The sequence below is a fragment of the Alishewanella maricola genome, assembly GCF_016343785.1.
Taxonomy (GTDB): Bacteria; Pseudomonadota; Gammaproteobacteria; order Enterobacterales; family Alteromonadaceae; genus Alishewanella; species Alishewanella maricola.
In genome coordinates this window covers 1-57,671 of sequence record NZ_JAEINI020000008.1, presented here as the reverse complement: position 1 = coordinate 57,671, position 57,671 = coordinate 1, and the positions used below count along the sequence as shown (strand labels likewise).

Annotated in this window: 49 protein-coding genes and 1 pseudogene (1 of these 50 running past the window's edge); 29 read left to right on the top strand and 21 right to left on the bottom strand. The window is 45.6% G+C overall.

Annotated features, from left to right (window positions below):
- Nucleotides 1-191: the 3' end of a threonine/serine exporter family protein gene (locus JAO78_RS12175; RefSeq protein ID WP_226751634.1), read on the top strand. 1,036 nt of this gene lie to the left of the window's left edge; the window shows 191 of its 1,227 coding nt (coding positions 1,037-1,227); its start codon lies off the left edge, out of view; the stop codon is at nucleotides 189-191.
- Nucleotides 192-333: 142 nt separating this feature from the next.
- Here the strand turns inward: JAO78_RS12175 and asnS are convergent, their stop codons facing one another.
- The 4 genes from asnS to bioA form a co-directional block, all read right to left on the bottom strand.
- Nucleotides 334-1,734: an asparagine--tRNA ligase gene (asnS, locus tag JAO78_RS12170; protein WP_226751633.1), complete on the bottom strand. Its 1,401-nt coding sequence runs from the start codon at nucleotides 1,732-1,734 to the stop codon at nucleotides 334-336.
- 232 nt (nucleotides 1,735-1,966) lie between these two features.
- Nucleotides 1,967-2,494, bottom strand: a complete 528-nt coding sequence (locus JAO78_RS12165; protein WP_226751632.1) for a hypothetical protein — start codon at nucleotides 2,492-2,494, stop codon at nucleotides 1,967-1,969.
- On the bottom strand, nucleotides 2,491-3,348 hold the full coding sequence (locus JAO78_RS12160) for an MBL fold metallo-hydrolase (protein ID WP_226751631.1): 858 nt from the start codon (nucleotides 3,346-3,348) through the stop codon (nucleotides 2,491-2,493). Before JAO78_RS12160 ends, JAO78_RS12165 begins: the two co-directional genes overlap by 4 nt.
- Nucleotides 3,349-3,450: 102 nt before the next feature.
- On the bottom strand, nucleotides 3,451-4,719 hold the full coding sequence (bioA, locus tag JAO78_RS12155) for an adenosylmethionine--8-amino-7-oxononanoate transaminase (protein WP_226751630.1): 1,269 nt from the start codon (nucleotides 4,717-4,719) through the stop codon (nucleotides 3,451-3,453).
- 107 nt (nucleotides 4,720-4,826) lie between these two features.
- Between bioA and bioB the strand changes: the two genes are divergently transcribed.
- Genes bioB through bioD form a run of 4 tightly spaced genes read left to right on the top strand, consistent with a single transcriptional unit; the run spans nucleotide 4,827 to nucleotide 8,614 of the window.
- Nucleotides 4,827-5,924 carry a biotin synthase BioB gene (gene bioB, locus JAO78_RS12150; protein ID WP_226751629.1) on the top strand — a complete coding sequence of 366 codons (1,098 nt, stop codon included), beginning with the start codon at nucleotides 4,827-4,829 and terminating at the stop codon, nucleotides 5,922-5,924.
- A gap of 9 nt (nucleotides 5,925-5,933) precedes the next feature.
- Nucleotides 5,934-7,100, top strand: coding sequence for an aminotransferase class I/II-fold pyridoxal phosphate-dependent enzyme (locus JAO78_RS12145; protein WP_226751628.1), 1,167 nt, complete (start codon nucleotides 5,934-5,936; stop codon nucleotides 7,098-7,100).
- Nucleotides 7,094-7,867 (top strand): methyltransferase domain-containing protein, encoded by a 774-nt coding sequence (locus JAO78_RS12140; RefSeq protein WP_226751627.1) that lies wholly within the window; start codon nucleotides 7,094-7,096, stop codon nucleotides 7,865-7,867. Before JAO78_RS12145 ends, JAO78_RS12140 begins: the two co-directional genes overlap by 7 nt.
- A gap of 42 nt (nucleotides 7,868-7,909) precedes the next feature.
- A complete protein-coding gene (gene bioD / locus JAO78_RS12135; protein ID WP_226751626.1) occupies nucleotides 7,910-8,614 on the top strand; it encodes a dethiobiotin synthase in 705 nt (234 codons plus the stop codon).
- On the opposite strand, the gene pepE is transcribed toward bioD, so the two are convergent.
- Complete coding sequence (gene pepE / locus JAO78_RS12130) at nucleotides 8,611-9,348, bottom strand: dipeptidase PepE (protein ID WP_226751625.1); 738 nt, start codon at nucleotides 9,346-9,348, stop codon at nucleotides 8,611-8,613. The genes bioD and pepE overlap by 4 nt on opposite strands.
- A 137-nt stretch (nucleotides 9,349-9,485) precedes the next feature.
- Here pepE and htpX point away from each other — a divergent pair, with 137 nt between their 5' ends.
- The 3 genes from htpX (at nucleotide 9,486) to JAO78_RS12115 (ending at nucleotide 11,896) form a co-directional block, all read left to right on the top strand.
- A complete protein-coding gene (gene htpX, locus JAO78_RS12125; RefSeq protein ID WP_226751624.1) occupies nucleotides 9,486-10,346 on the top strand; it encodes a protease HtpX in 861 nt (286 codons plus the stop codon).
- Nucleotides 10,347-10,430: 84 nt separating this feature from the next.
- The gene (locus JAO78_RS12120; protein WP_226751623.1) at nucleotides 10,431-11,561 is read left to right on the top strand and encodes a pyridoxal-phosphate-dependent aminotransferase family protein; all 1,131 of its coding nucleotides are present in this window, start codon (nucleotides 10,431-10,433) and stop codon (nucleotides 11,559-11,561) included.
- 89 nt (nucleotides 11,562-11,650) lie between these two features.
- Nucleotides 11,651-11,896 carry a TIGR02647 family protein gene (locus JAO78_RS12115; protein WP_226751622.1) on the top strand — a complete coding sequence of 82 codons (246 nt, stop codon included), beginning with the start codon at nucleotides 11,651-11,653 and terminating at the stop codon, nucleotides 11,894-11,896.
- Between the two features lie 6 nt (nucleotides 11,897-11,902).
- Here the strand turns inward: JAO78_RS12115 and JAO78_RS12110 are convergent, their stop codons facing one another.
- The 4 genes from JAO78_RS12110 to JAO78_RS12095 are packed head-to-tail and all read right to left on the bottom strand — an operon-like array spanning nucleotide 11,903 to nucleotide 16,392.
- Nucleotides 11,903-13,849 (bottom strand): transglutaminase TgpA family protein, encoded by a 1,947-nt coding sequence (locus tag JAO78_RS12110; RefSeq protein WP_226751621.1) that lies wholly within the window; start codon nucleotides 13,847-13,849, stop codon nucleotides 11,903-11,905.
- Nucleotides 13,843-14,796: a DUF58 domain-containing protein gene (locus JAO78_RS12105; protein ID WP_226751620.1), complete on the bottom strand. Its 954-nt coding sequence runs from the start codon at nucleotides 14,794-14,796 to the stop codon at nucleotides 13,843-13,845. Before JAO78_RS12105 ends, JAO78_RS12110 begins: the two co-directional genes overlap by 7 nt.
- The gene (locus tag JAO78_RS12100) at nucleotides 14,793-15,701 is read right to left on the bottom strand and encodes an AAA family ATPase (RefSeq protein WP_226751619.1); all 909 of its coding nucleotides are present in this window, start codon (nucleotides 15,699-15,701) and stop codon (nucleotides 14,793-14,795) included. The genes JAO78_RS12105 and JAO78_RS12100 overlap by 4 nt, the downstream gene beginning before the upstream one ends.
- 55 nt (nucleotides 15,702-15,756) lie before the next feature.
- A complete protein-coding gene (locus JAO78_RS12095; RefSeq protein WP_226751618.1) occupies nucleotides 15,757-16,392 on the bottom strand; it encodes a response regulator transcription factor in 636 nt (211 codons plus the stop codon).
- 65 nt (nucleotides 16,393-16,457) lie between these two features.
- Between JAO78_RS12095 and JAO78_RS12090 the strand changes: the two genes are divergently transcribed.
- Together JAO78_RS12090 and JAO78_RS12085 are read left to right on the top strand one after the other, a co-directional pair.
- The gene (locus tag JAO78_RS12090) at nucleotides 16,458-16,931 is read left to right on the top strand and encodes a low molecular weight protein-tyrosine-phosphatase (protein ID WP_226751617.1); all 474 of its coding nucleotides are present in this window, start codon (nucleotides 16,458-16,460) and stop codon (nucleotides 16,929-16,931) included.
- Between the two features lie 124 nt (nucleotides 16,932-17,055).
- Nucleotides 17,056-18,405, top strand: a complete 1,350-nt coding sequence (locus tag JAO78_RS12085; RefSeq protein WP_226751616.1) for a class II 3-deoxy-7-phosphoheptulonate synthase — start codon at nucleotides 17,056-17,058, stop codon at nucleotides 18,403-18,405.
- Between the two features lie 164 nt (nucleotides 18,406-18,569).
- On the opposite strand, the gene ppsR is transcribed toward JAO78_RS12085, so the two are convergent.
- Nucleotides 18,570-19,379, bottom strand: coding sequence for a posphoenolpyruvate synthetase regulatory kinase/phosphorylase PpsR (ppsR, locus tag JAO78_RS12080; RefSeq protein ID WP_226751615.1), 810 nt, complete (start codon nucleotides 19,377-19,379; stop codon nucleotides 18,570-18,572).
- Nucleotides 19,380-19,512: 133 nt separating this feature from the next.
- Between ppsR and ppsA the strand changes: the two genes are divergently transcribed.
- Together ppsA and JAO78_RS12070 are read left to right on the top strand one after the other, a co-directional pair.
- The gene (ppsA, locus tag JAO78_RS12075; protein ID WP_226751614.1) at nucleotides 19,513-21,894 is read left to right on the top strand and encodes a phosphoenolpyruvate synthase; all 2,382 of its coding nucleotides are present in this window, start codon (nucleotides 19,513-19,515) and stop codon (nucleotides 21,892-21,894) included.
- Nucleotides 21,895-22,177: 283 nt separating this feature from the next.
- Nucleotides 22,178-23,707, top strand: a complete 1,530-nt coding sequence (locus JAO78_RS12070; RefSeq protein ID WP_226751613.1) for an alanine/glycine:cation symporter family protein — start codon at nucleotides 22,178-22,180, stop codon at nucleotides 23,705-23,707.
- An 84-nt stretch (nucleotides 23,708-23,791) separates the two neighbouring features.
- Here JAO78_RS12070 and JAO78_RS12065 read toward each other — a convergent pair whose 3' ends face one another.
- Entirely contained in the window at nucleotides 23,792-25,630 is a 1,839-nt protein-coding gene (locus JAO78_RS12065; protein ID WP_226751612.1) for an ABC transporter ATP-binding protein, read from the bottom strand.
- A gap of 233 nt (nucleotides 25,631-25,863) precedes the next feature.
- Between JAO78_RS12065 and ribA the strand changes: the two genes are divergently transcribed.
- The gene (gene ribA / locus JAO78_RS12060; protein WP_226751611.1) at nucleotides 25,864-26,445 is read left to right on the top strand and encodes a GTP cyclohydrolase II; all 582 of its coding nucleotides are present in this window, start codon (nucleotides 25,864-25,866) and stop codon (nucleotides 26,443-26,445) included.
- Between the two features lie 130 nt (nucleotides 26,446-26,575).
- Nucleotides 26,576-29,614, top strand: coding sequence for a D-2-hydroxyglutarate dehydrogenase YdiJ (gene ydiJ / locus JAO78_RS12055; protein WP_226751610.1), 3,039 nt, complete (start codon nucleotides 26,576-26,578; stop codon nucleotides 29,612-29,614).
- Between the two features lie 69 nt (nucleotides 29,615-29,683).
- Here ydiJ and JAO78_RS12050 read toward each other — a convergent pair whose 3' ends face one another.
- Entirely contained in the window at nucleotides 29,684-32,251 is a 2,568-nt protein-coding gene (locus tag JAO78_RS12050; RefSeq protein WP_226751609.1) for a TonB-dependent receptor plug domain-containing protein, read from the bottom strand.
- 166 nt (nucleotides 32,252-32,417) lie between these two features.
- Between JAO78_RS12050 and JAO78_RS12045 the strand changes: the two genes are divergently transcribed.
- The 5 genes from JAO78_RS12045 (at nucleotide 32,418) to JAO78_RS12025 (ending at nucleotide 36,084) form a co-directional block, all read left to right on the top strand.
- Complete coding sequence (locus JAO78_RS12045) at nucleotides 32,418-33,011, top strand: GNAT family N-acetyltransferase (RefSeq protein ID WP_226751608.1); 594 nt, start codon at nucleotides 32,418-32,420, stop codon at nucleotides 33,009-33,011.
- Between the two features lie 129 nt (nucleotides 33,012-33,140).
- Complete coding sequence (locus JAO78_RS12040) at nucleotides 33,141-33,779, top strand: LysE family translocator (RefSeq protein ID WP_226751607.1); 639 nt, start codon at nucleotides 33,141-33,143, stop codon at nucleotides 33,777-33,779.
- 92 nt (nucleotides 33,780-33,871) lie between these two features.
- Complete coding sequence (gene trhO, locus JAO78_RS12035; RefSeq protein WP_226751606.1) at nucleotides 33,872-34,786, top strand: oxygen-dependent tRNA uridine(34) hydroxylase TrhO; 915 nt, start codon at nucleotides 33,872-33,874, stop codon at nucleotides 34,784-34,786.
- 165 nt (nucleotides 34,787-34,951) lie between these two features.
- Entirely contained in the window at nucleotides 34,952-35,500 is a 549-nt protein-coding gene (locus JAO78_RS12030; RefSeq protein WP_226751605.1) for a cytochrome b, read from the top strand.
- Between the two features lie 14 nt (nucleotides 35,501-35,514).
- Nucleotides 35,515-36,084, top strand: coding sequence for a YceI family protein (locus JAO78_RS12025; protein ID WP_226751604.1), 570 nt, complete (start codon nucleotides 35,515-35,517; stop codon nucleotides 36,082-36,084).
- A 73-nt stretch (nucleotides 36,085-36,157) separates the two neighbouring features.
- On the opposite strand, the gene JAO78_RS12020 is transcribed toward JAO78_RS12025, so the two are convergent.
- From JAO78_RS12020 to ubiG, 5 genes are all read right to left on the bottom strand, one after another.
- Complete coding sequence (locus JAO78_RS12020) at nucleotides 36,158-37,120, bottom strand: tetratricopeptide repeat protein (protein WP_226751603.1); 963 nt, start codon at nucleotides 37,118-37,120, stop codon at nucleotides 36,158-36,160.
- A gap of 66 nt (nucleotides 37,121-37,186) precedes the next feature.
- Nucleotides 37,187-37,444, bottom strand: coding sequence for a class I ribonucleotide reductase maintenance protein YfaE (gene yfaE, locus JAO78_RS12015; protein ID WP_226751602.1), 258 nt, complete (start codon nucleotides 37,442-37,444; stop codon nucleotides 37,187-37,189).
- Between the two features lie 5 nt (nucleotides 37,445-37,449).
- A complete protein-coding gene (gene nrdB, locus JAO78_RS12010; protein WP_226751601.1) occupies nucleotides 37,450-38,580 on the bottom strand; it encodes a class Ia ribonucleoside-diphosphate reductase subunit beta in 1,131 nt (376 codons plus the stop codon).
- Between the two features lie 106 nt (nucleotides 38,581-38,686).
- Nucleotides 38,687-40,978, bottom strand: coding sequence for a class 1a ribonucleoside-diphosphate reductase subunit alpha (gene nrdA, locus JAO78_RS12005; protein ID WP_226751600.1), 2,292 nt, complete (start codon nucleotides 40,976-40,978; stop codon nucleotides 38,687-38,689).
- A gap of 344 nt (nucleotides 40,979-41,322) precedes the next feature.
- Nucleotides 41,323-42,033: a bifunctional 2-polyprenyl-6-hydroxyphenol methylase/3-demethylubiquinol 3-O-methyltransferase UbiG gene (gene ubiG, locus JAO78_RS12000; protein WP_226751599.1), complete on the bottom strand. Its 711-nt coding sequence runs from the start codon at nucleotides 42,031-42,033 to the stop codon at nucleotides 41,323-41,325.
- A gap of 188 nt (nucleotides 42,034-42,221) precedes the next feature.
- On the opposite strand from ubiG, the gene gyrA reads away from it, so the two are divergent.
- From gyrA to JAO78_RS11955, 9 genes and pseudogenes are all read left to right on the top strand, one after another.
- Entirely contained in the window at nucleotides 42,222-44,849 is a 2,628-nt protein-coding gene (gene gyrA, locus JAO78_RS11995; RefSeq protein ID WP_226751598.1) for a DNA gyrase subunit A, read from the top strand.
- Nucleotides 44,850-44,946: 97 nt separating this feature from the next.
- A complete protein-coding gene (serC, locus tag JAO78_RS11990) occupies nucleotides 44,947-46,029 on the top strand; it encodes a 3-phosphoserine/phosphohydroxythreonine transaminase (protein WP_226751686.1) in 1,083 nt (360 codons plus the stop codon).
- Nucleotides 46,026-47,306 (top strand): 3-phosphoshikimate 1-carboxyvinyltransferase, encoded by a 1,281-nt coding sequence (gene aroA, locus JAO78_RS11985; RefSeq protein ID WP_226751597.1) that lies wholly within the window; start codon nucleotides 46,026-46,028, stop codon nucleotides 47,304-47,306. The genes serC and aroA overlap by 4 nt, the downstream gene beginning before the upstream one ends.
- A 150-nt stretch (nucleotides 47,307-47,456) precedes the next feature.
- Entirely contained in the window at nucleotides 47,457-48,149 is a 693-nt protein-coding gene (gene cmk, locus JAO78_RS11980) for a (d)CMP kinase (protein ID WP_226751596.1), read from the top strand.
- Nucleotides 48,150-48,258: 109 nt separating this feature from the next.
- Complete coding sequence (rpsA, locus tag JAO78_RS11975; RefSeq protein ID WP_226751685.1) at nucleotides 48,259-49,941, top strand: 30S ribosomal protein S1; 1,683 nt, start codon at nucleotides 48,259-48,261, stop codon at nucleotides 49,939-49,941.
- A 52-nt stretch (nucleotides 49,942-49,993) separates the two neighbouring features.
- A pseudogene (gene ihfB, locus JAO78_RS11970) lies at nucleotides 49,994-50,290 on the top strand (integration host factor subunit beta); the annotation flags it as partial.
- A gap of 333 nt (nucleotides 50,291-50,623) precedes the next feature.
- Nucleotides 50,624-51,703: an N-acetylglucosaminyl transferase gene (locus tag JAO78_RS11965; RefSeq protein ID WP_226751594.1), complete on the top strand. Its 1,080-nt coding sequence runs from the start codon at nucleotides 50,624-50,626 to the stop codon at nucleotides 51,701-51,703.
- 19 nt (nucleotides 51,704-51,722) lie between these two features.
- Nucleotides 51,723-52,421, top strand: coding sequence for an orotidine-5'-phosphate decarboxylase (gene pyrF, locus JAO78_RS11960; RefSeq protein WP_226751593.1), 699 nt, complete (start codon nucleotides 51,723-51,725; stop codon nucleotides 52,419-52,421).
- Nucleotides 52,422-52,611: 190 nt separating this feature from the next.
- A complete protein-coding gene (locus JAO78_RS11955; protein ID WP_226751592.1) occupies nucleotides 52,612-52,890 on the top strand; it encodes an HNH endonuclease in 279 nt (92 codons plus the stop codon).
- A 75-nt stretch (nucleotides 52,891-52,965) separates the two neighbouring features.
- Here JAO78_RS11955 and JAO78_RS11950 read toward each other — a convergent pair whose 3' ends face one another.
- The 3 genes from JAO78_RS11950 to JAO78_RS11940 all read right to left on the bottom strand — a co-directional run bounded on the left by JAO78_RS11950 (nucleotide 52,966) and on the right by JAO78_RS11940 (nucleotide 55,437).
- Nucleotides 52,966-53,472, bottom strand: coding sequence for a CIA30 family protein (locus JAO78_RS11950; RefSeq protein WP_226751591.1), 507 nt, complete (start codon nucleotides 53,470-53,472; stop codon nucleotides 52,966-52,968).
- Nucleotides 53,473-53,998: 526 nt separating this feature from the next.
- Nucleotides 53,999-54,640, bottom strand: coding sequence for a hypothetical protein (locus JAO78_RS11945; protein WP_226751590.1), 642 nt, complete (start codon nucleotides 54,638-54,640; stop codon nucleotides 53,999-54,001).
- A 101-nt stretch (nucleotides 54,641-54,741) separates the two neighbouring features.
- Nucleotides 54,742-55,437, bottom strand: a complete 696-nt coding sequence (locus JAO78_RS11940; RefSeq protein WP_226751589.1) for a hypothetical protein — start codon at nucleotides 55,435-55,437, stop codon at nucleotides 54,742-54,744.
- A 567-nt stretch (nucleotides 55,438-56,004) separates the two neighbouring features.
- Here JAO78_RS11940 and JAO78_RS11935 point away from each other — a divergent pair.
- Nucleotides 56,005-57,045: an IS110 family RNA-guided transposase gene (locus JAO78_RS11935; RefSeq protein ID WP_226751588.1), complete on the top strand. Its 1,041-nt coding sequence runs from the start codon at nucleotides 56,005-56,007 to the stop codon at nucleotides 57,043-57,045.
- Between the two features lie 289 nt (nucleotides 57,046-57,334).
- Here the strand turns inward: JAO78_RS11935 and JAO78_RS11930 are convergent.
- Nucleotides 57,335-57,671, bottom strand: a 337-nt coding sequence (locus tag JAO78_RS11930) for a hypothetical protein (RefSeq protein WP_226751587.1), incomplete at its 5' end; no start/stop codon positions are given.

The window sequence follows — 57,671 nt, the reverse complement described above, 5'->3', positions numbered from 1 at the left end:
TTGTCGCCATGCATGGACTGATTGTGCTAGTACCAGGAAGTAAAACCTATATTGGCTTAAACTCTTTGATTTCTGGGCAAGACTTCGTTGTTTCAGATCGGGTGGGGCAACAAACCTTTTTGATTTTAATGGCGTTGGTCGGCGGGCTTATCTTTGCTAATGTGGCTTTACCGCCGAAGAAAAGCTTGTGATAAAACAGTAAAATGGAAACCTTTGGTAACAACTTAAAAAAATGCCAGTCAGTTAAGCTGGCTGGCATTTTATAAGCAGAACTTAAAGGTATCATTCGTTGCCGCGTTGCGTATTAAACACATTACGGCTCGTTCGTTCTAATTAAAACTCAGCGTTCCCTGGAGTGCGTGGGAAGGCAATCACATCTCGTACGTTACCAACACCGGTAACATAAGAGACTAAACGCTCAAAACCCAACCCAAAGCCTGAGTGCGGCACGGTGCCATAACGACGTAAATCGCGATACCAGCCATAATCTTCTTTGTTTAAACCCATTTCAGCTAAGCGTGCATCAAACTGCTCTAAACGCTCTTCACGTTGGCTACCACCGATAATCTCACCAATACCCGGGGCTAATACGTCCATCGCGGCAACGGTTTTACCATCGGCATTTAAACGCATATAGAAGGCTTTAATGTCTTTCGGGTAGTTTTGCATAATGATGGGGGCACCAATATGCTCTTCGGCAAGGTAACGCTCATGCTCTGATTGTAAATCGACACCCCATTCGACAGGGTATTCAAACTTCTTGCCACAGGTTTTTAAGATCTCAATGGCGTCGGTGTAATCCATCCGCACGAAATGAGAGTTAACCACCTGTTCTAAACGCTCGATGGCTTTAGGATCGATACGCTCAGCAAAGAAGGCCATATCATCAGCACGTTCAGTTAATACGGCTTTTAATACGTATTTCAGTAAATCTTCAGCCAGTTGGGCAATGTCTTTTAATTCGGCAAACGCCACTTCGGGTTCAATCATCCAAAACTCAGCCAAATGCCGGCTAGTGTTAGAATTTTCAGCGCGGAAGGTTGGGCCAAAGGTGTAGATTTTTGACATAGCACAGGCGTAAGTTTCGCCGTTTAATTGGCCGGATACGGTCAGGTAAGTTTCTTTACCAAAGAAATCTTTACTAAAATCAATAGCGCCTTTGTCATCACGCGGCAAGTTCTGTAAATCTAAGGTGCTGACCCGGAACATTTCGCCGGCGCCTTCGGTGTCAGAGCCAGTGATCAACGGCGTGCTGATCCAAAAATAGCCTTGTTCATGGAAAAACCGATGGATAGCTTGTGCTAAACAGTGACGAACGCGAGTTACCGCGCCCATGATATTAGTGCGAGCCCGCAAGTGAGCATGCTCGCGCAGATATTCCATACTATGGCGTTTGGGGGCCATCGGGTAGGTGTCTGGATTTTCTACCCAGCCGACGACTTCAACATGATCTGCTTGAATTTCAAACGCTTGGCCTTGACCTTCTGAACGAGCAATAACGCCAGACACAATAACTGAACATGATGTCGTTAAGCGTTTAACTTCCGTTTCATAATTGGTTAATTCTGCGGGCACTACCGCCTGAACGGCATCGAAACAACTGCCGTCGTGCACAGCTAAAAAGGAAATGCCAGCTTTCGAATCGCGGCGGGTTCTGATCCAACCTTTTACAGTTACTTTATCGCCAATCGAATAGTGACCGGCCAAAACGTCTTTTATTACGGCATGCGTCATGCAAACAACTCCCGAAGGTGCAATGGGGCGAGGGCTAAGCCTCTAATGATAAAAACAGCAATGATACTTTGCTAGTGGCTGAAAACAAGCAAAAAGTGGCGCTGTAACCAAAAAGTCTTGTTATCAAAGCGAGTAGGTGTTTTGCGGCCAATCACGACACAGCGATTGAAGGGTTGTTAAGTGACATGTGGCGGTTGCAGAAAAACAGCGCAAAACAGCTTAACCGCCGTGTTTATTGATAAATGCCGACTAATTGTACTTGCGCTTGTTCCAACGAAGGTAAGGCTAAAAGCTGTTGACCGCTGCTGTCTAAAATCACTGTTTGTCCGACAGCCCAAAGACGGCTGTAACGGCGATCTTTATCCACCACAAAAGCTTGCAAGGTATCGGTTAGACGCAAACGTTTCCCGTCGGCATGCGAGCTGATCAGGGTCAGTTTTGTACCTTTACGCTCTTGTAACTCGCCACTTTGATAACGCGCTTGAAAGGTAAAACCGGCAATAAACAGCTCGTTACTGCCTGTTTTTAAATTACGGCCGCTAATCAGTACGGGCGTACCCGCCAAACCAAATTGTGTGGCGGTGACGCGCCACACTGTGCCATCAGAGAGTGTCAGTTGATTGTTATCATAACTGGCGATCTCAGCGACTAAATAGCTCAGCGGATCGCCGGGTAAGGGGCTTTGCTGCTGTTGTGCTAAAGCGCTACTGGCAGCTAAGCCGATAGCACATAGAAACAAAGTCAGCGCTGCGGTTCTCAAGGTTGGGTTGCCTGATAAAGCGTTTTAATCCAGCGCGCTTCAGTAATAAAATTCCAATGCCACGCATTAAACTGCTCGCCTAAACCTCGGTCGATCATTTGTTGCTCGGTGAGTCCTTCAGCACGCCAAGCTACAACTTGTGCCATGGTTTGCTCCATCATCTTCAGTTCTTTAGCTAAACCGGCTTTGTTAGTTAAATCACCATGTCCAGGGATGACTTGGGTGTTGTCATCAATACGCTGTAGCACATAACGGGTGTTTTCAATGTACTGCTGCACATTGCCGCCATTACCAAAATCGATGTACGGGAAACGACCTTGAAACATTAAATCGCCCATATGTACGATGTTAAACTGTGGGAACCAGACCAGGATATCGCCATCAGTGTGACTGGCAGGCATGGGCTCAAGCATTAATTCAATGTTGCCATGTTTGATGTTTAACACTTTATCAAAGGTCGTTTTAGGTAAGCCCGCTGGGTTGAAGTTACTGTCATTGCGTAGCCGAGTCAGTACATTTACATGCGCAATAATATCGGCATTAGCGGCTAAGGCTGCATTACCACCGACATGATCGCCGTGCATGTGGGTGTTAATCAGGGTTGTGAGCTCACCTGGGCTAAGGGTTTTTAACTTGGCGCGGATTTTATCTGCCAGCTCAACATACTGACTGTCAATTAACAGCACCGAATCGGCAGTGGTCACTGCCGCCATATTGCCACCGGCTCCGGTTAACATGTAAATATCTTTTGCTAGCGTTGCTGAATTAATTTGAACATCAGCAAAACGATCAGCGAAAGCGAATTGGCTGGTAACTAACAAACTAACCGCGGTGACTAGGGTACGCAACTTCATACAACACTCCTACTGATAGGGAAGACAACTTTAGGTTAGTTGTGCTTACGCTAGACTAACGCATCTGGTTCGATGTAGCGTATTTATTTTTGTACAGCCGCATTAAGCGGCTACCGTGAGCATCGCTGCTGTTAATTTACTCAGTTCCTGCGCGCTAATGGTAAAAGGCGGCATCACGTAAATCAAATGGTTAAACGGCCGGATCCAGACGCCTAGCTCGACAAACTGTGCTTGTAACAGCGCAACATCAACCGGCTGATGCATTTCAAATACGCCAATGGCACCTAACACCCGTACCTCTTTTACTTTAGCAAAGTGTTTAGCTGCTGCAAGCTCTGTGTTTAATTGCTGCGCTATGGCCGCAACTTGCTGCTGCCAGTCGTTTTGCGCAATCAGTTTTAAGCTGGCGAGTGCGACCGCACAGGCCAGCGGATTTGCCATAAAGGTGGGGCCATGCATTAAGCCACCCGCGGCACTTTTGCTAATACCCCGTGCTACTTCATCTGTGCACAGTGTCGCGGCCAAGGTTAAATAACCACCGCTGAGAGCTTTGCCTACACACATAATATCGGGTGCGATGTCCGCATGCTCACAAGCAAATAATTTGCCGGTACGGCCAAAGCCCGTGGCAATCTCATCGGCAATCAATAACACCTTATACTGATTACACAGCGCGCGAGCCCGGCGTAAGTACTCCGGATGATAAAAGCGCATACCCCCATAGCCTTGTACAATCGGCTCAAGGATTAATGCGGCAATGTGTTGGTGTTCAGCGGCAAGCAGCGTCTCGAGCGGTGCCATGCACTCTGCAATAAATGGCTGGTCGAACGGGCACGCGGGTGCCGGCAAAAAGAAGTGTTGTGGTAATAGCTCACTGAACATGCTGTGCATGCTATCGGTAGGATCGCATACCGCCATCGCCGCAAACGTATCACCATGATAGCCCTTACGTAGGCTAATTAACTTGGTTTTCTGTGGCGTGTCACTGGCTTGCCAGTATTGCAGGGCCATTTTTATCGCTACTTCGACGGCAATTGACCCACTATCCGCTAAAAATACCTTGCTTAGGGGCGCGGGTACCATGCTGAGCAATTGCTGACACAACTGCACGGCGGGGGCATGCGTAATACCGCCAAACATCACATGGGCCATCTTGGCGAGTTGCTCGGTAACGGCGGCATTTAATACAGGATGATTATAACCATGTACCGCCGACCACCATGACGCGGTGCCATCAATTAAGCGACGGCCATCTTCTAAAATGAGTGTACAGCCCTCAGCCGCTGCAACAGGATAAACAGGCAAAGGGTTTAGCATAGACGTGTAGGGATGCCAAATATGTTGCCGATCAAAAGCCAAATCAGTGCTCATAAAATAATCATTAGTAAAGTTTTTGGGGTGGTCAGCGTTGACAAGCTGGCCGCTAGCGCTAGACTAGCCGAAAAAAACCGTGATCACAAATCTCGCAGGGACCTATTATGCAGGCGAATACCGCAGCTCCATCACCACAAGATACCTCCGCTTTTACCGCTCAAGCCGCTGCGCCGGTGCGGCATAATTGGTCACTGGCCGAGGTTAATGCACTGTATGCATTACCCTTTAATGACTTATTATTTCAAGCACAAACCGTGCATCGTGCTCATTTTAAACCAAATGAAGTGCAAATCAGCACGCTGTTATCCATTAAAACAGGAGCTTGCGCCGAAGATTGTAAATATTGCCCACAAAGCGGCCATTACAATACCGGTTTAGAGCGCGAGCGCTTAATCGAAGTAGAAAAAGTGTTACAGCAAGCTCAAGCGGCTAAGCAAAAAGGCGCTAGCCGTTTTTGCATGGGCGCGGCTTGGAGTAACCCTAAGCAACGCGATATGCCTTACATTATTGAAATGGTGCGTGGCGTTAAAGCCATTGGGCTTGAAACCTGTATGACATTGGGTATGTTAGAAGCCGAGCAAGCTCAAACCTTAGCGTCCGCTGGTTTAGATTACTACAACCATAACCTCGATACCTCGCCAGAATTTTACGGTGAAATTATTACGACCCGCACTTATCAAGACCGGCTGGATACCTTAACGCATGTGCGTGATGCCGGGATGAAAGTGTGTTGTGGCGGTATTGTCGGTATGGGGGAAACCGCCAATGATCGTTCAGCGCTATTAATGCAACTGGCTAATTTACCTGAGCATCCGCAAAGTGTGCCAATTAATATGTTGGTAAAAGTAAAAGGCACACCGCTGGAAAACGTTGATGATTTAGACGCTTTCGAATTTATTCGCACCATTGCCGTAGCACGTATAATGTTACCGCAAAGTCATGTACGTTTATCGGCGGGGCGCTCGCGGATGAATGAACAGATGCAGGCATTATGTTTCTTTGCAGGTGCCAACTCGATTTTCTATGGCGATAAATTACTAACCACAGAAAACCCGGAAGCCGATGCCGATATGCAGCTATTTGCTAAGTTAGGGATCAACTCAGCACAGCAGCATGATGTTTCAGATGAAGCGCATGAACTCGCTTTAGCGGATGCGATTAAAGAGCAGCAGAACCCACCGTTATATCACGCCGCTGGCTAGGAGTGGCGAATGCACCTGAGTCAGTTAGAGCATGCTTTACAACAACGCCGCAGCGAGGGTTTACTGCGGCAAAGCCAAGTAATAGCCGATTATAAAGGCCGCTATTTAGAAGTGGGTGGTCAATGTTATTTAAACTTTTCTGCCAATGATTATTTAGGCTTAGCGAATTCAAGTAAAGTAAAAGCCAGTTATGCCGCCGGCGCTGAGCGCTATGGTGCGGGCAGTACCGGCTCGCCGTTAGTCACTGGCTATCATCATATTCATCAGCAGCTGACAGCGCAACTTGCCGCATGGCTCGGTTTTGAGCGTGTGCTGTTATTTAGCTCAGGTTTTGCCGCCAATCAAGCCATGTTACAAAGCTTGGCGGCCAGTAACGATCTCTTGCTGTTAGATAAGTTAAGTCATGCCTCATTAATTGACGCTGCCCTGGCACATAAAGGGGGTTTTCGCCGCTTTGCCCATAATGATTTAAACGCCTTAGCGCGCCTGTTACCGGAAACACCGGACGCTGAAAATCACAGTCTTGTGGTCACGGAAGGCGTCTTTAGTATGGATGGTGATAGCCCCGATCTTGTGGCGCTATCTAAGCTCTGTCAGCAACGGCAAGCGGCTCTGCTGCTGGACGATGCACATGGCTTAGGGGTGCTAGGTGAACAAGGCCGCGGCAGTTGGCAGGTACAGGGATTAGCTTCGCAACAGTTGTATTGCTACATGGCTAACTTTGGTAAAGCGCTTGGCGTGGGCGGGGCTTTTTTGGCGGGAAGCAAAACGGTTATCGACTACATTGAACAATTTGCACGACATTATATTTACAGCACGGCTTTGTCACCTGCCTTATGTGCAGCGGTAAGCCAAAGCATTGAGTTGGTACAAACCGAACAATGGCGCCGGGATAAATTACAAGACAATATTCAATTATTCCGCAGCTTAGCGGCAGAGGCCGATTTACCCTGTTTACCCGCGACAGGGGCTATCCAAGCCATTATGCTGGGTAGCAGCGAGCGCGCTGTTGCCCTAAGTCAGCAATTGAAACAATTAGGTATTTGGCTTACCGCCATACGGCAACCGACGGTGCCCGCCGGCAGCGCCAGGTTACGCGTGACGCTTAGCGCGTCACATCAGGCCGAAGATATTCAGTTTTTAATCAAGATGTTAAAGCAGGCGTTAGCATGTTAGCGCAGCCGTTGCAGGTGGCCAGTTGTTTTAGTAAAGCCGCTGGTAGTTATGTCGATGCTGCGCGTTTGCAACGGCAAGTTGCGCAGGCGGCATTGACGCAATTAGTGTCTTTTGGCAAACCGCTGGGGCATTTACTGGACATCGGTTGTGGTCCAGGTTGGTTACACCCAGAGCTATTATCACTGGCCCAAAAAGTCACCGCGGTGGATTTAAGTAGCGGGATGTTAGTCCAGGCGCAAGCTCAGCAATTACCCATCCATTATTTGCAAGCCGATGCCGCGGCGTTGCCACTGCCAACGGCCAGTGTTGATCAGGTATTTTCGAGCCTGATGTTGCAATGGTGTCCTGCGCCGCAACAGGTGTTTGCTGAAATAGCCCGGGTACTTCGCCCTGGCGGGCAGTTTGTGATCACCACCTTGATCGAGGGTACCCTGACTGAAATGGCACAAGCCTTTGCCGCCGTTGATGAGCAGCCGCATATCCATGCCTTTTTAAGCCTAGCCGATTTACAGCACGCCATCTCAGGCGTGGCGTTAGCCTGCTCAATACAAACGACCTGCTATCAGTTACCTTACGCTGATATTTTTGCTCTAGCCAAAGAATTAAAAGCCTTGGGGGCGAATCATCTGGCTAATCGAGCACAACGCGGTCTCACAGGTAAAGGTTATTGGCAGCGGGTCAGTGCCGCTTATCCTCAGTCTGCAGTCGGTATCCCCTTAATTGCCAGTTATTATGTGGTGCAAATTAGCGGGACTAAACCGCTTTAAGTGTATTCAACACCGGTTATTTTCGTTTTAGGAACACAGGCTATGCGCGCAAACAGCTTTTTTGTTACAGGCACCGATACCGATGCGGGGAAAACCTTTGTCAGTACGTTATTACTGCAAGGTTTTCAATCACTTGGCATAAGTGCTGTTGGCGCAAAACCGATAGCGGCTGGTGCAGAAATCAATGAAGCCGGGCAACTTGTGAACAGTGACGCGTTACTGTTACAGCGGCATTCCGGTATCGCGTTACCTTATTCACAGCTTAATCCATTGTGTTTTGCCAAAGCATGCGCACCGCATTTTGCTGCGGCAGAGCTGCAACAACCGTTATCAGAAGCGGTATTATCTGCACAGCGACAACAGTTAGAGCAAAGCGGTGCCGAAATTGTGTTAATCGAAGGCGCGGGTGGCTGGTTATTACCGATCAGTGCTGATCGCTACCTGGCCGATTGGGTGCAAGCAGAAAACCTGCCGGTATTGCTGGTGGTAGGCGTAAAACTGGGCTGTTTAAATCATGCTGTACTGACCGCACGTGAGTTAACACGCAGTGGTTGTCAGGTTATAGGTTGGGTAGCCAATATACTGCAGCCAGAGATGTTATTTCTTGCACAAAACCTGGCTGATCTTACGGCACGATTACCTTGGCCGTTACTCGCTACGGTGCCATTTCAGCCCTCAGTGAGCGAGCAACAAGCCGTGGCACGCACGCTAGCGCACGCCACTGCCCAGCAATTGATGCCAACTTAGCTTGCGTTGTTTAATAAAGGGCGACTTAACGTGGCCGCAAACTGTGCCGTTAATTCCGTGTTCTCGGCAATCGCTTGTTTTGTTCCCGCCAAAAACCAATAGCCTCCGGCTTGACCTAATTGCACAATTTGATTGTCTGTGATCTTAAGTGCAGTGCCCTCGGGTAAGCCGATGATTGGCACACTGGGGTTTAACTGCATAAATTCAGCGAGGCGCATATCACGCGTTTCACCATGAAAATCAGCGGTTACCACATCGGTATAATGCGGGTTTAATTGCGCATTTAAAAAATGCAAAGTGGCAAAAGACGGGGGTTCGACAATCGGCATGTCATTAGTGGTGCGGATAGTTTCACCTGCGATATTGGCGCCAGCACTCCAGCCAATATAGGGCATACCATTGGTTACGCGTTGCCGAATGGCGTTAATAAGATCGTTTTTATACAAGAGGTTAACTAGCTGGAAGGTATTACCACCGCCGATTAAAATGGCTTCGGCATTAAGAACCGCAGCTTTAGCATCGGCTTGTTGATGTAGTGCATCGACGCGGATATTCAAGCTCGCTAAGGCGGCTTTCACGTTAAGATAATATTGTTCGTGACTGATGGTCACGCCGGCATAAGGAATAAACAGTACCGAGGATACTTTACTCAAATGGGTTTTGATCCAGGCTAAGTATGGTGTCAAATATTCGCTGTTATTGGCACGTGAGCTACTGAGTAATAACAAGTTCATAAACTAGTCCAAAAGGTCATTTTTGCAAATGTTACCTGAAAAAGTGAAATATTTCTGTGACTTTGTTAAACCTTAAATTGATTTTGTGGTCTTTGCCCATATATTACTAAACAGTGATCATTATGAGGTAAAAAAGCATGAAAAGAGTCTTGTTGTTCTTAGCAACAAACTTAGCCGTTATTCTGGTGCTAAGTATTGTGCTCAATGTGGTATTCAGTGCGTTGGGTATTGATCCTAGCAGTATTGGTGGTTTATTGGTGTTTGCAGCCATTTTTGGTTTTGGTGGCTCCTTTATCTCACTATTAATGTCGAAATGGATGGCGAAACGTTCTACCGGTGCGGTAGTGATTACGCAACCACGAAATGCCACTGAACATTGGTTAGTTAACACGGTAGCAAAACAAGCCAAAGCGGCCGGCATTGGTATGCCAGAAGTGGCTATTTATGATTCGCCAGAGATGAATGCCTTTGCCACAGGGGCAAATCGTAATAATGCCTTGGTTGCGGTTTCAACCGGCTTGATGCGCAGTATGAGCGAAGATGAAGTTGAAGCGGTACTGGCACATGAAGTGTCGCATATCGCGAACGGTGACATGGTCACCTTAACCTTGATCCAAGGTGTGGTGAATACCTTTGTTATTTTCTTAGCACGCTTAATTGCTGGGGTGATCCGCAATAACAATCAGCAAATGGGTACCTTTGCTTATTACGGTATCGTGATTGTGTTAGAAATGGTGTTTGGCATCTTGGCTAGCATTATCGTGATGTGGTTCTCGCGTCAACGCGAATACCGTGCGGATGCCGGAGCGGCTCGGATTTCGGGTCCGAACAAAATGATTAAAGCGCTGCAGCGTTTACAGAATAATCATGAAAGTCAGCTTGAGGGCAGTTTAATGGCCTTTGGGATCTCAGGTAAGAAAGCTAAATCAGAATTGTTTTTAAGCCATCCGCCTTTAGAGAAACGGATTGCGGCACTGCGTAACAGCCGCGAATTTTAAGCTTAACTAGCCCTACGATTGTAGGGCTTTTTTTTTCTGTTTAGCTTGTTATGCTAAAGCCTATTTTATTGCTAAGGAGCTGTTATGTTTGCTGCACCGATGATCCCTGCCTTTTATCCACCACGGCGTATTTTAATGGGCCCAGGCCCTTCCGATGTGCATCCTCAGGTGTTAGCCGCCCAGGCCAAACCGATTATTGGCCATTTAGATCCGTTGTTTGTCAGCATGATGGATGAATTAAAACAGTTATTGCAATATGCGTTTCAAACCCGCAATGAGATGACGCTGGCCATTTCAGCTCCGGGTTCAGCCGGTATGGAAGCCTGCTTTGTTAATTTGGTGGAAGCGGGTGACAAGGTTATCGTTTGTCGTAATGGCGTGTTTGGCGAGCGGATGCGTCAAAATGTTGAGCGTTGTGGCGGTATTGCGGTAACGGTTGATTTTAAATGGGGCGAGCCGGTACAACCGGCTGCGGTGGAAGCGCTGCTAAAGGATCATCCGGATGCGCGTTTTTTAGCCTTCGTGCATGCTGAAACCTCCACCGGGGCGTTAAGTGATGCCAAAGCACTGTGTGCTTTGGCCAAGCGATACGGCTGTTTAACTATCGTCGATGCGGTAACATCACTAGGCGGTGTCGAATTACGAGTTGATGAGTGGGGCATTGATGCCATTTATTCGGGTAGTCAAAAATGCTTATCTTGTGTGCCAGGACTCTCGCCTATCTCATTTTCAGCGGCGGCAGTAGCAAAAATTACAGCAAGGACAACACCGGTACAAAGTTGGTTTTTAGATCAGAGTTTAGTGATGGCTTATTGGAGTGGCGGCGCTAAACGCGCTTACCATCATACGGCTCCGGTGAATGCGTTGTATGCCTTACATGAATCACTGCGCTTGTTAGCGGCCGAAGGTTTAGAAAATGCTTGGGCACGTCATCAGGCCATGCATCAAGAACTGCGGGTGGGTTTAGAGCAGTTAGGTATTGCATTTGTAGTAGAGGAACCGTATCGCTTGCCGCAACTGAATGCTATTTATATTCCGCAAGGTATCGATGATGCGAAGGTTCGTGCCACGCTATTAAACGAATTTAACTTAGAAATAGGGGCTGGTCTTGGTGAATTGGCGGGTAAAGCCTGGCGTATTGGTTTAATGGGGTTTGGGGCGCGTCGAGAAAATATTGCTTTGTGCTTACATGCCTTACGGCAGTTATTAAATTAAAACCCAACGACGTCGAGATTAGCGCATTGTTACCTTGCATTTTTTGGCTGACAGTCTAAGGTGTATAAAACAACAATAAGGATGTAACTATGCAGTTTAGCGCTGAATTAATTGATGAAATCCGTGTTTTAGCGATGTTTAATCTCGACAGTGTCAATTCAGGTATCAAAGCGCATAAGATGGCTGAGCCACAAATGCTCGCCGCCATCAGCCGGTTGTATAGCAAGGGGTTGATTAATCAACCTGATGGTGGCTATCTCACCGACTTAGGGATACATTGTGCTGAACAATTACAAACGGCATTACGTATTCTGGGTACGCCTGAATCAAGTTAATTTAAGTTACCGTGCTAAGCGCCGTAACGAGCGGCGCTGTAACCGCAGCTCCCGCCGCAGTAACCTCAGTGCTGCGGCATCATCATTAAATACCGCAGCCTCATATAATTTTCTTAATCGCTCTAAAGCTTGTTGTTGTGCCGGATTTTGTTCTGCTAGCGTAGTCAACCAGCTAGATAAAGTGCAGCCTGCAGCAGGAGTTGTGCCCAGTGCTTGCGTTAGCCAGCGCCATGCTTGATGAGCGTGATCGGCGCGTTGTGTAACGAATTGCCGAAGCATAACGGCTGCGCCTAACAACATTAAGGCGCCTAATGAATACAGCAGCACAGACCAATATTCCCAACGGCGTAAACGTTGCCATAACTGTTCTTGATCTTGTTGATTAAAACCCAGTACCCATACCGACCAAACGTAATCCAGATGTGACCATTGCAAGGCCAGTTGACCCAGCCAATTATCTTGCCAGCCACTGAGTAAGGCGCGTTCATTGTCGCTCAGTGTTTGCTCAATACCCTCAAGGATGCGCTCAGGTGCGATAGCTGCGGTGGGATCATAACGTTGCCAGCCGCTTGCGGTTAAATATTCAACCCAAGCATGGGCATCACGTTGCCTTACTTGCAGGTATTGCTGATTCTCTTGCCAATTGCCCCCCAGATAGCCGCCAACTACACGGGCAGGAATACCGGCGGCACGTAAGATCACAGCAGTTGCAGAGGCATAATGGCTACAAAAGCCGCTTCGCGTTTCATATAAAAATTGATCAATAGCATTTTGACCAAGACGGGGTGGCGTTAAAGTGTAAAAAAACGGCTCTTGTTGAAAATACGCACTGAGTGCTTGCACTATTTTATCGGGTTGTGCTGGAAATTGAGTGGCTAAGGCTGCACCAAAAGCCCTTGCTTGAGGGTTTGCGTTGTTTTGTAACAAATTAAGCTGTTTTTCCGCAGGCGAGGCTAAAGGCACTGTTTGTAAACGACTTTGTAAGCTGTAGCTGATGCGTTGCGTCAACGGCGTTTGGCTGGCCATTAAGGCGGCAGGTTTTGACACAAGGTTGGCTTGCCAGCTAACAGGTAAGCCCAAGCTGAATAAGTCTGTTTGATAGCTACTCTCTGCTAATATTTGATATTTTACCAACGGGGCACCGGCAGAAAATGCGGGTAATTCAGTTACCATCGCTCGGCGTTGCCGCGAATCAAAGCGTGCGTTGACCTGCCAACGGCGACCATCGAAATCTTCGTAAACTTTAGCGCGCCAATACCAATCTGCTTTATCCGGTCGCTCATTTAAAAAGCTTACCCGAAAAGCCAAGGCATCGCTTTGCACTAACTTTTCAATACTGCCGGGGTCGAGTTCATTGCCTAAACCGGTGCTTGCCATATTTTGATTGGGTAATTGCCATAGGGGCGGCAGGCGTGGAAATAATAAAAACATGCCTAGCCAGAGCGGAAAGCTCAGTGCAAAAATGCTCATTAGGCGTTTTGGCTGCAGCGTCGATTCAGCCGGGGCGAATAAGCGATACTGTAAATACAGGTTTAACAGCGCCAGCGCAAAAATCAGGATTGCCATACTCATTTGCTGGTAAAAAATAAAACAGCAGGCAATGGCAAAGTAATGCACCCATAATAATTGCAAGCCTTGGCCACGTTGTTGCACCGTTAAACTGCGCGCTACTGCGGCGAGCAATAAAATATGCAGCATTAGATTAAGCACACCTAATTGCCGTACCTGTAGCAGCATCAATAATAACAGCGGAGCTAACAACACGTTAATTTGTCGATTACTCAGTGCCGGTTTGTTTTGATAAAGTCGCCAAGCCTGAAAGGTCAGCAGTAAAGCAAATAGCAAGCTACTGGCAATACTTAAAGCCGGTTGATATAGCAAAAATAACAGCACTTGTAATAACAGGCCATAAACTGCCCAGTAGCGGGGTAAGGCTAGGTTCGCCATCAGCATAAAGCCAACTCCTGCAGGCAGCGTTCTAGGTGCAGTGCACCTTTTGCCGGGGCTAAAGTGACACTTTGTGTTTGTAAGCCATAACTATGGCCTTGTTGTTCTAACGCTAATAATTGAAAGCAGGCATGGCTTAAAACCGATTCCAGCGCTGCGCCTTGCAATGCCGGGACCTTGATCCAATGCGGTAATGGGCTGGCTTCACCACTGTAACTGCGTACCACCGGTTGCTCGGGTGCGCTGGCAAGCTTACGCCACAAAATGCGTTTGGGACTGTCACCCGCTTGATAGCTTTTGACGTCGTCCGGCTCGAGTAAGGCATAGGGTGTAGTTTGTTTACTTGCTTGCTCGGCGAGTCGCTCGGTATTGGCGTGTATTTGTTCGATGGCTTCTGGATAAACCCAAATAGCAATGGTCAGCGCCGGATAGCTCCAGCAGCGAAATAAGCCCAGCGGAAAGGTGCTACTAAGCTCTAGACGCGGGAGTGGATAATAACCCCGACTCAGTGTGGGTAATGCTAATACAAAGCGGTGTTGCTGGCTTAAGGATTCAACTAATTGCCGTTGTCGTTGACCGCGCAGGCCAATATGCAACATCTGGCAGCTTTTACCGATCAGCGCGAGCGGTAACTGAGCGCGTTCAGGCGCAAAACAACGCGCATCTTGCTTTACGCTTAGTTTTAGCTGATGCATATTTAAAAATGCCAGTAACATCGTCACCATTAATAGGCTAAGCAACATAAAACTGAGCAATAGGATCAAGTTGTTTTGATAATTAGTCCCCATCAGATACAGTAAGGCGATCAAAAACACAAACCACCAACCAAAACGACTGGGCAGAATGTAAATGACACTTTGTGTCAGTTCGACCTCTGTTGCTGCAGGCTGGCGCTTGGCCAACCAAGCCGCAAATTTACGTTTAAACCAATCTTTACTGGCGTTAAACATCATAAGTGACAGGGCGTGCGCTGTATTAAGAGTTGGCTTAACGGGTGTTCGCCGGCAAGGCTTTGCGGATTGAGCCGATGCTCTGCAATGTAAGGGAAGATCTGCTGAACATCATCTGCGGTAACAAAACTGCGGCCTTGCACAAATGCCATCGCTTTAGCGGCGCGGACAATCGCCTTTGCAGCACGCGGTGATAAGGGTAAAAACTCGTTACTATGCCGACTGGCATGCACCAACGCTAAAATGTAATCAAGTACCGCATCGTTAATCGCGACCTTGGGCACCTGTAATTGCAAGTGCCGCAACTGCTCGGGGCTTAACGGTTCGGTTAATAATTGCAAACGTGAGCCTGCCGATTCATCTTGTAATAACTGTTTTTCAGCGACTTTATCTGGAAAACCTAAAGAAATCCGAAACAAAAAACGATCGAGTTGCGACTCGGGTAAGGCACTGGTCCCGGCATGAAACAGCGGGTTTTGCGTGGCGATAACAAAAAAAGGACTCGGTAAAGGCCGCGTTTCGCCATCTATCGAGACTTGGCGCTCTTCCATGGCTTCGAGTAAAGCACTTTGGGTTTTTGGGCTGGCGCGATTAATTTCATCGGCCAGTAACACCTGGCTAAATACCGGGCCCGCTTGAAAGTAAAATTGTGCTGAACGGGTATCATAAATATTGATACCCAGTAAATCGCCGGGTAATAAGTCATTGGTAAATTGCACCCGCTTGTAACTTAAACCAGCGGCATTCGCTAACGCATGGGCTAGGGTGGTTTTGCCCATACCGGGTAAGTCTTCGAGCAATAAATGCCCCTCGGCTAACAGGCAACATAAGGCTAATCTGATTTGTGTGGCTTTACCTAGAATAACCCGGTTCAGGTTTTGTTCTACCCGATGTAGTTCAGCGAGCAAGTGACCTCCGGCAAGATGGGTTTATGCAAATAGAGGCTAACAGTGCAGCAGGGGGTTACTCATGCGGCTCCTGTAACCAACGCACTAATTCTGTGCGATTACGACTGTGTGTCTTCTTAAAAATAGCCGACACGTGAACCTTTACGGTGTTAGCGCTGATTTGGAGCTGTTCAGCGATTTCTTTATTACGCGCTCCTTCGGCGATCAAACGGCTGACCCGTTGCTCTTGATCTGTCAGCAGCGCAGGTAATTTAATGCGTCGATTAGATTGTTCACGCAGTTGAAACAGGGCATCTAAGGCATCAGACATGACGTTACGGGCATAATAAAGTTGGCCTGCCATCATGCTTTGCAGCGCGCGTTTGATCATCTCGGCTTGTTCATCGCTGTAGATAACACCGCGTAAGCCGGCAAAAATAGCTCGGTTAGGGTCGACGAGTTGCCGTTCAGCATGAAATACAAAAAGCGGCACTTGGCGGCTAATACTCAATAAACGCGCAGAGAAGCCTTTTTTAGCAGTTGTATCCGAGCTGAACTGGTAGCCGGCTAAAACACCCTTATAGTGATGTAATTGGCTAAAGGCATTTACGGAGCATTGTTCAACATCTATGCCCACTGTTTTGGCATGACGGTAAGTACTCAGCGGTGTAGTCTCGTCTGTTAACAGCACAAGACGTGAAAACCTTTCCATAATCTTTACCTTTTACACAATTAAGGTAACTATATAACGACAGACCTTATTTTGAAAAGCAAAGTATGACAAAGAAAGTGTTATTTGTATGTTTAGGCAACATTTGCCGCTCTCCAACGGCTCATGCCATCCTCAGACACAAGCTTAATGCCGCTGGATTAGCGATTAAAGTGGAATCTGCAGGCACTAGCGCCAGCCATTCGGGTAATCCGCCGGATCCGCGCTCGGTGAAAGTGGCAGCCTTATCGGGCTATAGTTTTAAAGGGATCCGTTCGCGACCAGTAAAAAGCACTGACTTTAGCGATTACGATCTGATCCTGGCCATGGATAACGACAATCTGCACTCGCTAAAACAGCGTTGCCCCGAAGAGTTACAACATAAATTAGCCTTGTTTATGAGTTACCATCCTGATTTTAACAAATGGCCAGAAGTACCTGATCCTTACTATGGCGGTCAAAAAGGCTTTGAGTTGGTTTATCAATTAATTGAAGACGGTTGTGAGCATTTATTGCAACGTTTGCAAGGCAACCAAAACTAGCCGCTTGTACGTAAATGCAGCAGCTAGCATGTCGACAGCAGAAAAAGTCTATTTTTATGATTGAATTTACGTCCAGAAGTCTATAACTTTGCAGGGTGTTTAATCTATCTACAGGAATTTCATTGTGACCACCTGGACGCCACAAAGTTGGCGACAACTGCCGATCCAACAGCAACCGACTTATCAGGATCAGCAACTACTGCAGCAAGTAGAGCAACAATTACACAAGTACCCACCGTTAGTGTTTGCACAAGAAACGCGGGATTTGTATAGCCAACTCGGCCAAGTGGCTGAGGGAAATGGCTTTTTACTGCAAGGTGGCGACTGCGCCGAAAGTTTTAATGACTTTAATGCGCCCAAAATTCGCGATACGTTTAAAGTCTTACTGCAAATGGCAGTGGTATTAACCTTTGCCGGTGGTTTGCCAGTGGTTAAGGTTGCGCGGATGGCGGGTCAGTATGCCAAACCTCGTTCCAGTGATTTGGAAACCATTAATGGCATTTCCTTACCGAGTTATCGCGGTGACATCGTCAACAGTTTTGAATTTACCGAGCAAGCGCGCCAGCCTGATCCAAACCGTTTAATTACCGCTTATCATCATTCTGCGGCAACGCTTAATTTGCTGCGGGCTTTTGCCCAAGGTGGCTTAGCGGACTTGCATCAGGTTAGTCGCTGGAATATGGGGTTTGTTGAATCTAATCCGCTAAAAGAGCGCTACCAAAGTGTCGCTACTCGCATCCAAGAAGCGCTGCGTTTTATGGAAACCTGTGGCATTACTGCACAAAATTCACCGTCGATTCGGGAAACACAGTTATACACTTCGCATGAAGCGTTATTACTGAATTACGAAGAAGCCTTAACACGCCGTGATACCTTAACGGGTAAGTGGTATGACTGTTCTGCGCATATGGTGTGGATTGGTGAACGGACACGGCAACTCGACCATGCCCATTTAGCTTTTTTCAAAGGTATTCATAACCCGGTTGGCGTGAAAATTGGTCCAGGTATGCAAGAGGATGATTTAATTCGTCTGATTGATGCGTTAAACCCAGAAAATAACGCAGGTCGTTTAACGTTAATTACCCGGATGGGTGCCGATAAGTTAGCCGACAAGCTGCCCGCTTTGGTGCGACGCGTGAAACAAGAAGGTCGTAAGGTCGTCTGGAGTTCTGATCCGATGCATGGCAATACGGTTAAAGCCAGCAACGATTATAAAACCCGTGACTTTGAAGCGATCTTAAAAGAAATTCGCAATTTCTTTGCTGTGCACAAAGCTGAAGGCACCCATGCCGGTGGTATTCACCTAGAAATGACGGGTGAGCATGTGACGGAATGTACGGGTGGCGCTTATGGTTTAAGTGAAAACGATCTCTCTAAACGTTATTTCACGCAATGTGACCCGCGTTTAAATGCTGATCAAGTATTGGAACTAGCCTTTTTGATTGCCGATACGCTAAGTACGGCGCGTAAATAGCCTTCACCGTTAAGTGCTACCGCGCGAGCTAGGTTGCACGTCAACACAGGTAAAAGCCTTAAATTGCACGGCGATTTAAGGCTTTTTTATTGGTGCGGGAAACCTGTTAGCGTAGTTAAAAGCGCCCAATCGCGGTTAGGCTTAGTCTGTAATACTTCGCTACACTAATATTTTTGCCGTTTTAAGCCGGTACGCGAAATAATCTTTGCTGAGATCTCTTCAATTGATAGCTGGGTGGAATTGATAAAGGGGATTTGTTCTTTCAGGTATAACTGCTCTACTTCTTTTAATTCCAACGCACATTGATGTACCGAAGCATAACGTGAGTTAGGTCGGCGCTGTTGTCGAATTTGACTAAGCCGTTCTGCCGTAATGGTCAGGCCAAACAATTTAGCTTTATGTGCTGCCAACTCTGCAGGTAAGCGCAATTTCGCCATGTCTTCTTCGACAAAAGGGTAATTTGCTGCCTTAATGCCGTATTGCAAGGCTAAATATAGGCTGGTTGGGGTTTTACCCGAGCGACTTACCCCGACCAAAATAATGTCGGCATGACTAAAGTTTTTCATATTGGCACCATCGTCATTGGCCAATGCGTAATTAACAGCATCAATTCGAAAATCGTAGGTTTTTTCGTGCATGCTATGCGTCCGGTGGGTTTTTGGCACCGGAGCCATACCCAACTCTTTTTGCACAGGCTCAACGAGTGTATTCAGAAAGTCATAACAGACGCCGTCACTGTCGCTTATCAACTGCCTTAAACCTTCATCTACAAAGGTGTGAAATACCAGAGGCTTTAATCCTGTTGTTTTATAACAGTCATTTATACGATTTTTAACCTGCAATGCGAGATCCGGATTTTCGACAAAAGGGATGGTCACGTGAGCAAATTCCGCCGGAAACATCGTTAACAGTGCATGTCCAAACACTTCTGCGGTGATGGCGGTGCCATCTGAAACGTAAAAAGCTGTGCGCACAAAAAACTCCAAGTTTCGTAATAAATTTACATAAAAATTAAGGTTTTAATTAACCTGTAGCCGGGTGTAAAATCACTGTGTTGTATCAACTGCTGTAAGCTTACATGCTCAGCAACAAAAATTGGAGATAAAGGTGCAAGAATTTGTCATTTGGTATCAAGACCTCGGCATGCATGATGTCGATCGGGTAGGTGGTAAAAATGCTTCTCTAGGTGAAATGATCAGTAACTTGGCCTCGGCTGGGGTACAAGTGCCAGGGGGATTCGCAACAACGGCTTACGCCTTTAACCAGTTTTTAGAACAAAGCGGTGTGAATGAGCGCATTTATCAACTGTTAGACAGTTTAGATGTGGATGATGTCGCGGCTTTAGCGCAAGCCGGTAAACAAATTCGGCAATGGGTTATCGATACGCCGTTCCAGCCTGAGTTAGAACAAGCTATACGTGCTGCTTATCAACAATTACACCCAGATAGCGCTGCGGATATGTCTTTTGCCGTGCGCTCTTCGGCCACGGCTGAAGATATGCCAGATGCTTCTTTTGCTGGCCAACAAGAAACCTTTTTAAATGTGCGCGGTTACGATGCCGTTATTGTGGCCATTAAGCATGTGTTTGCGTCGCTCTTTAATGATCGCGCTATTTCTTATCGTGTGCATCAAGGTTATGACCATCGCGGTGTGGCGTTATCGGCGGGTGTGCAGCGAATGGTGCGTTCTGATCTGTCGTCATCCGGTGTGATGTTCAGTATTGATACCGAATCGGGTTTTGAAGATGTGGTGTTTATTACCTCGTCGTACGGTTTAGGTGAAATGGTGGTCCAGGGGGCAGTGAACCCCGATGAGTTTTATGTACACAAACCTACATTAGTGGCTAAGCGTCCGGCTGTGGTGAAACGCTCACTTGGCAGTAAATTACTGCAAATGGTGTATTCAACAGAGCAGGGGCACGGTAAACAAGTCACTATTACCGATGTGCCGCTTGCACAACAACGCACCTTTTCACTAAATGATACCGAAGTGGCACAATTAGCTGAGCAAGCGGTAATTATCGAACAGCATTATGGCCGGCCAATGGATATTGAATGGGCTAAAGATGGTATCGATGGCAAATTGTATATCGTACAGGCACGCCCAGAAACGGTGAAAAGTCGTGAAGACACCAATAGCATTGAACGTTATCAGTTAGTTGAGCAAAGCCCTGTATTGGTGGAAGGTCGGGCGATTGGTCATCGTATTGGTGCGGGAACCGCTAAGGTGCTAGCCGATATTTCGCAAATGGATCAAATCTTACCTGGCGATGTGCTGGTTACTGACATGACCGATCCAGATTGGGAACCAATTATGAAGCGTGCTTCAGCGATTGTGACGAATCGCGGCGGTCGAACTTGTCATGCGGCCATCATAGCCCGTGAATTGGGTATTCCTGCCGTAGTGGGGTGTGGTGATGCCACGGCAAAAATTACCCATGGCCAGGCGGTTACTGTGTCTTGTGCCGAAGGTGATACGGGTTATGTTTATCAAGATAAACTGGATTTTAATGTGATCACCAGCCAGGTTGATCAAATGCCGAAAATGGCTTTGAAAGTGATGATGAATGTGGGTAATCCAGAGCGGGCGTTTGCCTTCTCGCGTTTACCCCATGCCGGTATTGGTTTGGCACGCTTAGAGTTTATTATCAATAAAATGATTGGCGTGCATCCTAAAGCCTTATTACATTATGCTGAGCAAACGCCAGAGCTTAAGGCGCGCATCGACGAGCTTACTGCAGGTTATGCCGATCCCGTTGAGTTTTATGTTGCCAAACTGACAGAGGGTATCGCTACCTTGGCTTGTGCCTTTGCACCGCAAAAAGTCATTGTGCGCATGTCTGATTTTAAATCGAATGAATACGCTAATCTGGTGGGCGGTCAGCAATATGAACCGCATGAAGAAAACCCGATGATTGGATTTCGTGGTGCCGCCCGCTATTTATCAGAAGATTTTCAGCCTTGTTTTGCACTAGAAGTAGAAGCGCTAAAGCGCGTGCGTAATGTTATGGGCTTTACCAACGTGGAAGTGATGATCCCGTTTGTTAGAACCTTAGAAGAAGCGTCTGGTGTGATTGATTTACTGGCCGCACATGGCCTGAAACGCGGTGAAAATGGTTTGCGCATTATTATGATGTGTGAATTACCGTCTAATGCGTTACTGGCTGAAGCGTTCTTAGAATATTTTGATGGTTTCTCGATTGGTTCAAACGATTTAACCCAACTAACCCTCGGTTTAGATCGCGACAGTGGCCTAATCGCTCACTTATTTGATGAGCGAAACCCCGCCATCAAAAAGCTGTTAGAAATGGCCATTCAAACCTGTAAAGCCAAGGGGAAATACATCGGGATCTGTGGCCAGGGGCCATCTGATCACGAAGACTTTGCCGCTTGGCTGGTTGAGCAAGGTATTGAAAGTGTGTCATTAAACCCTGATACGGTAGTGGATACTTGGTTATATCTGGCTGATAAAGTCGCTAAACCAGCCTAATACCCGGGCAAATTTCCTGAACGCTTAACTAAGGCACTGTGTTTTTACTAACAGTGCCTTTTTTATGCTGATTTTCATGGTGAGTATTTGGCATGGTGTTTTGATTAGTTTTACAGCGATTAGCCTTTACTGCGGCAGTATTGTTGTTGTCATGGCGTCATTTCACGGCAAAAAGCCGATTTTATCTGTTTGCTTCAAGCCTGTACCGTAGCTATATGCCGCAGCTTATGGCAAATTAATAAGGCGCGTTAAAAATAATAACCAAGACAACCAGGGGATTTCCATGCAGGAGTTGGTCAATACTATTAATAACTATGTCTGGAGCGAAGCACTGATTTATCTGTGTTTAGGCGCCGGCTTATTTTATTCAATCTTAACCCGGTTCGCACAAGTGCGGCATTTTCGGGAAATGTGGAGTTTATTACTCAATAACACAGAATCAGAAAAAGGCATTTCGTCTTTTCAAGCCTTAGCGGTTTCGCTGTCAGGTCGGGTGGGTGTCGGCAATATCGCCGGTGTTGCCGCTGCCATTGGTTTTGGTGGGCCTGGTGCCGTATTTTGGATGTGGGTAGTGGCCTTTTTAGGTGCTAGCACTGCCTTTGCCGAATCCACGCTGGGTCAGGTGTATAAGGTAGAAGAAAACGGCCAGTATCGCGGTGGTCCAGCTTATTATTTTGAGCGCTGCTTGGGCTGGCGTTGGCTTGGGGTATTATTTGCGATTTCCGCCATCATAGGTTGCGGTATATTTTTACCCGGTGTGCAAGCCAATGCAGTGGGTAATGCCGTCACTCAAGTGTTTGGAGATGGCGCCATGGTCGTCACCAGTTTTGGTGAAGTCGGTACCCACAAGTTAGCGGCGTTAGCCGTGATCTTGATGGTATTAGCTTTTATCATCTTTGGTGGTATTCGCCGCATTGCTAACTTTACGCAAATCGTCGTGCCATTTATGGCACTCGGTTATATCGTGATGGCGCTTATCGTGGTGTTTTTAAACTTGGATAAAGTTGGCAGCATTTTCAGCCTGATTATTTCTGATGCTTTCACAGCGCAAGCCGGTTTTGGTGCGGCGATAGGTTGGGGTGTTAAACGCGGTATTTATTCAAACGAAGCCGGTCAGGGTACGGGCCCACATGCCGCAGCAGCTGCAGAAGTGGCACACCCTGCGCAGCAGGGTTTAGTGCAGGCTTTCTCGGTTTATGTTGATACCTTATTTGTGTGTACTGCCACCGCCTTGATGATTTTAATTACGCAACAGTACAATGTGGTTGGTGAGTTACCAGCAGGTCAATTTATCGTACAAAACGTGGCAGCAAACACTGAGATTGGCTCGGCTGCCTTTACGCAAATGGCTTTAAACAGTGTCTTTGGTAATTTTGGTCAGCTGTTTGTGGGTATTGCGTTATTCTTCTTCGCCTTTACCACCATTTTGGCGTATTACTACATTACTGAAACCAACGTGGCTTACCTTAACCGCGTATTCAATAACCGTCTGCCGTTAATTGTGTTTAAAATCATTTTAATGGCGATGGTGGCGTACGGTACCGTTAATGCTGCAGGTTATATCTGGGGGATTGGTGATATCGGTGTGGGTTTAATGGCGTGGATTAACGTGCTGGGTATTCTGTTAATTTTCTTTGTTCACAAGCCGGCTATTTTGTGCTTAAAAGACTATGAAGATCAGATGAAAGCGGGTGGCCCTATTACTTTCGACCCGGTGAAACTAGGCATTAAAAATGCCACTTTCTGGGAAGCAAGATTGGCAAAAACAAAAGTTGAGGCCGCAGCCAACACTGAGCAATCTAAAACGGTATAAAATACCCTTTTAAGCTGTGGTTAAATTAACAAACCCCGCTAAATAGCGGGGTTTGTTGTTATCTGACCTGCGTGTATTTCGCCGTTAAATAAAACCACCGGTTTGATGCGCCCACAACTGCGCGTAGATGCCACCGGCTGCAATTAATTCGCTATGTGTACCTTGCTCAACAATTTGCCCTTGATCTAATACGATAAGCCGATCCATTTGCGCGATAGTCGATAAGCGATGAGCAATCGCTATGACCGTTTTATTTTGCATTAAACTATTTAAGCTTTGTTGAATGGCAGCTTCCACTTCAGAATCGAGCGCTGAAGTGGCTTCATCTAAAATCAACACCGGTGCGTTTTTCAATAATACCCGCGCAATAGCAATGCGCTGACGCTGGCCACCAGATAACTTAACACCGCGTTCGCCCACCTGAGCATCTAAACCCACATTGCCTTTTTGATCCGTTAGATCTTGAATAAACAAGCTGGCTTCCGCTTGCTCAGCCGCCGTCAACAATTCTTGTTCCGTGGCATCCGGTTTACCGTAGCTGATATTATCGCGTACCGAGCGGTGTAATAACGACGTATCCTGCGTGACCATGGCAATATGTCGGCGTAAGCTCTCTTGCGATACTTGGCTAATGTCTTGGCCATCAATTAAAATTCGACCTTGCTCAACATCGTAAAAGCGCAGCAGTAAATTGACTAAGGTTGATTTACCGGCACCTGAACGACCGACTAGACCGATTTTTTCACCGGGTTTAATTTCTAAGCTTAATGCGGATAGCACCGGCGCTTTATGGCTTTGGCTGGCATCTTTGCCATAGTTAAAACTTACCGCATCAAAACGAATTGCACCTTGGCTGACTTGTAAGCTCGGAGCATTGGCCTTATCTTGAATTTGTGCAGGCTGTGACAAGGTAGCAATACCATCGGCCACGGTACCAATGTTTTCAAATAAGCTGCTGACTTCCCACATGATCCATTGGGCCATACCATTAAGACGCAGTGCTAAACTGACCGCAATGGCAATAGCGCCAACGGTAATGGCACTGCCAGCCCATAGATACAACGCCAATGCTGCGATACAAAACACTAAAATATAGTTTAATGATTGCACCGACACACTTAAGCCGGTTGCCAAGCGCATTTGTTGATACACCGGCTTTAAGAACACTTCCATACTGTCTTTAGCGTAGCGCTCTTCGCGCTGGGTGTAAGAAAACAGCTTAATGGTATTAATGTTGGTATAGCTGTCGACTAAACGACCGGTCATCTCAGAGCGGGCATCTGCTTGCGCAGTGGAAACCCGCTTTAAGCGCGGTACAAAATACATTTGCAATGCGATATAAAGTCCTAGCCACACCAACATCGGGATGATTAAACGCAGATCGGCATCGGCGACAAAAAATAACATTGCCGAGAAATACACGGTGACATACACCAGTACATCTAACAGTTTCATCACGGTTTCTCGCACTGCTAATGAGGTTTGCATGACCTTGGTCGCAATACGCCCAGCGAAATCATTTTGATAAAAACTGACGCTTTGCCTTAATAAATAGCGGTGTGCCTGCCAGCGAATGGCCATGGGGTAATTACCTAACAATGTTTGATGCACTAAAGCCGAATGAAATAACGTTAACAGTGGTAACAACACCACCGTGACTAATGTCATCCAAATCAGGGTTGCGCGCTCATCGATAAAGAAACTTTCTGGATTTTGCGTCACCAGCCAGTCCACCAATTGCCCCATAAAGCTGAATAAAGACACTTCTAAGATGGCTAATAACGCTGAGCTTAATGACATGACAATTAAAGGCCATTCCATGCCTTTGGTATAGTGGCGACAAAAAGCCAACACACCCTTAGGGGGTTGGGTCGGTTCACTGTCTGGAAAAGGGCGTGTGAGACGTTCAAAAAAACCAAGCATACAACATATCCATCAATAAAAAAGACATCGGTAGTGATGTCGGCTGCACTATTGTAACCGAATTTGAACTGCATAGGGCCGACGATTGTCAGCACTCAGTAGCAAAACTGGCGGTAAGTCACTATCTGCTTAGGCTGCAAAGCAGTATACTGTCGAGCCTGAAGTCACTTGAATTGTGGTTACTGCGCCCCAACAAAGAGCATCCTGCCGTTGTTATAACTTTGAGATGATCCATGAGCATTAAACTTGTTACCTCAACCCTTTTACCTACGCCCTTTGCTGAATTTCGGTTACATGGTTTTGAAGCTGAAAATGGCAAAGAACATGTCGCGTTAACGCTGGGTGACATCACCACTGCTGAGCCGGTTTTAGCTCGCGTTCATTCAGAATGCTTAACCGGCGATGCTTTGTTTAGCTTACGTTGCGATTGTGGTCCGCAATTAGAAGCGGCGATGAAAAAAATTGCTGAACAAGGGCGAGGCGTCATTTTATATTTACGCCAAGAAGGCCGGGGTATTGGTTTAATAAATAAAATTCGTGCTTATGCTGAACAAGATAAAGGTTTAGATACGGTGGAAGCGAATGAAATTCTTGGTTTCTTACCTGATCAGCGTGAATACGGGATCGCGGCTGAGATGTTTCAACAACTGGGGGTGGCGCAAATACGGTTGTTAACCAACAACCCGCGTAAATTAAAAGCACTGCAAGATGTCGGGGTCAATGTATTAGAACGGGTACAGCACCGTGTAAAAACCACCGCACATAGCCATCGGTATTTAGCGACCAAGGCGGCAAAAATGGGCCATATGGACTGATTTATTGCCAGTGTTAGGATTGATTTACTATCAAGCAGTAAAGACGTCTATTTTTTACTATTTAGCGCTTAAAGCCACTTAGCGGTTAGTGTTATACTGCCGCTATAACAAGTCTAAGTGGCCATGATGTATGATCCCCAAGCTTAATCCTGAGCTGGCGCTTGATGCCAGTATTGTTGCCTTCACTAAAGCGCTGTTGCACGCCGGCTTCACTGGCGACATTGAAACCAGTTATGCCAGTCGCTTAGCCGTAGCGACAGATAATAGTATCTATCAAGCCTTACCTCAGGCGGTGTTATTACCGCGCAGCACCGACGATCTGGTCATTATGACCTCGTTAGCCCAAACGTCTAGTTTTAGTCACATCAAATTTTGCCCGCGTGGCGGTGGCACCGGCACCAATGGCCAGGCGTTAACCGAGCAAGTAGTCGTCGACTTATCTCGTCATATGCGCCAAGTACTGGAGATTAACGTTGAACAACGTTGGGTGCGAGTGCAAGCGGGTGTAATTAAAGATCAGTTAAATGCCTTTTTAAAGCCTTATGGATTTTTCTTCGCTCCCGATTTATCTACCTCTAACCGAGCCACGATTGGCGGTATGATTAACACCGATGCCTCAGGCCAAGGCTCGTTAGTTTATGGTAAAACCAGTGATCATGTGTTGGCATTAAAAACCGTGCTTATCGACGGTAATGTGTTAAAAACCCATAAAATGCCGTTGTTCGAAGCCGAACATCGGGCTGAATTACCCAACAGTATTGGCCGTATTTATCAGCAGGTATTACGTTCTTGCCGGGAAAAACGTAGCGATATTTTAGCGACTTTTCCACGGCTTAATCGCTTTTTAACCGGTTATGATTTAGAGCATGTCTTTAACGATGAGATGACGGAGTTTGATCTGTCGCGCATTATTACCGGCTCGGAAGGCTCGCTAGGTTTTGTTACGGAAGCCAAGCTGAATATCACGCCGATTGCTAAGTACAAATGCTTACTTAACATTAAATACGATAGCTTTGAAAGTGCGCTACGTAATTCACCATTCTTGGTTGAAGCACAAGCAACATCAGTTGAAACCGTTGATAGTAAAGTATTGAATCTCGCGCGAGGCGACATCATTTGGCATCAGGTAAAAGATCTGATCACCGATGTGCCAGGCAAGGATATGCAAGGCCTAAATATTGTTGAATACAATACTGAAGATGAGGCTGAGATTACCGAGAAAATTGCTGCGCTCACCTCAAAGCTGGATGACGCTATGGCCGCTGGCGAGGGCGGTATTATTGGTTATCAGCTCACCTACGATGCTAGTGCCATTAATGCTATTTATACCATGCGCAAAAAAGCCGTGGGCTTATTAGGTAATACCCCAGGCAGTCAAAAGCCACTGGCTTTTGCGGAAGATACTGCTGTGCCCCCGGAGAACTTAGCCGATTTCATTTTAGAGTTTCGCGCCTTACTGGATCAGTATGGTTTGCATTATGGTATGTTTGGTCATGTGGATGCCGGTGTACTTCACGTCAGGCCAGCGCTTGATCTGATTGACCCCGATCAAGAACGTTTGCTGCGCACCATATCCGATCAGGTGGTAGCGCTTACGGCTAAATACGGCGGCTTAATGTGGGGCGAGCACGGTAAAGGCTATCGTAGCGAATATGGCCCAGCCTTCTTTGGTGAAACCCTGTTTACGGAACTGCGTAAAATTAAAGCGGCCTTTGATCCGCGCAATCGAATTAACCCCGGTAAAATTTGCACGCCTTACCAAAATGGCGATAAGTTAGTTTCGGTAGATGGCCAAAAACGCGCGTGGTTCGATCGGCAAATTCCAATTGAAGTGCGCCAGAGCTTTGATAGCAGCTTAAATTGTAACGGTAACGGCCTATGCTTTAATTACGATGAAACCTCGCCGATGTGTCCGTCGAGCAAGATCACCAAAGATCGTCGTCACAGCCCCAAAGGGCGTGCCGGTTTGATGCGTGAATGGTTGCGTTTAAACCAGCAACAAGGGGTCGATGTATTAGCCGATGAACAACGCTTATTAACGCAAAGCCAAGGCCTGACTGCGCTGTGGCAGAAGATGAAACATAGTTGGGCCCAGCGCCAAGGTGAAGCCGATTTTTCGCATGAAGTAAAAGAAGCGATGGATGGCTGCTTAGCTTGTAAGGCGTGTGCTTCGCAGTGTCCTATTAACGTGGATGTGCCAACGTTTCGTTCGCGGTTTTTACAGCTCTACCATAGCCGTTATCTGCGCCCCGCTAAGGATCATATCGTGGGCAATATAGAGCGTATGGCCCCCATACTTGCCAAAGCCCCTAAGTTTGTTAATTTCTTCTTAAAACGTTCACTAGTACAAAAAACTTTGGCGCACGGTATTGGTTACGTCGATACGCCTTTGTTATCGGTACCCACTTTAGTCGAGCGATTAAACAATCGTTATGGCTTTGATTTAACGGCTTTACAGGCGTTAACAATAGCAGAGCGGCAAAAGACGGTACTGCTGGTGCAAGATCCTTTTACCAGCTTTTATGAAGCGGAGCTGGTTGCTGATGCATTAGCCTTAATCGAAAAACTCGGGTATCGACCGGTGCTATTGCCTTTTCTACCCAACGGCAAGCCACAGCATGTGAAGGGCTTTTTACGCGAGTTTGCTAAAACCGCGAAACGCGCGGCTGATTTTTTAAATCAGTTACACGCGCTACAGTTACCGCTAATCGGTTTAGATGCCTCCTTGGTGTTGGTGTATCGGGATGAATACGCTAAAACATTAGGCAACGAGCGGGGCGATTTTAATGTGCAACTGTTACACGAGTGGTTAGCCCCGTTGGCATTACCTGCGGCAAGTCGACCGGCACAGTTTTCATTGCTGGCGCATTGCACCGAAAAAACAGCTTTGCCTGCTACAGAAAAAACCTGGCAGCAGATCTTTGATAAAACCGGCTTATCTTTAAAAGTCGTCAGTGTCGGTTGCTGTGGTATGGCTGGCACCTACGGCCATGAGCAGGCACAGTTAGCCAATAGCAAAGCCTTGTTTGATCTCAGCTGGCGTGAGCCAGTCGAGCGCTTAGGCACAGAGCAGTTATTGGTAACGGGGTTTTCTTGTCGCAGCCAGGTAAAACGGTTAGTGGGAGATAAACCGCGCCATCCGTTGCAGGTTTTATTACAACACATATAAAAAAACACCCGGCTTTAGCCGGGTGTTTTTAGGTTAAGCCGCGTTCTTTACAGAACGCGGTGCTTATCGTTAAAAACGATAGATGCCTTTTAGGTAGTAATAACCACCATTGATACCCATCGGTGAGGTCTCATAAAATTGAGCGCCGAGGATTTCGCTAAAGTCGCTTGGTAAGCGTTCAGCATCGGTATCGAACACGTTTTGTGCACCAACGGCGACAGAAAACTTGTCGTTAAGGTGGTAAGCCACTTCAACATCGAAGGTCATTTTTTCCGAGCCTTGACCGACTAAACCTGGATCATCAGCATGTACGCCTTGGAAGCTACCGTAATAGTTACCACGAACAAACATGTCAATATCTTGCCATTGTTGATTCCAGGTTAAGGTTGCACGATGATTCGGTAAATCATTTTCTAAGCGTGATACTTTGAAGGCACCAGTAACGGCAGTAAAGCGTTTTACTTCGGTGTCTGTCCAGTTATAAGCTAAGCTGAACGTAGAACGACCATCAAATAAACTGGTGCTGTAATTGGCAACCAGGTCTAAGCCGGTAGTAACGGTATCAAAGTCGTTGGTCAAGAAAGTGATTTGCGACAGCGATTCAACACCACGTACACCGGCCGCTTGCAAGGCAATACGGTCAGCTGCGGTAACATCAAACTCAGCTGATTGGCCAATACGATCGTCTACTTCAATGCGGAATAAATCAGCAGTGAAAAAGAAACTTGCGCTACTATAGACTAAACCCACAGCAAAGCTTTTTGATTCTTCTGGCGTTAACTCTTTACCACCTTTTAACAACGATACTGGGCTAGTAGGGGGTAATAAAGCGATATCCACTAGCTCGCCACCAATTAACGCAGTACGCACGTTACGCACGTTCGATTGTCCGACCGTTGGCGCACGGAAACCCGTGCTGTGTGAACCACGAACAGCCAAATCATCCGTTAAACGATATTGACCGGTAATTTTATAGTTGGTGGTGTTGCCAAAGCTATCGTAATCTTCAAAACGTAATGCGGTTGCCATTAACAGCTTTTCAGTAATTTCAGCTTCAACATCAATGTAAGCGGCATAGTTACGACGATCATTTAATCCCGCATCATCAGGCTGGAAACCCGGGAAGCCGTTTGAACCATTGGTTAATTGGCTAACATAAGGGCCAATTTCCCAAGAGGCCACTTCACCAGCGACGATTTCAAAGCTTTCCTCTGTCCATTGTAAGCCGCTGGCAACTACAACATCGTTGTAAAAACCGGCTTCAACATATTTTACAAAGTCAGCTGAAAAGTTCTTTTCCAGTTGGATGTATTTACCCGCATTAAAACTGGTTGGCGTATCTGGGCCAAGCGAAGCGTTAACGGTGTTGATGATTTTAAAGTTAGATTCACTGCGACCAACAGAGGCAGAGAAATCGTAAAAGACATTGGCTAGTACGCCTTCTTTAAATTCACCCTTGGTACCTGCGGTTAATGAGGTATCTGTAATATTACCACCAAAATTTGGCGTAAAACCGCCAGGGAACATTGAGAAGAAGGTAAAACAGTTACTCGGTAAAGCCGCAACTCTGGCCGTGATTTGATCGTGGTTGAGTTTGTTGTCACCGTCAAATAACGAGACATTGCTACAGTTACCTTGGCCAGTGGTATCAACTACTTCCAGCGTTTCACCGCCGTCGTTAGAGAATACACCACCGCGAGTGTGTGGGTTACGATAGTAGAAACCACCGGTAACATCACGTTCTGAATAGTTACCAAAAATGTAGGCTTCACGATCGTTGCCTAAATCTAAACCGGCATTACCAAAGAAAGTGAAATCATCTTTCAGCTCTGGTGAACCCCAAACTTGGGCAATCGGTGCGACAAACGGGTTACCGGCATCGATTAAACCTTGGGCATCAGCGCGCTGAACACTGCGGCTCGTAGCATCAACGTTTTTGTATTGCATGCTTAGGTTAACAAAGCCTGCATCAGTTAAAGGCATACCAACGTTGGCAGCAATCTCAGTTGAATTACCATCACCTTCATAGTATTCACCTTGTTTCACTTCAATACTGCCGCCTTGATCGGCATCTTTTAGAACAAAGTTGATTACACCGGCGATAGCGTCAGAGCCATATTGCGCAGCCGCACCATCACGTAGCACTTCAACTTGCTTTAAGGCGATACCCGGAATAACAGAGATATCTGGGCCTTGAGCACCATCATTTAAGCCGCCGCCTAAAAAGGTAATAACAGAGGCACGATGACGGCGCTTACCATTTAACAGAATTAAAGTACTGTCAGAAGATAAACCCCGCAGGTTAACTGGCCGGATCAGTGTTGCTGCATCGCTAATGGGGGTTGTTTGCACATTTAATGATGGCACAGTGGATGTCAGCATATTAAGCATATCGCTGCTACCACTCTTCATTAATTCATCACCACCGATAATGTCCACAGGTACTGGAGAATCAGCAATTGAGCGTGGGGCAGACCGTGAACCGACGACCGCAATTTTTTCCACTTTGGTTTCTGCTTCGGCAGCAGCAGTGTCTTGTGCTAAGGTGTTGGTTGAATAAACGCTTAGTGCTAAACCTGATGCTAGCGCGTATTTTACTGCCCGGCTGACCGGGTGATAGTAATTACTTTTTTTCATGATAAATTTCCTGGATAGTAATAATTGTGTCTGCTAACGCTGCATTTTGTTTTTTGCGTCTTCTTAACCATATTGAATAATGTTGCTGTTGTCTATCTTATTTATTGTGTCGCTTGTCGCAACTGATGCTTTTTTAAACATGTTATTGAGTCAAAAGGGGCTTAATTTGTCCAAATTATCTTCTGCTAACTTTTCTGCAACCGCGGTTGACATTCTGCCTTTAACGATTAAACACTTTGATCAAGTGACCCTACTGGCGAACGAGGTGCATGGTGCCGGTTATATGGATAACGAAAAACTCGCTGTTATGCAGCAGCAAGGGGTTTGCCAAGGCCTCAATGCCAGCTTTGTTGCGCTGGCCGCACAGCAGGTGCTCGGTTACCGCCTGAGCTTTGCTGCCGGACAATGGCAGCCTGACGAATGGTGTAGTTGCGAACGTTGGCCGGTACCTGTTTCGACGATGGCTTACTTTAAATCGGTAGCGGTAAGTCCAAAACTACAAGGTCAAGGTATAGGCCAACGCTTACTGCAGCAATCAAGCTTAGCGTTAAAACAGCAAGGTGCGCGTGCTGGCTTGGCCCATCTATGGCGAGAATCACCCCATAACAGTGCGGTACGTTACTTTAGTAAAGCGGGTGGTGAACTGCTTAAAATCCATGAAAACCGTTGGCAAGCGCTATCCTATCAGGGGTATGCCTGTCCTGTTTGTGAAGGGATCTGTTGCTGTAGTGCGGCTGAAATGGTCATTGTGTTTAAGTAGCGCCTTCGTTTGAGTGATACATATAGGCTTTTAACTGCATTGCTTTTCATAAGCTTAGACAAATGGTAAGTAGCCTTTGGCGCTGACAATCTTTACAATTACCGAAAAATTATTTACTGAGTGAGTTTCATGAGTTTTTGGCCTGAATTTTTAGTGATTGCCGCTGCCCATTTGCTGGCGGTTGCCAGCCCCGGCCCTGATTTTGCTATTGTGCTGCGTTATGCCGTGCGTTATGGCCGTAAAACCGCTGTTTATGCCAGTTTAGGCATTGGGGCCGCTATTTTATTGCACGTCTCATATTCTTTGATTGGTATTGGGGTATTGATCAAAACCACCCCCTGGTTATTTCAATTATTGTCGGTCGCCGCCGCGTTGTATCTAATTTATTTAGGTCAGGGCGCTATTCGCGCGCAAGCCCCTAAATTAGGTGCCACTGCCGATGTCACTGCGGGTAATGAACAGCTACCCAGTGTTAAAAAAGCCTTTAGCACCGGTTTTATTACCAATGGCCTTAACCCTAAAGCCACGTTATTTTTCTTATCGTTATTTGCCGTGGTAATTTCTGCACAAACGCCATTGTTATTTAAAGCAATTTACGGCATTTACATGGCCGCGATGACCGCGGTGTGGTTTTGCATGCTGTCTTATTTACTGACCCAGCAGCGTGTTCGGCATTTTTTACTGTCTAAAGGATTTTGGTTTGACCGCCTGATGGGCGTGTTATTGTTGTTATTAGCAGGTCATTTGTTAATTAGCAGTTTTAGCTAAGGCCTGCTTGGTGAGTGCGCGTATTGTCGCTATAATGTGCGCTGTTTTTAATTGCACTGGATTTACGATCCAGCCGAGCAAGAGGATAGATAATGTTTGTTGTTGCTGCTTTATATAAGTTTGTTGATTTACCCGATTTCGAAGACCTGCGTGAACCTTTGTATAATCAAATGGTTATGCATAAAGTCAAAGGCACCTTATTGCTAGCGAAGGAAGGCATTAATGGCACAATTTCTGGCCCGCGGCAGGGTATCGATGCGGTTAAAACTTGGTTAGAAAGTGACGAGCGCTTTGTTGGCATGAGTTACAAAGAATCATTGGCGCAAGAACAAGCGTTTTACCGTACCAAGGTAAAATTAAAGAATGAAATCGTCACCATGGGTGTGCCTGGTATTGATCCTAAGCATATTGTGGGCACATATGTAAAAGGCGAAGAATGGAACCAATTAATCAGCGATCCTGAGACTATCGTTATTGATACGCGCAATGATTATGAGGTGGCCATTGGTACCTTTGAAAATGCCATTAACCCCAACACTACAAATTTTCGTGAGTTCCCACAATGGGCTGCCGAGAACTTGGATAAAACCAAACACAAAAAAGTGGCTATGTTTTGTACTGGCGGTATTCGCTGTGAAAAATCCACGGCGTTTTTAAAAGAGCAGGGCTTTGCTGAGGTCTATCATCTTGATGGCGGTATTTTAAAGTATCTTGAAGAAATGCCTGAGCAACAAAGCAAATGGCAAGGCGAGTGTTTTGTTTTTGATCAGCGTGTCGCCGTAAAACACGGCCTTGCTCAAGGCAGTTATGATCAATGTTATGCTTGTCGGATGCCTTTGTCGGCTGTTGAAATGGCTTCAGAACATTATGAGAAAGGCCTTAGCTGCCCGCATTGTTATCAAAAGACCACTGACGAGCAAAAAGCCGCTTTTGCCGAGCGGCAACGTCAAGTTGAATTGGCTAAGTTACGCGGCGAAAAACACATCCGCGATGGTAAATTTGAATAAACGGTCATAGCCTCATTTTACTAACAACAAGCCAGCGTCTAGCTGGCTTGGTTGTTTTAGCTGTTCCACTGCCAATCCTGCCTATTAAATCGAATGAATATTACTGATTAATGCAATTTAACTTTAATTAAATTGATATATTATGACCTTGCACAGGAGATAAACATGCTTAAAAACAGTCAACACCATTATGGATTAATCAGTGTTTTACTGCATTGGCTGATGGCCTTTATGGTTATTGGTTTATTTAGTCTGGGTGTCTGGATGGTCGATTTAACGTACTACAGCAAATGGTACCGTATCGCCCCTGATTGGCATAAAAGTGTTGGGATGTTATTGGCTGTGTTGTGGTGTATTCGTTTGTTATGGCGCCTGTTCAGCCAACAACCCAAAAGCATCGCCAGCCACCGCGCTTGGCAGAGATTGCTCTCTGGCATAGTACAAGCTTATTTGTATTTGGCGATGGCATTGATGGTGTTGAGCGGTTATCTGATCTCTACTGAAGATGGCCGTGCTATCTCCGTATTTGGTTGGTTTGACGTGCCGTCACTTGGGGCATTGTTTAACCATCAAGCCGATATTGCGGGTTTAGTTCATGAATATGTCGCCTACAGCCTAATTGCCTTTGCTTCAATTCATGGCTTAGCGGCTTTAAAACATCACGTTATTGATAAAGATCAGACGTTGAGTCGCATGCTCGGCCGTAAACTTTAATCTTGGAGAATATGATGAAGAAATTATTATTGGCTGCAACGCTGGCTACATTGTCGGCTTTACCGGTTCATGCCGCAGATTATGTTATTGATACGCAAGGTGCCCATGCCTTTGTGCAATTTAAGATAAGCCATCTTGGCTACAGTTGGCTGTATGGGCGTTTTAATACCTTTGCCGGTGACTTTAGTTATGATGCTGCGGATCTCACCGCCTCCAAGATCCAGTTAACTATCGATACTAACAGCATTGACTCTAACCATGCAGAGCGCGACAAGCATTTGCGTGGCAGCGATTTTTTAAATGTCGCTAAACACCCCAAGGCAACATTTGTGAGTACTAAGGTTGTTGCCAAAGCTGGCGATAACTTTGATTTACACGGTAAACTCACTTTAAATGGTGTGACAAAAGAGGTGGTCATTGCGGCTGAGAAAATCGGTGAAGGCCAGGATCCGTGGGGCGGTTATCGCGCAGGTTTCGCGGGCACCACTTCTTTTGCTTTAAAAGACTTTGGGATTAATTACGATTTAGGCCCAGCATCTAGTACTGTCTTTATGGAATTGAGCGTAGAAGGCATAAAGCAGTAAGGGACTGATAAAAAAGGCGACGCTGCTAGATCTCAGGTCGCCTTTATTTTTTAGTCGCTACTGACGCATTAGCTTATTGCTGTAATAAGCTTCCTAATTTAGAACGTGCATCTAAAAAGTCTTGCTCTTCAGTTAACACTTCTGCGATTTGCAGATACAAGCTACGTGCTTTTTCTTTGTTACCTTGCTGCAAATACAATTGTGCTAAGCGTAGTTTTGCACGGCTGACACGGCTTTGTTGGCTGCCTTGGTAATAAGCGAGATAACTTTCAAGTGCCTCAATACCTTGCTGCTGATACTGATTGGTAAATACCGCCAGTCGGCCAATTTGAAAGCGACTGCTATATTGTTGTATCGGATCAGTTAAAAAGGGTAAGGCTTTTAAATAGGCTTCTTGCGCCGCTAAATAGGCATTTTGCTGGGCTAGTAAGGTTGCTTTGCGTAGTAACAAATCGGGTTGATTAATACTGAGCTGCAGTTGTTGTTCCAGCATAGCTAAGGCTTCATTTAAGCGTGACTCATTAACCGCAATCATCACCTTGGCCAACACCCCTTGTACCGCATTTAATTGCTGTAAACGGTTCGCTTGCTCAGCCGCTAATGATTTACTGCCGCCGACATTTGCTGGTGCGGTTTGGTAAAAAGTAATTAACGCTTGTTGTGCCGGATAGAAATGCGCATCGAGTTCAACCGCTTGTTGAAATAAAGCCAGGGCGTCAGTTGCGCGTTTTCTGGCTTGGAATAATGAACCGTCATTGGCTAAGGCCACTTTGTTTAGCGCCGCTTGGGTCAAAATGGCCACATCGTTTGGATAGGCAATAACTAACTCATTAAGCAGGGTGTTGGCTTCTTCACGTTGCTGCTGCTGGATCAGCGCTTTTGCTTTTAACAACTGTAAGGCGGCATTAGGTTCAACTTGCTGCAGTTGTTGCAATAATTGCGGATAGCGTGCTTGCTCAAACAGTTGTTGTAACTCAGTGGGTACAGTGCTGGTGGTAGGCAAACTTAACAGCAGGGAGAGCAAAACAGATTTCATGAATTAGCGGATCACCTAGAAAAACTAATGGGCTAATTTTGCGCGAAATTACAAAAAATAGCTATCCTATTTCGGAATTTCTATTTCTATGTTACTGGCAGGAACGCTACAACAAGGCAGGAATTCGCCACGACGAACATAGGCTAAAGGTTCTTGTAAATAGCGAACTTGGCCACTTATCAGCGTACAACGACAGGCTCCGCAAAATCCTTCACGGCACTGAAAGTTAAGGGTGTGTTGCTGTTTTTCCAGAAAATCGAGCAAATTGCGCTGGCCGCTATCGTACTGTAGCGGCGCTTGCGCATTAACGATCACTTCAGTCATTATGCTTAGAGATCAAAGTCGCCAAATGAGCCACTATCAACTTCATTATCAATTTGGCCAACCAAATAAGAGCTGATTTCTGACTCTTGAGGTGCAACTTGTACGTTATCAGATACTAACCAAGTATTGATCCACGGGATCGGATTTTGCGTGGTGCTAAAGCGCGCTTTTAAACCAACCGCTTGCATCCGACTGTTGGTAATAAACTCCACATACTGACACAAGATGTCTTTGTTCAAGCCGATCATCGAGCCATCTTTAAACAGGTAGGCCGCCCAATCTTTTTCTTGTTCGGCAGCGCGCATAAAAATTGTATACGCTTCTTCTTCGCACTCTTTGGCGATCTCAGCCATTTCGGGGTCGTCATCGCCGCTGGCCATAATATTCAGCATATGCTGTGTTCCGGTTAAATGCAGTGCTTCATCACGAGCAATTAAGCGGATAATTTTGGCGTTGCCTTCCATCAGCTCGCGTTCTGCAAAAGCAAAACTACATGCAAAGCTAACGTAAAAACGAATGGCTTCTAGTACGTTAACCGACATCAAACACAGATACAGCCGTTTTTTCAGTTCGCGTAGGGTGATACTGACCGTTTCACCATTGAGCACATGGGTACCGGCACCATGGCGTTGATACAGGTTAATACCATCGATCAATTCATCGTAGTAACGTGAGACATCTTCAGCGCGCTCTAAGATTTTCTGGTTCAACATAATGTCGTCGAATACTTTGTGCGGCTCAGACGAGATATTCCGCACGATATGCGTATAGCTGCGACTGTGGATGGTTTCGCTAAATGCCCAGGTTTCAATCCAGGTTTCAAGCTCTGGGATAGAAACGATAGGTAATAGCGCGATGTTAGGTGAGCGACCTTGCACGGAGTCCAGCAACGTTTGGTACTTTAAATTGCTTAAAAAGATATGTTTTTCATGTTCAGGTAACTGCTGAAAATCGATACGATCCTTGCTGACATCGATTTCTTCAGGCCGCCAGAAGAAGCTCAGTTGTTTTTCAATCAGCTTTTCAAAAATAGGATACTTTTGCTGGTCATACCGTGAAACATTGACAGAATTACCAAAGAACATCGGTTCTTTCATTTGGTCGTTCATGTTGCGGTTAAAAGTCGTATACGCCATGTTAGTTACTAATCCTGAGAAACAAAGTGATAAACATCATTGGGTTAAACAGCACCCTAAACGATTGTATTTATGGTGCTAGCCCAGCAGGCTAGCACCACACTGACTAAATTTTACAAGCACCGCCGGCACAACCATCATCTTCTTCTGCTGCGGCCGCTTTAATATCATCTTGCAAGTCTGCTGCACCATCACGAGTATTGTGGTAGTACATGGTTTTAACCCCAAGTTTGTAGGCGTTAAGCAGATCTTTCAGTAAGACTTTCATCGGTACTTTACCGCCAACAAACTTAGCGGGATCATAGTTGGTGTTCGCCGAAATGGTTTGGTCGATAAACTTCTGCATGATCGCGACTAAGGCTAAGTAACCATCGTTAGTCGGAATATCCCAAAGCAATTCGTACTGATCTTTTAAGCGTTCATATTCTGGAACAACTTGTTTTAAAATACCGTCTTTGCTGGCTTTCACACTGATATGGCCACGTGGTGGCTCGATACCATTGGTGGCGTTAGAGATCTGCGAAGAGGTCTCTGACGGCATTAAGGCCGATAAAGTAGAGTTACGTAAACCATATTGTTGAATATCTTTACGCAGCGTTTCCCAATCTAGATGTAAGGGTTCTTGGCAAACTTTATCTAAATCTTTTTTATAGGTATCAATTGGTAAAATACCTTGCGCATAAGTGGTCTCGTTAAACTTAGGACAAGGACCACGCTCTTGCGCTAGTTTCATTGACGCTTTTAATAGGTAAAATTGAATCGCTTCAAAGGTGCGGTGCGTTAAACCGTTAGCGGAACCGTCAGAGTATTTCACGCCATTTTTTGCCAGATAATAGGCGTAGTTGATCACACCGACACCCAGAGTACGGCGGGCAATCGATGCTGAGTAAGCCGCTGGGATAGGGTAGTCTTGATAATCTAACAAACTATCTAATGAACGTACGGCTAAGTCAGCTAACTCTTCTAATTCAGATAAATCAGTAATGGCCCCTAAGTTAAACGCAGATAAGGTGCACAGGGCAATTTCCCCATTAGGATCGTTCACATGCTCAAGCGGCTTGGTAGGTAAAGCAATTTCTAAACAGAGATTACTTTGACGCACTGGCGCAAGCTTAGGATTAAACGGGCTGTGAGTATTACAGTGATCGACGTTCTGTAAGTAGATACGCCCGGTACTAGCACGTTCTTGCATGAACAAGGTAAACAGTTCAATGGCTTTAATCCGTTTTTTGCGAATTTTGCTATCGGCTTCGTATTTCACGTATAAAGCATCAAACTGTTCTTGATCTTCAAAGAAAGCGTCATACAAGCCTGGTACATCCGATGGGCTAAACAGGGTGATGTAGTCGTCTTTGATTAAACGGGTATACATTAATCGGTTGAACTGTACACCGTAATCTAAATGACGCACGCGGTTTTCTTCAACACCACGGTTGTTTTTCAGAACAAGCAATGATTCTACCTCTAAATGCCAAAGCGGGTAGAATAAGGTTGCCGCGCCACCACGCACCCCCCCTTGTGAACAGCTTTTAACTGCGGTTTGAAAATGCTTATAAAACGGGATACAGCCAGTATGAAAGGCTTCACCATTACGAATAGCACTGCCTAAGGCGCGAATACGTCCGGCGTTGATACCGATACCCGCGCGCTGACTCACGTATTTGACGATAGCGCTTGAAGTCGCATTAATCGAGTCTAAGCTATCGCCACATTCAATTAACACGCAAGAGCTAAATTGACGGGTTGGGGTTCGCACACCAGACATAATGGGTGTGGGCAAGGAAATTTTGAATAATGAGGTGGCGTCATAGAAACGGCGAATAAAATCTAGGCGTTGGCTTTTCGGATAATTCGCAAACAAGCAGGCCGCGACTAAAATATATAAAAACTGCGCGCTTTCATAAATTTCACCGGTAACCCGGTTTTGCACCAGATATTTACCTTCTAATTGCTTCACCGCAGCATAACTGAAGTTCAAATCACGACCGTGATCAATAAAGCTATTCAGTTGATCTAATTCTGCTTCGCTGTAATCGGCCAGGATATGCGCATCATAACGTTTAGCTTCCACCATCTTAACCACATGCTTATAAAGGTGTGGTGGCTCAAATTGACCGTAAGCTTTTTTACGCAGATGAAATACGGCTAAACGCGCCGCCATATATTGATAATCAGGGGTGTCTTTCGAAATTAAGTCAGCCGCTGCTTTAATAATGGTTTCATGAATGTCTGAAGATTTAATGCCATCATAAAACTGGATATGCGATTTCAATTCTACCTGTGATACCGACACGTTAGCTAAACCTTCGGCTGCCCAAGTGATCACTCGGTGGATTTTATCTAAATCGAGGGGTTCACGGCGGCCATCGCGCTTGGTCACAAAAAGAGTTTGAGTCATTGCTGAAGTATTCCGTTTCTTTTTAATCATAAAGGGATGCGTGTGCAAAACACGGCGATAAAATAACCCCGTGTTGCTGCTGTATTACACAACATATGGGTGTATTTCTAAATTCGATCACAAGATAGAGTGGATTAATGATTTTTGCAAGAGAGGAAATGCGGCAAAATTTCGGAATATTTAATCTAGTAAGTAGCTGCTAACCTGACAGTCAGTGTGCCGGGTATCACGCATTTTAGGCAAGTGTTTTATGCTAAAAATGCGTAAAAAAATCATTTGTTCTAATAAGCAGCGTTTTAAGTTTATCTGGTTATTAAGCCGCCTAGTTTAGGCGGCTAGCTGTCTTATGCGGGTTTGCGTGCCACCACAAAATAATTAACGTCTAACCCAGGGCCAATTTTAAAGCTGTTATAAACCGGATTAAAGTGTAAACCGGTCGCATCCACGACCTCTAAGCCGGCCGCTTCGATAAAGCGCATCAGTGTAGAGGGGCGAATAAATTTATCAAACTGATGCGTCCCTTTAGGCACGATCCGTAATAAATGCTCTGCACCTAAAATAGCCATTAAATAGGCTTTTGGCGTTTTATTAATCGTCGAAAAAATCAAAGTGGCGCCAGGTGCAGCTAAATCGGCACAGGCTTGAACCACTGAAGCGGGCTCAGGCACATGCTCTAACATTTCCATGCAAGTGACTAAATCAAACTTAGCGGGGTGCATTGCGGCAAACGCTTCGGCCGTGCTTTGTTGATAATCAATCGTCAGAGCGCTGTCTAAAGCATGCAAACGCGCCACATTTAAACTTTCGCTGGCCATATCAATTGCGGTTACGTTAGCACCGGCCCGTGCCATGCTTTCCGCTAAAATACCGCCGCCACAGCCCACATCAAGTGTTGTCGTTTCAAAAATGCCACCGACTTGATCGCAAATAAAGCCTAAACGCGTCGGGTTTAACAGATGTAAAGGCTTAAATTCACCTTCTGGATCCCACCAGCGGGCAGCGATATCATTGAATTTCGCGATCTCTGCGGGATCGACATTAGTATGCGTTGTCATAATGCTAACCTTGTTGTTTTTTGTCATTATAAGGCATTGATCTGTTATGGCAAAGACAGCAATCTTTATACAAGGCATAAACAGGCATGGCAAGGCGCTGATTCTGTGGTAGAATCCCGCGTTGTCTCGCGCTGTAGAAGATCAAAAAAAGCGAGTTATCTATTTGATTTAAGGGAAAATAACGTTTTATGACAGATCTGGCCAAAGAAATAGTCCCGATTAATATCGAAGAAGAATTAAAAAATTCTTACCTCGATTACGCGATGAGCGTCATTGTAGGCCGCGCCTTACCCGATGTGCGGGACGGTTTGAAGCCAGTACACCGTCGTGTGTTATTCGCAATGAAGGAATTGGGTAACGATTGGAACAAAGCCTATAAAAAATCGGCGCGTGTTGTCGGCGATGTTATCGGTAAATATCACCCACACGGTGATAGTGCGGTATACGACACGATCGTCCGGATGGCTCAGCCATTCTCGTTACGTTATATGTTAGTAGATGGCCAAGGTAACTTTGGTTCCATCGACGGCGATTCTGCAGCGGCGATGCGTTACACCGAAGTTCGCATGGCGCGCATTGCGCACGAATTGCTGGCTGACCTTGATAAAGAAACCGTAGACTTCGTGCCAAACTATGACGGCACCGAAATGATCCCTGCGGTTATGCCAACCAAAGTGCCTAATCTATTGATCAACGGCTCTTCGGGTATTGCTGTGGGTATGGCAACCAATATCCCGCCACACAACTTAACCGAAGTGATCGATGGCTGTTTAGCATTAATTGCGAACCCAAATATTGAATTGCATGAATTAATGCAATATATCCCCGGTCCTGATTTCCCAACGTCTGCGATCATCAATGGCCGTAAGGGTATTGAAGAAGCTTACCGTACGGGTCGTGGAAAGGTGTATATCCGCGCGAAAACCTTTATCGAAACCGATGAAAAAACCGGTCGTGAAGCGATTATCGTGCACGAAATTCCTTACCAAGTGAACAAAGCCCGCTTAATCGAAAAAATTGCGGAATTAGTTAAAGAAAAACGTATTGAAGGCATATCGGCTTTACGTGACGAATCAGACAAAGACGGTATGCGTATCGTTATTGAATTGAAACGTGGCGAATCAAGCGACGTCATGTTAAACCAGCTGTATGCCAATACCCAAATGCAAACCGTGTTTGGTATCAATATGGTGGCCTTGGCCAACAATCAGCCGAAGTTACTGGGGCTGATCCCGATGCTGGAATACTTTATCCTGCATCGCCGTGAAGTGGTTACCCGTCGTACTGTTTATGACTTACGTAAAGCGCGTGATCGTGCCCATATCTTAGAAGGTTTAGCCATTGCACTGGCTAACATCGATGAAATTATTGAACTGATTAAAACCTCTGCCAGCCCAGCCGAAGCGAAAGCCGGTTTAGTTGAGCGCGGTTGGAAACTCGGTGGCGTAACGGCGATGTTAGAGCGCGCTGGTGAAGATGCCGCACGACCAGAGTGGTTAGAAGCACATTTTGGTATTCGTGATGGTTTTTACTTCTTAACTGAACAGCAAGCTCAAGCCATTCTTGATTTACGCTTACAAAAGCTGACCGGCCTGGAACATGAAAAGATCTTAGCTGAATATAAAGATCTGTTAGAACTGATTGCCGAGTTATTACATATCTTGGCCAGCCCTGAACGTTTAATGGAAGTAATTTGCGAAGAATTAGAAGCCATTAAAGCGCAGTATGGCGATGCTCGACGCACTGAGATCCAGGATAATATGCTGGATATCAATATCGAAGATTTGATCACCGAAGAAGATGTTGTGGTGACCTTATCGCACCTTGGCTATGCCAAGTACCAACCGTTAAGCGATTATGAAGCGCAGCGTCGTGGTGGTCGTGGTAAAGCGGCAACAACGGTTAAAGACGAAGATTTTGTTGATAAGCTGTTGGTCGCCAGCACCCATGATACGATTTTATGTTTCTCGAATCGTGGCCGGATGTATTGGATGAAAGTCTATCAATTACCGCTGGCCAGCCGTACCGCGCGTGGTAAACCGATTATCAACTTATTACCGCTGGAAGAAGGCGAGCGTATTAACGCCATTCTACCGGTACGTGAGTACGAAGAAGGCAAATATGTGTTTATGGCCACGGCCAACGGTACCGTGAAGAAAACGGCCTTAACGGATTATTCGCGTCCACGTGCCAACGGTATTATTGCGGTTAACCTAAACGAAGGCGATCACCTGATTGACGTCGCGATTACTGACGGTAGCAACGAAATCATGTTGTTCTCTGATGACGGTAAAGTGGTACGCTTTACTGAAGATCAAGTACGCGGCATGGGCCGAACGGCTACCGGTGTGCGCGGTATTCGTTTACGTGAAGGAGGCAGTGTTGTTTCACTGATTATCCCGAACGGCGATAACCCCATCTTAACAGTTACCGAGAACGGCTACGGTAAGCGAACAGCATTAAGCGAATACCCAGCGAAGAGCCGCGCCACACAAGGCGTGGTATCGATTAAAGTGTCTGAGCGTAACGGCTTGGTGGTGGGTGCTGTGCAAGTGTCAGAAAGCGATGAAATCATGATGATTTCAAACAAAGGCACCTTGGTACGTACTCGTGTGAAAGAAGTCTCTGAAGTCGGCCGTAACACTCAAGGTGTTATCTTGATCCGTACTCAAGAAGGTGAAAAAGTGGTTGGCGTGGAACGCATTGATGAGATCCAAGAGGATGAAATCTTAGCGGTAACCGAAGAAGGCGCAAGCCGTACGCCAGAAGTACAAGACAGCCAATTAGCACAAGATGCCAGTGGCGAAGAAGAGTAACCCCTAAAAACGAGCGCTTTGGCGCTCGTTTTGTTTTTAGAATAAAAAATAACCAAGGCCAGTTTGAAATTAACCAACAAAGAAGCGAGATATGACAATGACCACCTATAATTTTTGTGCTGGCCCAGCCATGTTACCTACAGCGGTGATGCAACAGGCACAGCAGGAATTTATTAACTGGCAAGGACAGGGTTGTTCGGTGATGGAATTGAGCCATCGCAGTAAAGTATTTATGCAACTGGCCGCACAAGCTGAGCAAGATCTCAGAGATCTGTTAGCCATTCCCGACAATTATAAAGTCTTATTTATGCACGGTGGCGGCCGTGGGCAGTTTTCAGCAGTGCCACTGAATTTATTGCACAGCGGAAAAACGGCTGAATATATCGTGTCTGGTGCTTGGTCACTAGCCGCAGTTGAAGAAGCGAAAAAGTTTGGCGCGGTTCGTGAGCACGATATTCGGCAAAAAACCGCTGCACAATTACGCAGTATGGTCGCCAGTAGTGACTGGCAGATACACGAAGATGCGGCTTACGTTCATTGCTGCCCCAATGAAACGGTGGATGGTTTAGAATTTACCGATTTACCGCAAACCCAGGTGCCGATTGTTGCAGATATGTCGTCGACCATTTTATCACGGCCCATTGATATTGCGCGCTATGGCGTTATTTATGCCGGCGCTCAGAAAAATATCGGCCCATCAGGTTTAACCTTAGTGATTGTGCGTGAAGATCTGTTACCTGCAAAAGATGCCGCCATTCCAGCGATCTTGGATTATCGCCTCGCTGCTGAAAATGACAGCATGTTTAACACACCACCCACCTACGCCTGGTATTTAGCGGGTTTAGTGTTCAAATGGTTAAAACAACAAGGTGGTTTAGCGGCCATGGCTCAACGTAATCAACGTAAAGCCGAAACACTGTATCGCTACATCGATGAAAGTGATTTTTACCGCAATGATGTTGATCCGGCCTATCGCTCTTGGATGAATGTACCGTTTTTCCTAGCTGATGAACAATTAAACGACAGCTTTGTAAAGCAAGCTGAGCAGCAAGGTTTATTGGCTTTAAAGGGCCATCGAATGGTGGGTGGGATGCGCGCCAGTTTATATAACGCTATGCCACAAGAAGGTGTTGAGGCTTTAGTGAGTTTTATGAAAGATTTTGCAAAGGTAAACGGATGAAGACGCTAACCTTAAACCCCATTGCTCATATCGCCGGTGAAGTGCATTTACCCGGTTCAAAAAGTATTTCTAACCGAGTGCTGCTGTTAGCTGCCTTAGCGAAAGGTACAACCGAAATCAGTAACTTACTCGACAGTGATGATGTTCGGCACATGCTTAGCGCGTTAACTGCTCTGGGTATTTCGTATCAATTATCTGCTTGTCGCACCCGTTGTACCTTAGTAGGCAATGGCGGCGTTTTTAACCAAGCTGAGCCTTTGTCTCTATTTCTAGGTAACGCTGGCACCGCAATGCGTCCGCTCACGGCGGTACTGGCTGCTTGCCAAGTAGATGTTACTTTAACCGGCGAGCCAAGAATGTACGAGCGACCCATTGGCCACTTGGTGGATGCATTGGTGCAATGGCAAGCGGATATCGACTATTTGGGCGACGTTAATTATCCACCACTGCGTATTCGTGGTAAGCCATTGCAAGGGGGGCATTGCCTGATCGATGGCAGTGTCTCAAGTCAGTTTTTAACAGCAGTACTGATGGTCGCACCTTTATTAGCCGGTGACAGTGTTATTGAGATCCAAGGTGAATTAGTCTCTAAACCCTACATTGATATTACCTTAGCGTTAATGTCTCGCTTTGGCATTGAAGTAGAAAACCAAGATTATAAGCGCTTTTTGGTTACGGGTAACCAGTGTTATCAGTCACCCGGCCAGTGGTTAGTTGAAGGTGATGCTTCATCGGCATCTTACTTTTTGGCCGCAGCGGCTATCAAAGGAGGCACCGTTAAGGTCACCGGAATTGGTAAACATGCTGTGCAAGGTGATATTCACTTTGCCGATGCGTTGGCTGAAATGGGCGCGATAGTCGATTGGGGAGATGATTATATATCAGTTACGCGTAACGAGCTGCGTGGCATTGACCGTGATTACAACGCTATTCCTGATGCAGCAATGACCATTGCCACCACTGCGTTGTTCGCCAAAGGCCCAACCGTAATCCGTAATGTTTATAATTGGCGGGTTAAAGAAACCGATCGCTTAACCGCGATGGCAACAGAATTGCGAAAAGTAGGCGCTGAGGTGGAAGAAGGCGAAGACTATTTAAAAATTATACCGCCAGCACAACTGCAACATGCCAGTATTGCGACCTATAATGATCACCGTGTGGCAATGTGTTTTTCGTTAGTTGCGCTTAGTGATACGGCCGTCACAATAGAAGACCCCGATTGCACTGCAAAAACCTTTCCGAGTTACTTTACGGAATTCAATAAGCTAAGCCATTAAAACCCTTCACCTAACCTAAAAACGCGTAACCAAAAATGGTTGCGCGTTTTTGTTTTTATAAATTGCAGTTAAACCAGCAATCGTCACAAAAAGCTGTATAATAAGCCGCGTTTTGAAACACCGAATTGACGTTTTAACTTAGGGGGTAGGATGCCACAATTAGCACCAGTCGTTACCATCGACGGACCAGGCGGTTCAGGTAAGGGAACCATTAGCCGTTTATTGGCGCAACACCTGGGATGGCAATTACTCGACAGCGGCGCTATATACCGCGTATTAGCGTTAGCTGCTATGCACCATCAAATTAATCCAAGCGACGAGGCGGCACTGCAACCTTTAGCCGCGCATCTTGATGTGCAATTCAGTGGCGATGAACACGGTAACACGCGCGTGACGTTAGAAGGCGAAAATGTTAGCCAAACCATTCGAACTCAAGACGTTGCTGACATGGCTTCAAAAATTGCTTCACTGCCTAGTGTGCGTGAAGCCTTGTTACGCCGGCAACGGGCTTTTGCGGAAGAGCCTGGCTTAGTGGCGGATGGTCGCGACATGGGAACCGTCGTTTTTCCACAAGCAGAAGTTAAAATATTTTTAACTGCAGACGCCGAAGAACGGGCGCAGCGTCGTTATTTAGAGTTGAAAGAAAAGGGCTTTGATGTTAACATCGGCGACCTTTTGAACGAAATCCAAGCTCGGGATGAGCGCGATATGAATCGTGCTACAGCACCCTTAAAACCGGCAGCTGATGCCTACATGCTGGATTCGACCAATAAACCCATTGAACAGGTGCTGCAAGAGGTACTGCAGTTTGTTAACAGTAAGTTGTCGTTAACAAGCGTTTGAACCAGGCCAAGGCCGCATTTTGGACAGCCAGTAATAAGGATGTTATTGGTAAACTTAGCAACCCCACAACGCAAGATGCGACGTGGTGAACTTAACTGAAAAAGTGAATATGACTGAAAATTTTGCACTAATGTTTGAGGAAAGCCTCAAAACTATCGAAACTCGTCCTGGTGCCATTGTTAAAGGTACTGTTGTAGCGGTTCTGAAAGACGTTGTTATGGTTGACGCCGGTCTTAAATCAGAAGCAGCTATTCCGGTTGAACAGTTCAAATCTTTGAGCGGTGAGATCGAGGTGAGTGTAGGTGACATCATCGACGTAGCATTAGACGCTATTGAAGATGGTTTCGGTGAAACCTTATTATCACGTGAAAAAGCTAAGCGCCATGAGGCCTGGGTTCGCCTGGAAAAAGCTTGCGATGATAAAGAAACGGTTATCGGTGTTATCACTGGTAAAGTTAAAGGTGGCTTCACAGTTGAAGTTGATGGTATCCGTGCGTTCCTGCCTGGTTCATTAGTTGACGTACGTCCAGTACGTGACACGCTGCACTTAGAAAACAAAGAGCTGGAATTCAAAGTTATCAAGCTTGATCAGAAGCGTAACAACGTCGTGGTTTCACGTCGTGCCGTTATCGAATCTGAAAGCAGCCAAGAACGTGATCAGCTGTTAGAGAATTTAGAAGAAGGCATGGAAGTTAAAGGTATCGTTAAGAACCTGACTGACTACGGTGCATTCGTTGACTTAGGTGGCGTAGACGGCTTACTGCATATCACTGATATGGCATGGAAGCGCGTTAAGCACCCAAGCGAAATCGTTAACGTTGGCGACGAAATTCCAGTAAAAGTTCTGAAATTCGACCGCGAAAAGCAACGCGTTTCTTTAGGCCTGAAGCAAATGGGCGAAGATCCGTGGGCAGCTATCGCTTCACGTTACCCAGAAGGTGCTCGCATCACTGGTCGTGTAACTAACCTGACTGATTACGGCTGTTTCGTAGAAATCGAAGAAGGCGTAGAAGGCTTAGTACACGTTTCAGAAATGGATTGGACCAACAAAAACATCCACCCATCTAAAGTGGTTAACTTAGGTGATTCAGTGGAAGTGATGGTTCTTGAAATTGACGAAGAACGTCGTCGTATTTCTTTAGGCTTGAAACAGTGTAAAGCTAACCCATGGGAAGAGTTCGCTAAGGGCTTCAACAAGGGTGATCGTGTAAGCGGTAAGATCAAGTCAATCACTGACTTCGGTATCTTCATCGGCTTAGACGGCGGTATCGATGGTCTGGTTCACTTATCAGACATCAGCTGGAACGCCACTGGCGAAGAAGCGGTTCGTGAATTCAAGAAAGGCGACGAAGTACACGCCGTTGTGTTACAAGTTGACCCAGAGCGCGAGCGTATTTCTTTAGGTATCAAACAACTGGATGAAGATCCGTTCAATGGTTACCTTGCTGATAACAAAAAAGGTGCTATCGTTAAAGGTGAAGTTACTGCCGTTGACGCGAAAGGCGCTACTGTTATGTTAGAAGGCGCTGTTGAAGGTTATGTTCGTGTATCTGATATTTCACGTGACCGTGTTGAAGATGCATCAACTGTATTGAAAGTTGGCGAAGAAATTGAAGCGCGTTTGATGGGTGTGGATCGTAAGAACCGCGTAATTAGCCTGTCTATCAAAGCGAAATTCGAAGCTGAAGAAAAAGAAGCTATGGACACTGTAAACAGCAAGCAACAACAAGAAGCTGATTTCGGTGGTAACGCTATGGCTGAAGCATTTAAAGCTGCTCAAAAGCAGGATTAATTGCTGATAAAGCAGGGGGCATTCGCCCCTTGCTTATTCTACTCGCAGGTTTGCCGGAGGGGCTATGACCAAGTCTGAATTGATTGAAAAGTTAGCTACTGATTTTCCCCATATTCAAGTCAAAGATGTAGAAGCGTCTGTGAAAGAAATTTTGGAACAGATGGCACAATCTTTAGCATCAAGTGAGCGTATTGAAATACGTGGCTTTGGTAGTTTCTCTTTGCATTATCGTGCCGCTCGTTTAGGCCGTAATCCAAAAACAGGCGACAAAGTAGAACTTGATGGCAAATACGTACCTCATTTCAAACCCGGTAAAGAGTTACGTGACCGCGTAAAAGACAACACGTAAGCGCTTTTTATTTCTTAAGCGGAGCTGAGTGTTGCGCAAAATACTATTTATTTTATTTATTGTAGCCGTAGTACTTTTTGGTTTTCTACTAGGCTCAACTAATCAGCAAACTGCCGAACTGAATTTGTTGGTTGTTAAGCTAACATTGCGGGTAATTGATATCGCAGTGATCTTTCTAGTTTTAGGCCTAATAATCGGACTGCTGTTAAGTTTGTTATTTGCGCTGCAACGAAAAACAAAACGTTGGCTAAATAAATCAACTGATAACACCTAATTCTTATGCCTGAGCTGCTATTTCTTTTGCTTCCCGTCGCCGTTGCTTACGGTTGGTTTATGGGACAAAATAGCCTCAAACACAAAGAGCTTAAGGGTAGGGCAAATATTACCCGAAACCTGTCTTCGGGTTTAAATTTCCTACTCACAGATCAAGAAGATAAAGCGATCGAGCAGTTACTTGAACTGCTTGATATTGAAGCGGCAACCATCGACACCTACCTTGCATTAGCTAATTTATTCCGTCGCAAAGGTGATTGGGATAAAGCCATTCGTATTCACGAAAAACTGCACCAATTAAAACTGCCTAAAGTACAAGCGCAACACATTCAATTTGAGTTGGCTAAAGATTATTACTCTGCGGGTTTGTATGATCGGGCAGAGCATTTATTACTGCAGTTAGTTAACAGCGAAGCATTACGCGAAGCCTCGCTAAAGCAACTATTCAGTATTTTTATGGCGACGCATGAATTAAGCAAAGCGGTTGCATTAACCACTGAAGTGGCTAATACCCAATCTAAGTCGTTACGCATTGCGCTGGCTAATTTGCATACGGAAAGTTTAAAAGGGGCTGCGCTGGATCTGACTATCTTAGCGGAATTGGCCGAGCGTTATCCTCAGGCTATTCGTCCACGTTTTGAATTGGCAAAGTTAGCCTTAGCTCAGCATGATGCGGCTACGGCTAAAGGGGCTTTGCTGAGCATATTGAAACAAAAGCCGCAATGGAGTGCGGATATTTTACCGCAATTAAGCCAATGCCATTTAGATGAAGATGAGTGGTATCAGTTGCTTACCTTGCTTGCAGATAAGCATCACAATACCAGCGCGCGTTTATTACTGTGCGATTGGTTAACTGAACATGGCTCTATTACCGCGGCAGAGCATTATGTGCTTGATAAATTACGGCAACAGCCGAACATTCGTTTATTTCAAAAATTGCTACAAATTCGGCAGCAGCAATCTGCTCAGGCGGCAGAGGTTCTCAGCTCAGTAGAAGAGCTGGTGAATGCTTATCTTGCCAGTAAGATCCTCTATAGCTGTCGCAGCTGTGGCTTTAAAACTCGTCAACCTTATTGGTTATGTCCTTCATGTCAGCAATGGGAAACTGTAGAGCCTATTGCCGGCGTAGATGGCCGTTAATTTTTTCAAAGGATAATTCATGTCGTGCAAGTCTCCTGTCATTGTTGCTTTAGATTATGAAAAGCAAGCCGATGCTCTGGCGCTGGTCAGCCAACTTGATCCGTCATTATGTCGTTTAAAAGTCGGCAAAGAGATGTTTACTCATTTGGGGCCGCAATTTGTCAAAGCCTTACAACAACGTCACTTTGACGTTTTTCTTGATTTGAAATTTCATGATATTCCAAACACCGTAGCCAAAGCGGTGAGTGCAGCCGCGGATCTTGGTGTCTGGATGGTTAATGTGCATGCCAGTGGTGGTAGTCGTATGATGAAAGCAGCGCAAGAAGCTTTGCAACGCTTTGGAGACAACAGACCCAAATTAATTGCGGTAACGGTGTTAACCAGCATGGAACAACAAGATTTAACCGAACTGGGCATCACTTTAACACCGGCTGAGCAAGTGATGAAATTGGCAGGTTTAGCAGCACAATCGGGGTTAGATGGAGTAGTGTGCTCGGCACAAGAAGCCAGTATGTTAAAACAACAATTTGGTAGTGCGTTTCAGTTAGTGACACCCGGTATTCGTTTAGCCGATGCCGCAGCTGATGATCAACGACGCGTGATGACACCGTCTGCAGCCAAAGCGGTTGGTGTGGATTACATGGTGATTGGTCGACCCATCACCAAAGCGGCAGATCCGTTAGCTGCGTTACAGGCTATCATTGCTGAACTGGTATAAGTACAGTCTGATTTCTTCGATATTTGGTGGGCTCTGTGAAATTGCCGCTGCATTTTCACAGAGCTAAAACACTTCCTCTTGCGTAAAACATCCTAAGCACTCAACGTAGTATGTATATTTTAGCTATTAAGAAATGGGCAAAAAATGTCGAGTAGGGTGTGGCTAACGTTTAAAGCGAAAGGAGTTAACTATGCTTTTGGCGGTGAAACATTGTCAGCTTTGTCAGCGACAAACGTTACTGACCTTTCATCATCTTATTCCACGTAAAATGCATCGGCGTAGCCGTTTTAACAAAAAGTACAGCAAAGCAGAATTGCAGCAAGGTGTTTATTTGTGCCAATTGTGCCACAAAGCCATTCATAAACAATATGATGAAATCACTTTAGCGCAGCGTTTTAATACCTTAGATTTATTACTTGCAGACGACGCTATACAGCGTCATTTACAGTGGGCAGCAAAACAAAAATAAGCCTTTAATATATATACCCTTACAATTAATTTTCAGTAAGCAGTAACGGTAACTATTTAATTTTAATGATTTAATTTATTGGTTAAATTGCAGATCATACAACTCAATCCGAAATGGTCCAGGGTTCTTATCTGCGAGCATTAAAGAGACTTGCTGCACATCTTTAAAGTGAAGTTCTGGCATATTGGTTAAAGCTCTGCCGCGATAACGCCCTTGAAAATCAGCAAGATTAAAAGCATAGCGCTGTGCATCAGCCGTTGTTTTAAACTCTGCTACATAGGCCACACCACGAGGAATAAAAGGTGTTTTTAAACGTAGCTGATAAGTTCTTCCATCGGCAACCGTGGCTAATACCACTTGCTGAAAACGTTGCTTGGGTAAGGCTTGCGCCAAATTAAATTCTATCGAGGCAAAGCCGCCATTGTTTTCTAAAGATAAATCACCGACAAATAACACACCGTTATTTTCAGACATTAAGCTTGCATTTCCTTTAGAGCGGCCACCCATAACCGTATCATGGATCAACATGGCTTGATTGAAATGTTGTTGATTATAAAATTGTAATGTTACTGGCTCTGACATAGCAGCACTCGCAGATTTACTGTTTAAAGTTGTTTGTGCAAAAGCCTGACTAAAGACGAAAGCACATATCGCCAAAGAATATTTAATACCGGTATGCCGCATAATAAAACACCCAAAGGTAAGATGCTTAGTGATACGGTTTTATCTGGTAAATGGTGCAATATTGCCTCAAAATACTGTCAGCAGGTGCTTTTGCCTAGCACAATTAATATAGCTCATAATGTATATTATGTTAAATTAATTATTATTATAATAGCTACCGTTCTTTACTTAGGATGTTTCACTAAAACTGGGATTCCCACTTTGTATGATTAACGGTGCATAAAATTGGAAATAAAGATTTACGATTTTGGATTATTAGTAAATAAGAATTATCCTGGGGAATTTGTAGATATTCTGGATTAGTTGTAGCGATTTTTAATTTAGTTAATGATTAGTTCTGTGCTTACTGAACCTCTCTAGTTACGTGTCATACCCGACACACACGCTCAAAGCAGCCGCGTAAAGCGTCGGCTGACTTTGCTTGTTAACTAGCACTTTCATCAATTGCCTCAGCAATTAACATTTGCGGGTTTTGATCGTAAGTACCCATTTGAACCATCCAAAGCTTAAGGCTGTTGTCAGACTTAATTTGTACAAAATGATAATTGAGTAACTGTTTAATGTGAGCAATGATCTTTGGCAGATCGTTTCTGAAATGAGCCAGGCCCTTGTCAGCTCTCCATGGATTATCAGCATGTAGGAACTTCCCTACTCTTGTGTATAGCTTCTCGAATCTTTTCCGTGTTAAATAATCTTCATTTTTTATTGGAGATATTACTCTCCCGCGCTTACCGTCACGCTCAGCCACAAGCCCAGTTGAATATTTAAACGGATTTGGATAGAAGTCAGGTTTTATCTTATCCATAGTTAATAAAATCGATCTGGCATTCCAGTCATCCCTGTAATCGCTTTTGTCATACTCAAAACGAATTTTCTCGTATAGCCATCTACATGGAGCTATTGAAGAAAAAGCTATTATTTCAAGGATTTTTCTTAGCTGTGATGCTGCCGATTCCAGCGCAAAAGCACTATGCTCCCCACTAGTGAAGTTGATTAGCTGATCAATGTGCTGGAGCCGAAGTTTAAGTTGCTTCATGCAATCAATATATTCTGGAACTTCTGGCACCTAATTTCCTCGAGCTAGTTAACGCTCAAAGCACAGGCCGAAACCCGCGCAGCGGTTGAGGTCCAGGCCACGGAGTGGCCGATTGTGGCTGCGCTTGTTAGCTACCACGCCGTATCCAACTTTTGAAGCTCACCTGTTCTGATGTTGAAAATAAAATACAATGTATCTGCGTCTGATGCGCTGTAAATTAAAACAAGGTCATTATCGACAACTTCATAGCCCTTTATGTCATCCATAACAGGCGTCAAATTTGAGCCATCATATTCCGAAACTAACAATTCTTTTTTGTCGTGATCATTTAAAAACCCATCATTATTTGAATCGTATTTAGCTACTGAGTATATGTTTTTACTTAAAATTTTATCGTATTGAGTTTGTTTATCACGGCTAGGGGAAAATTCTACTATTAATGCATTTTTTTCAAATAGTAACTTTCTTTGTTCACCAATCTTCGTGAACATTAGATTTACGGCATTCTCACTTAAACCGAAAGAAGATGAGATAACTATTCGTTCGGCGCTTAAACTATACGGTTGCTCTTGGACCACTCTATCTGAAGTTATTTCAAAAATATGGACATCATTAATTAAACCCACATACTGTTTTTCAAGCTTAACTTTTTGCTCTATCGCTTTTGTGTCATCGCTTTTTATAACTTGTACTGTTGGTGGTGAGTAATCTTTACGCATAATGTCTTCAAGAACATTTTTGCCAACCACGATAATCACAAATATTGCTGCGAAAAATAGTAATACCTTATTAGATTTCTCAATGAAATCCATAATTCGATTGCTCAATTAGAACTCCTTCAAAGCTAACGCCCGCCTAACACGCAATGTGTTGGCATGGCTTTTTGCGTTGTTTGCCAAAACCATGACAACAAAACATTGTCGGAGTTTAGGCGCTTGTTAGGTGTGATTTTTATCGATGTCATGATCACAGTTATAACACTTTGGCGTTGGCATACGATATTTATAAAAACCTAGAATTACCTGATTTCTGAAGCATTTTGGGCAAGTATAAAAAAGAGCCTTTGATACCACTAAAATACCGAGCAACATCGAGCCGATATAAAATGGGTTAGTGAAAAAGTTATCGACAGTGACTAATTGAAACTGAAAGGCAATGATACACACAACCAATAAAACCAAATAAGCCATAAATTTTTTACTACGCTTCAATTTAACTCCGTTTATATGAACACCTAACGCAAAGCACACGGGCGACGAGCCGCGCAGCGGGTTGGCGTCCCAGCGGCTGAAGGCCGCGAGTGATGCAATAACATGGACTCCCCCTCACTATCCGGCATCAATGTGCCACACTGAGAGTGTTGAATCAATCAGTCACAAGTGAGGGGAAGTCGCATGGAACAGTCTATACGTTGTGGGGTCGATATTGCAAAGCTCGTGTTTCAAATTCATGGCGTTAATGCTAAATCTGGTGAAACCGTCATGGTTAAAAAGTTAGCCAGAGCCGAAATGCTGCGCTATTTTGCCAATAAACCACCCATGCTTATCGGCATTGAAGCTTGTGGTGGCGCGCATTACTGGGCCCGTGAGCTGAGCAAGCTCGGGCACACCGTAAAGCTGATGACACCACAGTATGTTGCACCCTATCGGCGTGGTGGTAAAAACGATGCCAATGATGCCGAAGCCATTTGTGAAGCGTTAGCCAGACCGAATATGCGCTTTGTTGCCGTTAAATCAGAATCACAACAAGCTGTGCTCGTCATGCACCGTATGCGCGACCAGTGGGTACGAGAACGTACTTCACTGATGAATCAAATTCGCAGCTACCTGCACGAGTTTGGCATTGTGATTAATCAGGGCCGCGCAGCACTGGCCAAGACGTTGCCTTTGGTGGCTGAATCGGAAACACTGCCCCTACTGTTTCGCCAGAGTATGGCTGATTTAGCCAACAGGTTAACTGATTTAGAAACGCGGATTACTGCACTCAACAAGCGTATTGACGCCTGGAGCAAACAAGATACTACCGCAAAAGCCTTACTTGAGCTCTGTGGTGTCGGTAGCGTTACCGCCAGTGCTGCTGTGGCCACTGCCGGTGATGTCTCCGTATTTAAAAACGGCAGGCAATTCGCCGCCTGGCTCGGTTTAGTACCTAAACAGAATTCATCCGGTGGTAAAACCCAGCTTGGGGCTATTACCAAACGCGGCGACCGCTACTTGCGAACACTCTTAGTTCAAGGTGCCCGAACGGTGATGTTAGCAGCCAGCAGAGCCCAAACATCTACACAAACAACACCCATGTTCGAGTGGATTTATAAGCTGCAAGAGCGACGGTCAAACAATGTCGTGGCGGTCGCTATCGCCGCAAAACAGGCCAGAATGCTCTGGGCAATAATGGCTAAGCAGCAGCGGCAAGATGCTTTAGGTTTAGCAATATGATGTAGCAGAAACATAGTGGTAAAAACAGTAAGTTAACGACAACTCTCAACCAAAGCATTGCACTACAAAGTGGATAAATAAAGCGGCTAAGACCGTGCACAGGAAGGGCCTGGTAACAAGGCTGGTAGTTATTACCGTTGATGCGATGAGGCACCTGTGCGCGAAAGTTATCAGGGCTGGAGCATGGCAAAACCATGAATCTCACGAGCCGAATAGACGTATGCAGTCATTCACCGCCAAATTTGATCACTTTGTGCTTGCAATAGAGGGGGAGTCCATAGACGCCTTGTTATGTAGCATTGCAGATGACCTTACCAAATACATGTGCCTGAATCTCCTCGCACTTCTGTTTACCGTCTATAACCTCTAAAGCATCACCACAACTCTTTGGCCTGAATAGAGGTTTATCGCTTGGCTCAATTTTAATTACCCCGGCGGGACATAAGCTTTGGACTTTCTCATTCCACCGTTTGGTAAGGTCTGCCTCTGACAGCTCAGAACCAAACACGGTAACTAAATGCACAGTTCCTTGTTCGTTACTACTAACCATAAATTCCACATCACCTGCGACACAAACGAGTGAAAAAAATATTGAGGTTAAAAATAACGCTGATTTCATAGTGCTA

What these genes read in the sequence shown, in the direction of transcription:
- trhO (WP_226751606.1), top strand. Translation starts at nt 33,872, where the DNA reads ATGTTTGTTGTTGCTGCTTTATATAAGTTTGTTGATTTACCCGATTTC.
- serC (WP_226751686.1), top strand. Translation starts at nt 44,947, where the DNA reads ATGACCACCTATAATTTTTGTGCTGGCCCAGCCATGTTACCTACAGCG.
- JAO78_RS11950 (WP_226751591.1), bottom strand. Translation starts at nt 53,472, where the DNA reads ATGTCAGAGCCAGTAACATTACAATTTTATAATCAACAACATTTCAAT.
- JAO78_RS12110 (WP_226751621.1), bottom strand. Translation starts at nt 13,849, where the DNA reads ATGCTGATGGCGAACCTAGCCTTACCCCGCTACTGGGCAGTTTATGGC.
- rpsA (WP_226751685.1), top strand. Translation starts at nt 48,259, where the DNA reads ATGACTGAAAATTTTGCACTAATGTTTGAGGAAAGCCTCAAAACTATC.
- aroA (WP_226751597.1), top strand. Translation starts at nt 46,026, where the DNA reads ATGAAGACGCTAACCTTAAACCCCATTGCTCATATCGCCGGTGAAGTG.
- nrdB (WP_226751601.1), bottom strand. Translation starts at nt 38,580, where the DNA reads ATGGCGTATACGACTTTTAACCGCAACATGAACGACCAAATGAAAGAA.
- JAO78_RS12020 (WP_226751603.1), bottom strand. Translation starts at nt 37,120, where the DNA reads ATGAAATCTGTTTTGCTCTCCCTGCTGTTAAGTTTGCCTACCACCAGC.
- JAO78_RS12140 (WP_226751627.1), top strand. Translation starts at nt 7,094, where the DNA reads ATGTTAGCGCAGCCGTTGCAGGTGGCCAGTTGTTTTAGTAAAGCCGCT.
- JAO78_RS11955 (WP_226751592.1), top strand. Translation starts at nt 52,612, where the DNA reads ATGCTTTTGGCGGTGAAACATTGTCAGCTTTGTCAGCGACAAACGTTA.
- pepE (WP_226751625.1), bottom strand. Translation starts at nt 9,348, where the DNA reads ATGAACTTGTTATTACTCAGTAGCTCACGTGCCAATAACAGCGAATAT.
- htpX (WP_226751624.1), top strand. Translation starts at nt 9,486, where the DNA reads ATGAAAAGAGTCTTGTTGTTCTTAGCAACAAACTTAGCCGTTATTCTG.
- nrdA (WP_226751600.1), bottom strand. Translation starts at nt 40,978, where the DNA reads ATGACTCAAACTCTTTTTGTGACCAAGCGCGATGGCCGCCGTGAACCC.
- JAO78_RS12050 (WP_226751609.1), bottom strand. Translation starts at nt 32,251, where the DNA reads ATGAAAAAAAGTAATTACTATCACCCGGTCAGCCGGGCAGTAAAATAC.
- bioB (WP_226751629.1), top strand. Translation starts at nt 4,827, where the DNA reads ATGCAGGCGAATACCGCAGCTCCATCACCACAAGATACCTCCGCTTTT.
- JAO78_RS12030 (WP_226751605.1), top strand. Translation starts at nt 34,952, where the DNA reads ATGCTTAAAAACAGTCAACACCATTATGGATTAATCAGTGTTTTACTG.
- pyrF (WP_226751593.1), top strand. Translation starts at nt 51,723, where the DNA reads ATGTCGTGCAAGTCTCCTGTCATTGTTGCTTTAGATTATGAAAAGCAA.
- JAO78_RS12145 (WP_226751628.1), top strand. Translation starts at nt 5,934, where the DNA reads ATGCACCTGAGTCAGTTAGAGCATGCTTTACAACAACGCCGCAGCGAG.
- cmk (WP_226751596.1), top strand. Translation starts at nt 47,457, where the DNA reads ATGCCACAATTAGCACCAGTCGTTACCATCGACGGACCAGGCGGTTCA.
- JAO78_RS12070 (WP_226751613.1), top strand. Translation starts at nt 22,178, where the DNA reads ATGCAGGAGTTGGTCAATACTATTAATAACTATGTCTGGAGCGAAGCA.
- JAO78_RS11935 (WP_226751588.1), top strand. Translation starts at nt 56,005, where the DNA reads ATGGAACAGTCTATACGTTGTGGGGTCGATATTGCAAAGCTCGTGTTT.
- JAO78_RS12040 (WP_226751607.1), top strand. Translation starts at nt 33,141, where the DNA reads ATGAGTTTTTGGCCTGAATTTTTAGTGATTGCCGCTGCCCATTTGCTG.
- JAO78_RS12065 (WP_226751612.1), bottom strand. Translation starts at nt 25,630, where the DNA reads ATGCTTGGTTTTTTTGAACGTCTCACACGCCCTTTTCCAGACAGTGAA.
- JAO78_RS12095 (WP_226751618.1), bottom strand. Translation starts at nt 16,392, where the DNA reads ATGGAAAGGTTTTCACGTCTTGTGCTGTTAACAGACGAGACTACACCG.
- JAO78_RS12025 (WP_226751604.1), top strand. Translation starts at nt 35,515, where the DNA reads ATGAAGAAATTATTATTGGCTGCAACGCTGGCTACATTGTCGGCTTTA.
- yfaE (WP_226751602.1), bottom strand. Translation starts at nt 37,444, where the DNA reads ATGACTGAAGTGATCGTTAATGCGCAAGCGCCGCTACAGTACGATAGC.
- ubiG (WP_226751599.1), bottom strand. Translation starts at nt 42,033, where the DNA reads ATGACAACGCATACTAATGTCGATCCCGCAGAGATCGCGAAATTCAAT.
- asnS (WP_226751633.1), bottom strand. Translation starts at nt 1,734, where the DNA reads ATGACGCATGCCGTAATAAAAGACGTTTTGGCCGGTCACTATTCGATT.
- bioA (WP_226751630.1), bottom strand. Translation starts at nt 4,719, where the DNA reads ATGAGCACTGATTTGGCTTTTGATCGGCAACATATTTGGCATCCCTAC.
- JAO78_RS11965 (WP_226751594.1), top strand. Translation starts at nt 50,624, where the DNA reads ATGGGACAAAATAGCCTCAAACACAAAGAGCTTAAGGGTAGGGCAAAT.
- JAO78_RS12105 (WP_226751620.1), bottom strand. Translation starts at nt 14,796, where the DNA reads ATGATGTTTAACGCCAGTAAAGATTGGTTTAAACGTAAATTTGCGGCT.
- JAO78_RS12120 (WP_226751623.1), top strand. Translation starts at nt 10,431, where the DNA reads ATGTTTGCTGCACCGATGATCCCTGCCTTTTATCCACCACGGCGTATT.
- JAO78_RS12090 (WP_226751617.1), top strand. Translation starts at nt 16,458, where the DNA reads ATGACAAAGAAAGTGTTATTTGTATGTTTAGGCAACATTTGCCGCTCT.
- JAO78_RS12115 (WP_226751622.1), top strand. Translation starts at nt 11,651, where the DNA reads ATGCAGTTTAGCGCTGAATTAATTGATGAAATCCGTGTTTTAGCGATG.
- ydiJ (WP_226751610.1), top strand. Translation starts at nt 26,576, where the DNA reads ATGATCCCCAAGCTTAATCCTGAGCTGGCGCTTGATGCCAGTATTGTT.
- ribA (WP_226751611.1), top strand. Translation starts at nt 25,864, where the DNA reads ATGAGCATTAAACTTGTTACCTCAACCCTTTTACCTACGCCCTTTGCT.
- JAO78_RS12160 (WP_226751631.1), bottom strand. Translation starts at nt 3,348, where the DNA reads ATGAAGTTGCGTACCCTAGTCACCGCGGTTAGTTTGTTAGTTACCAGC.
- gyrA (WP_226751598.1), top strand. Translation starts at nt 42,222, where the DNA reads ATGACAGATCTGGCCAAAGAAATAGTCCCGATTAATATCGAAGAAGAA.
- bioD (WP_226751626.1), top strand. Translation starts at nt 7,910, where the DNA reads ATGCGCGCAAACAGCTTTTTTGTTACAGGCACCGATACCGATGCGGGG.